The organism is Halomonas dongshanensis (genome assembly GCF_024790395.1).
GTDB lineage: Bacteria > Pseudomonadota > Gammaproteobacteria > Pseudomonadales > Halomonadaceae > Vreelandella > Vreelandella dongshanensis.
Map to the genome: position 1 here is coordinate 458,944 of NZ_JAJISC010000003.1, position 40,706 is coordinate 499,649.

38 protein-coding genes and 1 pseudogene (1 of these 39 running past the window's edge) are annotated in these 40,706 nt (G+C 59.1%); 26 read left to right on the forward strand and 13 right to left on the reverse strand.

What is annotated here, in order from left to right; all coding sequences use genetic code 11:
* The 8 genes from LLY24_RS08875 to sthA all read left to right on the forward strand — a co-directional run.
* A protein-coding gene (locus tag LLY24_RS08875; RefSeq protein ID WP_259035920.1) for a Na(+)-translocating NADH-quinone reductase subunit A crosses the window boundary here: on the forward strand, positions 1–493 show its final stretch. It extends 857 nt beyond the left edge of the window; 493 of the gene's 1,350 nt are visible here — the last part of the coding sequence; its start codon lies off the left edge, out of view; the stop codon is at positions 491–493.
* The gene (locus LLY24_RS08880; RefSeq protein WP_259035921.1) at positions 493–1,719 is read left to right on the forward strand and encodes an NADH:ubiquinone reductase (Na(+)-transporting) subunit B; all 1,227 of its coding nucleotides are present in this window, start codon (positions 493–495) and stop codon (positions 1,717–1,719) included. Before LLY24_RS08875 ends, LLY24_RS08880 begins: the two co-directional genes overlap by 1 nt.
* A complete protein-coding gene (locus tag LLY24_RS08885; protein WP_259035922.1) occupies positions 1,719–2,534 on the forward strand; it encodes a Na(+)-translocating NADH-quinone reductase subunit C in 816 nt (271 codons plus the stop codon). Before LLY24_RS08880 ends, LLY24_RS08885 begins: the two co-directional genes overlap by 1 nt.
* 2 nt (positions 2,535–2,536) lie before the next feature.
* The gene (locus LLY24_RS08890) at positions 2,537–3,205 is read left to right on the forward strand and encodes an NADH:ubiquinone reductase (Na(+)-transporting) subunit D (RefSeq protein ID WP_259035923.1); all 669 of its coding nucleotides are present in this window, start codon (positions 2,537–2,539) and stop codon (positions 3,203–3,205) included.
* Position 3,206: 1 nt separating this feature from the next.
* Entirely contained in the window at positions 3,207–3,824 is a 618-nt protein-coding gene (gene nqrE, locus LLY24_RS08895) for an NADH:ubiquinone reductase (Na(+)-transporting) subunit E (protein ID WP_259035924.1), read from the forward strand.
* Between the two features lie 77 nt (positions 3,825–3,901).
* Positions 3,902–5,134, forward strand: coding sequence for an NADH:ubiquinone reductase (Na(+)-transporting) subunit F (nqrF, locus tag LLY24_RS08900; RefSeq protein WP_259035925.1), 1,233 nt, complete (start codon positions 3,902–3,904; stop codon positions 5,132–5,134).
* 232 nt (positions 5,135–5,366) lie between these two features.
* The gene (gene nqrM, locus LLY24_RS08905; RefSeq protein ID WP_259035926.1) at positions 5,367–5,621 is read left to right on the forward strand and encodes a (Na+)-NQR maturation NqrM; all 255 of its coding nucleotides are present in this window, start codon (positions 5,367–5,369) and stop codon (positions 5,619–5,621) included.
* A 74-nt stretch (positions 5,622–5,695) separates the two neighbouring features.
* Positions 5,696–7,087: a Si-specific NAD(P)(+) transhydrogenase gene (sthA, locus tag LLY24_RS08910; protein WP_259035927.1), complete on the forward strand. Its 1,392-nt coding sequence runs from the start codon at positions 5,696–5,698 to the stop codon at positions 7,085–7,087.
* 89 nt (positions 7,088–7,176) lie between these two features.
* On the opposite strand, the gene LLY24_RS08915 is transcribed toward sthA, so the two are convergent.
* The 5 genes from LLY24_RS08915 to leuS all read right to left on the reverse strand — a co-directional run bounded on the left by LLY24_RS08915 (position 7,177) and on the right by leuS (position 12,873).
* Complete coding sequence (locus tag LLY24_RS08915; RefSeq protein WP_259035928.1) at positions 7,177–8,139, reverse strand: PA2778 family cysteine peptidase; 963 nt, start codon at positions 8,137–8,139, stop codon at positions 7,177–7,179.
* Complete coding sequence (locus LLY24_RS08920; RefSeq protein ID WP_259035929.1) at positions 8,117–8,509, reverse strand: PA2779 family protein; 393 nt, start codon at positions 8,507–8,509, stop codon at positions 8,117–8,119. The genes LLY24_RS08915 and LLY24_RS08920 overlap by 23 nt, the downstream gene beginning before the upstream one ends.
* Before the next feature lie 129 nt (positions 8,510–8,638).
* Positions 8,639–9,706: a DNA polymerase III subunit delta gene (holA, locus tag LLY24_RS08925; RefSeq protein WP_259035930.1), complete on the reverse strand. Its 1,068-nt coding sequence runs from the start codon at positions 9,704–9,706 to the stop codon at positions 8,639–8,641.
* Positions 9,703–10,197, reverse strand: coding sequence for an LPS-assembly lipoprotein LptE (locus LLY24_RS08930; RefSeq protein WP_259035931.1), 495 nt, complete (start codon positions 10,195–10,197; stop codon positions 9,703–9,705). The genes holA and LLY24_RS08930 overlap by 4 nt, the downstream gene beginning before the upstream one ends.
* A 93-nt stretch (positions 10,198–10,290) precedes the next feature.
* Positions 10,291–12,873, reverse strand: a complete 2,583-nt coding sequence (leuS, locus tag LLY24_RS08935; RefSeq protein ID WP_259035932.1) for a leucine--tRNA ligase — start codon at positions 12,871–12,873, stop codon at positions 10,291–10,293.
* A gap of 210 nt (positions 12,874–13,083) precedes the next feature.
* Here leuS and LLY24_RS08940 point away from each other — a divergent pair, with 210 nt between their 5' ends.
* The gene (locus LLY24_RS08940) at positions 13,084–13,605 is read left to right on the forward strand and encodes a zinc ribbon-containing protein (protein ID WP_259035933.1); all 522 of its coding nucleotides are present in this window, start codon (positions 13,084–13,086) and stop codon (positions 13,603–13,605) included.
* A gap of 38 nt (positions 13,606–13,643) precedes the next feature.
* Here the strand turns inward: LLY24_RS08940 and LLY24_RS08945 are convergent, their stop codons facing one another.
* Complete coding sequence (locus LLY24_RS08945) at positions 13,644–14,960, reverse strand: hypothetical protein (protein WP_259035934.1); 1,317 nt, start codon at positions 14,958–14,960, stop codon at positions 13,644–13,646.
* A 168-nt stretch (positions 14,961–15,128) separates the two neighbouring features.
* On the opposite strand from LLY24_RS08945, the gene LLY24_RS08950 reads away from it, so the two are divergent.
* Complete coding sequence (locus LLY24_RS08950; RefSeq protein WP_259035935.1) at positions 15,129–15,722, forward strand: hypothetical protein; 594 nt, start codon at positions 15,129–15,131, stop codon at positions 15,720–15,722.
* A 65-nt stretch (positions 15,723–15,787) separates the two neighbouring features.
* Positions 15,788–16,210: a hypothetical protein gene (locus LLY24_RS08955; protein ID WP_259035936.1), complete on the forward strand. Its 423-nt coding sequence runs from the start codon at positions 15,788–15,790 to the stop codon at positions 16,208–16,210.
* A gap of 17 nt (positions 16,211–16,227) precedes the next feature.
* Here LLY24_RS08955 and LLY24_RS08960 read toward each other — a convergent pair whose 3' ends face one another.
* Positions 16,228–17,106, reverse strand: a complete 879-nt coding sequence (locus LLY24_RS08960) for a LysR family transcriptional regulator (protein ID WP_259035937.1) — start codon at positions 17,104–17,106, stop codon at positions 16,228–16,230.
* A 142-nt stretch (positions 17,107–17,248) separates the two neighbouring features.
* Between LLY24_RS08960 and leuC the strand changes: the two genes are divergently transcribed.
* From leuC to LLY24_RS09030, 14 genes are all read left to right on the forward strand, one after another.
* Positions 17,249–18,700, forward strand: coding sequence for a 3-isopropylmalate dehydratase large subunit (leuC, locus tag LLY24_RS08965; RefSeq protein ID WP_259035938.1), 1,452 nt, complete (start codon positions 17,249–17,251; stop codon positions 18,698–18,700).
* A gap of 3 nt (positions 18,701–18,703) precedes the next feature.
* Complete coding sequence (gene leuD / locus LLY24_RS08970) at positions 18,704–19,351, forward strand: 3-isopropylmalate dehydratase small subunit (protein ID WP_259035939.1); 648 nt, start codon at positions 18,704–18,706, stop codon at positions 19,349–19,351.
* A gap of 46 nt (positions 19,352–19,397) precedes the next feature.
* The gene (gene leuB, locus LLY24_RS08975) at positions 19,398–20,477 is read left to right on the forward strand and encodes a 3-isopropylmalate dehydrogenase (RefSeq protein ID WP_259035940.1); all 1,080 of its coding nucleotides are present in this window, start codon (positions 19,398–19,400) and stop codon (positions 20,475–20,477) included.
* Between the two features lie 131 nt (positions 20,478–20,608).
* Positions 20,609–21,721, forward strand: coding sequence for an aspartate-semialdehyde dehydrogenase (gene asd / locus LLY24_RS08980; RefSeq protein ID WP_259035941.1), 1,113 nt, complete (start codon positions 20,609–20,611; stop codon positions 21,719–21,721).
* Positions 21,722–21,892: 171 nt separating this feature from the next.
* Positions 21,893–22,819 (forward strand): tRNA pseudouridine(38-40) synthase TruA, encoded by a 927-nt coding sequence (truA, locus tag LLY24_RS08985; RefSeq protein ID WP_259035942.1) that lies wholly within the window; start codon positions 21,893–21,895, stop codon positions 22,817–22,819.
* Complete coding sequence (locus tag LLY24_RS08990) at positions 22,816–23,454, forward strand: phosphoribosylanthranilate isomerase (protein WP_259035943.1); 639 nt, start codon at positions 22,816–22,818, stop codon at positions 23,452–23,454. The genes truA and LLY24_RS08990 overlap by 4 nt, the downstream gene beginning before the upstream one ends.
* 57 nt (positions 23,455–23,511) lie before the next feature.
* On the forward strand, positions 23,512–24,732 hold the full coding sequence (gene trpB / locus LLY24_RS08995; RefSeq protein WP_259035944.1) for a tryptophan synthase subunit beta: 1,221 nt from the start codon (positions 23,512–23,514) through the stop codon (positions 24,730–24,732).
* A 33-nt stretch (positions 24,733–24,765) separates the two neighbouring features.
* Positions 24,766–25,569, forward strand: coding sequence for a tryptophan synthase subunit alpha (gene trpA / locus LLY24_RS09000; protein WP_259035945.1), 804 nt, complete (start codon positions 24,766–24,768; stop codon positions 25,567–25,569).
* A 91-nt stretch (positions 25,570–25,660) separates the two neighbouring features.
* Entirely contained in the window at positions 25,661–26,659 is a 999-nt protein-coding gene (gene accD / locus LLY24_RS09005; protein ID WP_259035946.1) for an acetyl-CoA carboxylase, carboxyltransferase subunit beta, read from the forward strand.
* On the forward strand, positions 26,637–27,962 hold the full coding sequence (gene folC / locus LLY24_RS09010) for a bifunctional tetrahydrofolate synthase/dihydrofolate synthase (protein ID WP_259035947.1): 1,326 nt from the start codon (positions 26,637–26,639) through the stop codon (positions 27,960–27,962). Before accD ends, folC begins: the two co-directional genes overlap by 23 nt.
* 48 nt (positions 27,963–28,010) lie before the next feature.
* Positions 28,011–28,730 (forward strand): SPOR domain-containing protein, encoded by a 720-nt coding sequence (locus LLY24_RS09015; protein ID WP_259035948.1) that lies wholly within the window; start codon positions 28,011–28,013, stop codon positions 28,728–28,730.
* Positions 28,731–28,732: 2 nt separating this feature from the next.
* Entirely contained in the window at positions 28,733–29,287 is a 555-nt protein-coding gene (locus LLY24_RS09020; RefSeq protein ID WP_259035949.1) for a CvpA family protein, read from the forward strand.
* Positions 29,288–29,423: 136 nt separating this feature from the next.
* Positions 29,424–30,944, forward strand: a complete 1,521-nt coding sequence (gene purF / locus LLY24_RS09025; RefSeq protein WP_259035950.1) for an amidophosphoribosyltransferase — start codon at positions 29,424–29,426, stop codon at positions 30,942–30,944.
* Positions 30,945–30,952: 8 nt separating this feature from the next.
* A complete protein-coding gene (locus LLY24_RS09030) occupies positions 30,953–32,146 on the forward strand; it encodes an O-succinylhomoserine sulfhydrylase (RefSeq protein WP_259035951.1) in 1,194 nt (397 codons plus the stop codon).
* A gap of 121 nt (positions 32,147–32,267) precedes the next feature.
* Here the strand turns inward: LLY24_RS09030 and LLY24_RS09035 are convergent, their stop codons facing one another.
* Positions 32,268–33,998 (reverse strand): proline--tRNA ligase, encoded by a 1,731-nt coding sequence (locus LLY24_RS09035; protein ID WP_259035952.1) that lies wholly within the window; start codon positions 33,996–33,998, stop codon positions 32,268–32,270.
* Between the two features lie 291 nt (positions 33,999–34,289).
* Here LLY24_RS09035 and LLY24_RS09040 point away from each other — a divergent pair, with 291 nt between their 5' ends.
* Positions 34,290–34,721, forward strand: a complete 432-nt coding sequence (locus tag LLY24_RS09040) for a hypothetical protein (protein ID WP_259035953.1) — start codon at positions 34,290–34,292, stop codon at positions 34,719–34,721.
* Positions 34,722–35,180: 459 nt separating this feature from the next.
* On the opposite strand, the gene LLY24_RS09045 is transcribed toward LLY24_RS09040, so the two are convergent.
* The 5 genes and pseudogenes from LLY24_RS09045 to LLY24_RS09065 all read right to left on the reverse strand — a co-directional run.
* Positions 35,181–36,413: a WD40 repeat domain-containing protein gene (locus LLY24_RS09045; protein ID WP_259035954.1), complete on the reverse strand. Its 1,233-nt coding sequence runs from the start codon at positions 36,411–36,413 to the stop codon at positions 35,181–35,183.
* Positions 36,413–37,645 (reverse strand): WD40 repeat domain-containing protein, encoded by a 1,233-nt coding sequence (locus LLY24_RS09050; RefSeq protein WP_259035955.1) that lies wholly within the window; start codon positions 37,643–37,645, stop codon positions 36,413–36,415. The genes LLY24_RS09045 and LLY24_RS09050 overlap by 1 nt, the downstream gene beginning before the upstream one ends.
* On the reverse strand, positions 37,632–39,539 hold the full coding sequence (locus tag LLY24_RS09055) for an alpha/beta hydrolase (RefSeq protein WP_259035956.1): 1,908 nt from the start codon (positions 39,537–39,539) through the stop codon (positions 37,632–37,634). Before LLY24_RS09055 ends, LLY24_RS09050 begins: the two co-directional genes overlap by 14 nt.
* On the reverse strand, positions 39,536–40,336 hold the full coding sequence (locus tag LLY24_RS09060; protein WP_259035957.1) for a DUF4123 domain-containing protein: 801 nt from the start codon (positions 40,334–40,336) through the stop codon (positions 39,536–39,538). Before LLY24_RS09060 ends, LLY24_RS09055 begins: the two co-directional genes overlap by 4 nt.
* Positions 40,327–40,706, reverse strand: a pseudogene (locus LLY24_RS09065) (bacteriophage T4 gp5 trimerisation domain-containing protein); the annotation flags it as partial. The pseudogene LLY24_RS09065 and the gene LLY24_RS09060, both read right to left, overlap by 10 nt.

A 40,706-nucleotide genomic window follows, 5' to 3' on the forward strand; every position in this document is an offset into this window, starting at 1 on the left:
CGAGCTTTTGGCTGGTGAAATCAAAAGTCCCGAAGATACCCGGGTAATTTCGGGTTCGGTGTTTTCGGGCTTTGCCGCCGAAGGGCATCTGACCTACGTTGGCCGCTTCAGTAACCAGATCAGCCTGCTCGAAGAAGGCAACAAGCGCTCGTTCATGGGCTGGATGTCGATGGGCGCCAAGCGTCACTCGGTTCTCGGCATTTATATGTCGCGCTTTACAGGTCTCAAGGATTACGCCCCGACCACCTCCACCAACGGCTCCGAGCGTGCCATGGTGCCGGTAGGCTCGTATGAAGCGGTCATGCCGCTGGATATCCTACCGACACAGCTACTGCGTTCGCTGATCGTGGGTGACATCGAAGTGGCCATGCAGCTGGGATGTCTCGAGCTCGACGAAGAGGATCTGGCGCTGTGTACCTACGTTTGCCCCGGCAAATACGAGTACGGCCCCATCCTGCGTGACAATCTCACCATGATCGAGAAAGAGGTCTGATGATGGGCATTCGCCAAACACTCGACAATCTCGAACCGCATTTCCATAAAGGCGGCAAATACGAAAAGTTCTATCCCCTTTACGAGGCGGTAGACACCATCTTCTATTCGCCCCCTTCGGTGGCCAAGACCACGGCTCACGTGCGTGACGGTATCGACCTCAAGCGCATCATGATCACCGTCTGGCTGTGCACCTTCCCAGCGATGTTCTTCGGTATGTGGAACGCCGGTTGGCAGACCAACGTCGCGATCGACTCTGGCTATGCCGCGCTTGAAGGCTGGCGCGAAACGCTGTTCCTGCTTATTGCGGCAGGGCATGATCCCGGTAGCTTGTGGTCGAACTTCGCCCTGGGCGCGGTCTACTTCCTGCCGATTTATCTGGTGACTTTCGCCGTCGGTGGCTTCTGGGAAGTGCTCTTCGCCATCAAGCGCGGCCATGAGGTCAACGAAGGCTTCTTCGTTACGTCGGTGCTCTACGCCTTGATCCTCCCGGCGACCATTCCGCTCTGGCAAGTGGCGCTGGGTATCACCTTCGGCGTAGTCATTGGTAAAGAGATATTCGGCGGTACCGGCAAGAACTTCCTCAACCCGGCGCTTACTGGCCGTGCTTTCCTCTACTTTGCTTACCCGGCGCAAATCTCGGGCGATGCGGTATGGGTCGCGGCAGATGGCTACACCGGTGCCACGGCACTCTCCATGACCTTCCAAGAAGGGATGGATACCATGACCAACAGCTTTAGCTGGTGGGATGCCTTCATCGGTTACGTACCGGGCTCGGTAGGTGAGGTATCGACCCTGGCCATCCTGATCGGTGCGGCGGTACTGCTTTGGACGCGTATTGCCTCCTGGCGTATCATGCTGGGTGTGTTCCTTGGCATGGTCGCGGCCAGCTCGCTGTTTAACCTGATTGGCTCCGACACCAACGCCATGTTCGCCATGCCGTGGTACTGGCACCTGGTAGTGGGCGGCTTCGCTTTTGGTATGGTCTTCATGGCGACCGACCCGGTGTCCGCTTCGATGACTACCCAAGGTCGCCTGGTCTTCGGCGTCTTGATCGGCGTCATGACCGTCTTGATCCGCGTTGTCAACCCGGCCTTCCCTGAGGGCATCATGCTGGCGATCCTGTTCGCTAACCTGTTCGCACCGCTGATCGACCATTTCTTTGTCCAGGCCAACATCAAACGTCGCGTCAAGCGTACCGGCGTACCGGCCGAGGAGACTGCCTAATGGCACAAGGCAACAACTCGATCAAAAAGATTCTGACCGTCGCACTCGCGCTGTGTATCGTCTGCTCGGTCATCGTCTCGACCGCAGCGGTAGCGCTGCGTCCGGCCCAGCAGCTCAATCAGGAGTTGGATCGTAAGACCAATATCTTGAGCGTCGCCGGACTCTATGAGCCCGGTATGGACGTCGAATCCGCTTTCGGCGACATCACCGCGCGCGTGGTCGACCTGCGCACCGGTGAATACTCTGAGGAGTTCGATCCGGATACCTACGACCAGTTCCAGGCCTCACGTGATCCGGCCTCTTCGCGCACTCTGTCGGGTGAGCGCGATATCGCCGGTCTTTCACGCCAGGAGAACTATGCAACGGTCTATCTGGTAGGCGATGCCGACTCCCCTGAGCAGATCATTCTGCCGATTCGCGGTCAGGGTCTGTGGGGTCTGATGCGTGGTTATCTGTCGGTGGAAGGCGACGGCGACACGCTCGTTGGTATCACCTACTATGAGCACAGTGAAACGCCAGGGCTGGGTGCGGAAGTCAACAATCCGCGCTGGCAGGCTCAGTGGGAAGGCAAGAAGATCTATCCTGACGAGCAGAGCCTGACGCCCGCCATTCGCGTTGCGCGTGGCAGCGGCAGCGGTGACCATCAGGTCGATGGCCTGTCCGGTGCGACGCTGACCAGCAACGGTGTCACCAACATGGTTCAATTCTGGTTGAGCCCAGAAGGTTTCGGTAATTACCTGGCCAATTTCCGTGAGGGTGTAAGCCCGGAAGAGGCGCAGGATGCCGACGTCGAACTTGAAGCTGAAGGAGCCTGATCATGGCAGACGTCACACCTAAAGGTGTCCTGACGACGCCGTTGACGAAGAACAACCCCATTGCGCTGCAAATCCTGGGGATCTGTTCGGCGCTGGCGGTAACCACCAGCATGAGCGTTGCGCTGGTCATGTCGCTAGCCGTTATCTTCGTTACAGCGTTCTCCAATTTCTTCGTTTCGTTGATTCGTAACCACATCCCGTCGTCGATCCGGATCATCGTGCAGATGACCATCATCGCGTCGTTGGTCATCGTGGTCGACCAGTTGCTCAAGGCCTACGCCTACGAGATGTCCAAGCAGCTCTCGGTGTTCGTCGGTCTGATCATTACTAACTGTATAGTTATGGGTCGTGCCGAAGGCTTCGCCATGACCAACACCCCGGGTATGTCCTTCCTGGACGGTGTAGGTAACGGCTTGGGATATGGTCTGGTACTGATGATCGTCGGCTTCTTCCGCGAACTGTTCGGCGCGGGTAGCGTTTTCGGCTTCACTATTCTGGAGACCGTACAAAATGGTGGCTGGTATGTGCCTAACGGCCTGCTGCTGCTGCCGCCGTCAGCCTTCTTTATCATCGGTCTTATGATCTGGGTGCTGCGTTCGCTCCACCCCGAGCAGGTCGAAGATAACGAGTTCAAGATGAAGGAAAACACCAAGCCGAAGGAGGCCGTGTAAGATGGAGCACTATATTAGCCTTTTCGTTGCTTCGGTCTTCGTCGAGAACATGGCGCTGGCCTTCTTCTTGGGCATGTGTACCTTCCTAGCGGTTTCCAAAAAGGTCTCCTCGGCCTTTGGCTTGGGTATCGCCGTCGTCGTGGTACTGACGATTACCGTGCCGGTCAACAACCTGATTCTGAACGGGCTGCTCGCCGAAGGCGCGCTAACCTGGACAGGCATCGAAGGTGCCGAGAATATCGATCTGACCTTCCTGGGTCTGCTCTCCTATATCGGCGTCATCGCGGCCCTGGTTCAGATCCTCGAGATGTTCCTCGACAAGTACGTGCCTGCGCTTTACAACGCGCTGGGCGTGTTCCTGCCGCTGATCACCGTTAACTGCGCCATCCTCGGTGGTACGCTCTTCATGGTCGAGCGTAACTACAATATAGGTGAAGCGACGGTATACGGTTTGGGCGCAGGCGTCGGCTGGGCGCTGGCGATCACCGCGCTGGCGGGGATTCGCGAGAAGCTCAAGTACAGCGACGTGCCCGGTGGTTTGCAGGGGCTCGGCATCACGTTCATCACCGTTGGCCTGATGTCGCTGGGCTTCATGTCCTTCTCCGGCATCCAGCTCTAAGACGACGGAACGGGTTTTCCCGGCGGTGCTGGAAAGGCCGCCGGGCAACAGGAAACCTACAGCTATAGGAAACCGACATGGTTGATACATCTGTCATCTTGCTCGGTGTGGTCATGTTCACCGTGGTCGTTATCGGCCTCGTCATGGTGATCCTGGCGGCACGCAGCAAGCTCGTGAGCAGCGGGGACGTGACTATCGAAGTCAACGGTGATCCCGAGCATACGCTCACTACCCAAGCTGGCGGCAAGCTGCTCAACACGCTCGCGGCCAACGGCATCTTCCTCTCATCTGCCTGTGGTGGCGGTGGTTCCTGCGCCCAGTGTAAGTGTAAGGTCGAAGAAGGCGGTGGCTCCATCCTGCCGACCGAAGAGTCGCACTTCACCATGCGTGAGAAGAAAGAGGGCTGGCGCCTCTCTTGCCAGGTGCCGGTCAAGCAAGATATGAAGATCGAGGTGCCCGAGGAGGTCTTCGGGGTCAAGAAGTGGGAGTGCGAGGTCATCGCCAACCCCAACGTCGCGACCTTCATCAAGGAGCTCAACCTCAAACTGCCGGAAGGCGAAGAGGTGGCGTTCCGTGCCGGTGGCTACGTGCAGTTGGTGGCACCGCCCTACGATATCAAGTTCTCCGATTTCGACATCGAGGACGAGTATCGTGGCGACTGGGATAACTTCGACCTGTTCAAGATTTCCCACAAGAACAACGAGGAAGTCATTCGCGCATACTCCATGGCGAACTACCCTGAAGAGAAGGGTATCCTCAAGTTCAACATCCGTATCGCCACGCCGCCGCCGCGCACCAATCATCCGCCCGGCCTGATGTCGACCTACGTCTTCAGCCTGAAGCCGGGTGATAAAGTCACGGTGATGGGGCCCTTTGGTGAATTCTTTGCCAAGGACACCGATGCCGAGATGGTCTTCATCGGCGGTGGTGCCGGTATGGCACCGATGCGTAGCCACATCTTCGACCAGCTCAAGCGCCTGCAGACCAAGCGTAAGATGTCCTTCTGGTACGGTGCGCGTTCCTGGCGCGAGACCTTCTACAACGAAGAGTACGACCAGTTGGCCGAAGAGTTCGACAACTTCGAGTGGCACTTGGCGCTCTCCGATCCGCAGCCGGAAGACAACTGGGAAGGCCCGACAGGCTTCATCCATAACGTGCTGTACGAAAACTATCTGAAGGACCACCCGGCGCCGGAAGATTGTGAGTACTACATGTGTGGGCCGCCTATGATGAACGCCTCCGTGATCAAGATGCTGCTCGATCTTGGGGTTGAACCCGAAAACATCCTGTTGGATGACTTCGGCGGTTAATCACGCTGAATAGGGTAACGGGGCTGGCCAGTAGGCTGGCCCCTTTCCTTACCAGGGTGTGGACCATAAAGCTGGCGTATATAAGCCGGGGGGCGTGCAAGTATCGATGACCTAACGATCTGCGCCGTTCAGGGCACTCAACGTGCTCTACGCTGTCTGTAGAATAAGCAAGTGCGATGCCAGCATGTGGGCATGTCGACACTTCGACTGATGACCTTCATCGGGAGGCAATATGGCAATTTGGTTACTGGTATTCGGAATTATGGCGCTGATTATGGGCGCAATGGCGGTGGGCGTGATCATGGGACGTAAGCCCATTGCAGGCTCTTGCGGCGGTCTCAACCAGATCGGCATGAAAGATGGCTGCGACATTTGCGGTGGCAAGGATGAGGTCTGCGAAGAAGAGAACCGTAAACGTGGCGGGCTACGCCGCCGCAGCGATGAAAGCCGTGGCGCGGACCTAGGTTACGACATCACTCGCCGCTAGAAAGGCGTACATGCGCAGACGTTCGGCCGGGAGTCGACGACTCCCGACAGCAAAATAGGGAGAAGAGCAAGATTATGGCGGTGCATAACTATGATGTCGTAGTCATCGGGACCGGACCGGCGGGCGAAAGCGCTGCCATCAACGCAGCCAAGCATGGCCTCAAGGTGGCGATTGTCGAAAAGCAGGCTCAAGTAGGCGGCAACTGCACCCACTGGGGCACTATCCCTTCCAAGGCGTTGCGTCATCAGGTCAAACAGATCATGGCGTTCAACACCAATCGCATGTTTCGCGACATTGGCGAGCCACGCTGGTTCTCGTTTCCCAAGGTAATGGAGCGCACGCGTAGCACCATCGACAAGCAGGTCGAGATGCGCACCACCTTCTATGCGCGCAATCGAATCGATTTATTCCAAGGGGTTGCACGATTCAAGGATGAGCATACCATCATCGTCCGCGATACTCTTGAGGGTAACGAGGAATTAGTTGCCAAGAAAATCGTCATTGCGACCGGTTCACGCCCTTATCGTCCAGGCGACATCGATTTCCGCCACCCGCGAATCTACTGCTCTGATACCATTTTAAGCCTTGCCCATACACCGCGCACTCTGGTGATTTTCGGCGCTGGGGTCATCGGCTGCGAATATGCCTCGATTTTCTCGGGGCTTGGGCTTAAGGTCGACCTGATCAACAACCGCGATAGTTTGCTGTCGTTTCTCGATGACGAAATCAGCGATGCGCTCTCCTACCACTTGCGCAAGCACGGCGTGCTGATTCGGCATAATGAAGAGTATGCCAGCGTCGAAGGGGACGACTCGGGCGTGGTGGTACACCTCAAATCGGGTAAGAAGATTCGCGCCGATGCATTTTTGTGGGCCAACGGTCGTACTGGTAATACAGATAGTCTCGGGCTTGAAAATATCGGTTTAGAAGCCAATGGTCGTGGTCAGCTTAGCGTTGATGAGCATTACCGCACGGCGATTCCGCATATCTACGCCGCCGGTGACGTCATCGGCTGGCCGAGCCTCGCCAGTGCTGCCTACGACCAGGGGCTCAACTCCAGCAACGAACTGCTGGCGCAAGAGTACCGCTTCGTCAGCGAAGTGCCGACGGGTATTTACACAATTCCCGAGATCAGCTCCTTTGGCCCCAACGAGCGCGAGCTGACCGAAGCCAAGGTGCCTTACGAAGTAGGCAAGGCGTTCTTCAAGGACACCGCCCGCGCGCAGATTACCGGTGATGTCGTCGGCATGCTAAAAATTCTCTTCCACCAGGATACGCTGGAGATACTCGGTATTCACTGCTTTGGCGACCAAGCGTCCGAGATTCTGCATATCGGTCAAGCGATCATGCAGCAGAAGGGCGAGGCGAATACGCTAAAGTATTTCGTCAACACGACCTTCAACTACCCGACCATGGCAGAAGCCTACCGTGTCGCAGCGCAAAATGGTCTCAACCGCGTGTTTTGACACCGGCAGTCAACACGGTTAGCGCTAAACGCAACGGGCCGCCTCAATGGCGGCCCGTTGCGTTGCTGTAAAATGATAGCAAAGCATGCTCATTGTCTGGCGTCTAAAAGCTCGATAGCGCGTTCCTGCCAGGGGCCGTCGAGATCACGAGCCTGGGCAAGTGCCTCGCCCGCCGCTTCGGTTTCTCCCAGCTGGATCAAAACGATGCCTAGATTGAGCCATGCCGCACCCAAGCGCGGGTCGAGAGTGGTCGCTGTCTCGAAGGCCTCTCTGGCGCGCTGCGTTTGGCCCAGACTGCCAAGTGTGTTCCCCAGAGCGAAATGGGCCACGGCGTCATTAGGGAAGCGTTCGGTCAATGCCTCCCAGCTGGAAAGCGTTGCACTCGCGCCATGTTGGCGCTCGAAGGCGCTGATCGCTTCGGTGGCGGTGCGCGGCGAGAGCCCCGCTGGCACCACGCCGGGTTCGGCGACGATGAAGCCCCAGCGCCGCGAGCGCGCCCAGGTGGCGTCGAAACGACGAAACGACAGGCTGTGGCGCTCGATCTCCCCGCTACGCAGGACAAGCGTACTTGCCGGAAGGTCATAGCCAATGGCGACGGCATAGTGCCACATGGGGTAGAGCGGCAGCGATAGATTCTGCAGTACGACGACGGGATAGCCATCGGCGACATGCCCAAGCAAGTGATCCAGCGTACTGCGAATGGGGAACGCCAACTGCCCTTGCCGGCGCACCGTGGCGAGCATTTCGGGCTGCACGCTACCTTCTCGGCCCGGAAGAAAGACCTGAGGAATCAGCGCCTCTTCGCTCACCTCGACGCCTTGGTAGTTGAGTACCATGGCCAAGGTGGCCGGGCCACACTGGTAATCATCCTGGGCAACGAAAGGGACGGCCTCAAGCTCCATGCGCGCGGGTAGCGTTTGCTCGGTGGCATCCAGCAGTACCGGCGTGCGCGCGCAGCCCGTTAACGCAAGGGCAAAGACGAGAACGCCCGCGAGGCGGGCGTTCTGACGATGACCGATCAAAAGGCGCTTAGCGCGTGAACGGATAGACATCCGTCAGCCCCAGAATATCGGTAATCAAGAGGATGATGAAGACGGCAAACAGCGCGCCTACCACCCCCGCACCGGCCGGCATCTGGTCGAGTTGATCGGCCATCTGACGCGCTTCGGCATCGCTCAGGGCGAAGACACGCGCTTCGACGTCGGCGGGGTCTACACCCTGAAGGAGCATCTGTTGCTGCACGTCGGCGCGGGCGAGGACGTCACGAATGCGCTCGCGATCGGCGCTGCCCTGGTCGCTATCGAGTAGCGATTGTGTCGAGAAGAGTTCGGTCGACGACACAGGCGCGGCCACGACTGGCAGGCTTGCAACGGTCAGCGTGGCAATGAGGAGCACGGAAAGGTAACGGCGAAGTGTTTTCATGGTCTTCTTCCTTGGACGCTTTTTTTAAGTACGCACGAGGGGATCGTGCGTCAGGGGTAGGATAATCAGTTTGGGCGTGAATTTCTCGCCTTTTGTCCGCCTTGCACGCTGATGAATTTACAAGCTGCTTTATGCCTGGGCGCCCACGCGGTAGGTCCAGGCGGCATCGGCCAACGGGCCGCGGCCACCGGCCATGGTCAAGGCAAGATCGTGCAGGCCGGGCCACAGTGGCACCATGACCGCGCCTTTGATGGCAAGATCCAATCGCTGGGCCATCAGTAAAAGCTTGTGCAAGCGCTTCATCGGCAAACGTTGCAGCGCCTTTTGATAGGCAGGGCGGCGCTTGTCGAAGATCATGGGCTTTTGCACCTTGCAGGCATGCTCGAAGCTTTGCCCCTGATCGAGGTGCTGATGCAGCGACAGCAGGGTGCGCAGCTCGCGGCTCAGCGCCCAAAGCACGATAGGCGCTTCGACGCCTTCGCTTTTGAGGCCTGCCACGATGCGCGACGCGCGGTTCGGGTCGCCGTTTAAGCAGGCGTCGGCCAGGTTGAAGACATCGAAGCGGCTGCTGTCGGCAACGCCCTGGGCAATGCTTTCGACGTTCAGCCGTGCCCCAGGTGGGTTGAGTAGCGCAAGCTTTTGTAGCTCCTGATCGGCGGCGAGCAAATTGCCTTCGGTCCGCTCGCCCAAAAGCCGTGCCGCCTCCAGATCTAGCTGCAAACCGTGAACGCTGGCGCGGTCGCGCACCCAGTAGCCTAAGCGCGAGGCATCTACCGGCCATACGGGTACGAACAGCCCGTGCTTGTCCAATGCCTTGAACCAAGCGGTTTTTTGCTGCTTGGCTTCGAGCTTGCCCATGCTGATCAGCAGAACGTCTTGGCTCTCGCTTAGATGCTCGGCGTACTCCGCCAGCACTTTGGTGCCTTCTTGGCCAAGTTTTTGGCTTCCCAGACGCAGTTCGAGTAGCTTGCGCGAGGCGAAGAGCGACAGGCTATGGGCAGCTTCGAGTAGCCGTCCCCAGGCAAAGTTGGGCTCGACGTCGAGCACTTCGCGCTCCTCGATGCCTGCCTGACGCGCCGCTTGGCGTACGGCGTCGCAGGCATCGCGGTGCTGGAGCGGCTCGTCACCGGCAACGATCACCACGCTTGGCAGCTGCTTGGCGAGCGCAGCGGGCAACTGGTCGGCAAAGACCTTCACGCCTGCCCCGCAAGGTAGCCCAAGCGCTCGATGATGCGCTCAGCCAAGCGCTGCTCAAGGGTACGCTCGGCTTCGCGGAAGAGGCTGTCGCGGTTGAGCAGGTTGTCATCGTTGACGCGAATGCGGGTGCGCACGCTAAGCGTTTCGTTGTTGAGACGATAAGCGCCATTTTCGCGCTGCTGCACCGAAAGCGAAATGGCTAGAGTCAGTTCGTGCTCGCGGCTGCCGCGCCCGTCGCTGCCGAGCTGGCGGCTGCGCCGCTCGGCGCTGCCCAACGTTACCCGCCACTCACCGTCGCTGCGTACCTCGGCGCCGCGCTGCTCCAAGCGCGTGCGCAGGAGGCGATAGAGCTCGCTGGTGTCGTCGCCTTCGAGCGCCAGCGACGGCAGGCTTGGGAGCGCGTCGGTGCCACGCAGGCGAAAGCCGCAGCCGCTAAGAACGAGCGCCGCGGCAGCGGCGCCTCCCAGGGTCAAAAAGGTGCGTCGGTTCATCTCACTCCCTCTGAAATCAGTCCCTTTGGGTTTATAACCCCTGGTTTATAACCCCCAGGTTTAAAACCCGATGGGCTTAAAATCCTCTGGATCTTAAGCGACGACGATATTGACCAACTTGCCGGGAACGACGATCACCTTGCGCACCGCCTTGCCCTCCAGATGGCGCTGAACGTTTTCGCTGTTCATCGCCAGCGCCTCAATGGCGGCCTTGTCGGCATCCGCCGGGGCTTCCAGGCGAGCGCGAAGCTTGCCGTTGACCTGCACCACGAGCTCGATGCTTTCGCGCGCGAGCGCCGATTCGTCGAGTGCGGGCCACGTGGCGTCGATGGCCGGGGTGGCGTGGCCAAGCTGCTGCCATAGCGTGTGGCACATGTGCGGGGTGATGGGGGCCAAGAGCAACACGCAAGCCTCGATGGCTTCGCGGCTCACGGCCAAACCCTGATCGCTTACGTCATCGAACTTGGCGATGGCGTTGGAGAGCTCCATCACGGCGGCGATGGCCGTATTGAAGGTGGTACGGCGGCCGATGTCGTCGCTGGCCTTCTTGATCGTTTCGTGGGTCTTGCGGCGCAGCGCTTTCTGCGCGTCGTTGAGCTGGTCGACGATGAGGCTGCCTGGAGTGCCCGTCGCGAGGTGCTCGTGCACCTGGCGCCAAAGACGCTTGAGGAAGCGCTGAGCCCCTTCGACGCCCGAGTCGGACCACTCCAGCGACTGCTCGGGCGGCGCGGCAAACATCATGAACAGGCGCACGGTGTCGGCACCGAAGCGGTCGATCATCGACTGCGGGTCGACGCCGTTGTTCTTCGACTTGGACATCTTTTCGATGCCGCCCATCTCCACCGGCTGGCCGTCGCTGATCAGCGTAGCGCTCACCGGGCGGCCCTTGTCGTCGCGCTGAACATCGACGTCGGCCGGGTTGAACCACTGCTTGCCGCCGTTATCCAGCGTACGGAAGTAGGTTTCGGCGATGACCATGCCTTGGGTCAAGAGCTGCTGGAAGGGCTCGTCGCACTCGACCAAGCCGAAGTCGCGCATCAACTTGTGGAAGAAGCGGGCGTAGAGCAGGTGCAGAATCGCGTGCTCGATACCGCCGATGTAAAGATCCACCGGTAGCCAGTAGTTGGCGCGCTCGTCCAGCATCGCCTCATGGTTGTCGGCGCAGCAGAAACGGGCGAAGTACCAGGAGGACTCCATGAAGGTGTCGAAGGTGTCGGTTTCGCGCACCCAGCCGTCACCCAGATCGGAGAAGGCGGGCATTTTCTTCAGCGGCGAGCCCGAGGCGTCGACGGTGACTTCCATGGGCAGCTCGACTGGCAGCTCGTCGTCGCTGAGCGGGACGGTCTGGCCTTCGGGGCCGTACTTGACCGGAATCGGCGCGCCCCAGTAGCGCTGACGTGCCACACCCCAATCGCGCAGGCGGAAGTTGGTTTTGACTTCCCCACGCCCCAGCGTGGCGAGCTTGGCGGCGATGGCGTCGAAGGCCGCTTCGAAATCCAAGCCGTCGAACTCGCCGGAGTTGATCAGGGTGCCATGTTCGACGAAAGCTGCCTCGGAAAGATCCGGTGCCTGGCCGTTTTCAGCCGCGATGACCGCCTTGATCGGCAGGGCATACTTGGTAGCAAAATCCCAGTCGCGCTGATCGTGTCCGGGAACCGCCATCACTGCCCCCGTGCCGAACTCCATGAGCACGAAGTTGGCAACGTACACCGGCACGTCTTCGCCCGTTAGCGGGTGAATGGCGCGGTGCCCGGTGGGCATGCCTTTCTTCTCTTTGGTCGCCATCTCGGCTTCGGAGGTGCCGCCTTTGGCGCACTCTTCGCAGAAATCGGCAAGCGCGGGGTCGCTCTCGGCGGCCTGCTTGGCCAGCGGATGCCCAGCCGCAACGGCCACGTAGGTTACGCCTAGCAGCGTATCGGGGCGGGTGGTGTAGACCGCCAGCGGTTCGGCAGCCTGGCCATCGGCGGTCGTTACGTCAAAGGTCAGCTCGACCCCGCGCGACTTGCCGATCCAATTGCGTTGCATGGTCTTGACCTGCTCGGGCCATTCGACCTTATCCAGGTCACTAAGAAGCTCTTCGGCGTAGTCGGTGATTTTCAAGAACCACAGCGGAATCTCCTTACGCTCGACCAGCGCGCCTGAGCGCCAGCCTCGCCCGTCGATGACCTGCTCATTGGCAAGCACGGTTTGATCCACCGGGTCCCAGTTGACCGTCGACATCTTCTTGTAGACCAAGCCCTTGTCGACCAGTTTGGCGAAGAACCACTGCTCCCAGCGGTAGTAGCTTGCATCGCAGGTGGCGAATTCGCGGCTCCAATCATAGGCAAAGCCTAGCGCCTTCAACTGGTTGCGCATGTAGTCGATGTTCTCGTAGGTCCACTTCGCGGGCGGCACCTGGTTTTGGATCGCCGCGTTCTCAGCCGGCATGCCAAAGGCGTCCCAACCCATTGGCTGCATGACGTTTTTTCCCTGCATGCGCTGGAAACGCGAGACCACATCGCCAATAGTGTAGTTACGGACGTGGCCCATGTGCAGCTTGCCGCTGGGGTAGGGGAACATCGATAGGCAGTAGAACTTTTCCCGGTTCGCATCCTCGATTGCCTTGAAACACTGGTTCTTCTCCCAGTACTGCTGCGCGTCACGTTCGATATCACGAGGGCTGTAATGTGCGTCCATCGGTTCTTTTCTATGCCTTGGCGAGTTCGCCCCCTACGGGCGCGAAGTGAATGGAGATGACAACGGTACTGATACCACAAAGGGAGTGGCTATCGTACGAATGAGGTCGATTGTATCCTATGAAGGAGTATCCTTGAACGCCAATGCGTAATGGGATGCCGGGCGCGGGTAGTGCGCCATTTGAAAGCGTCGAGAAAAAGGAGAGTCGTGATGAGCGAGCAACACAATGACCATCGTCTGCGTGAGGGCTACGAGCGCTTGTTGGAGCGTCTTCGCGAAGGTGCCAACGAGCTGACGTGGGACAACCTGCAAAAGGATCTGGACGATGCGGTAGCCTTCGAAGCGGAACTCGAAGAGTACACCAAAGACGAACTTGCCCTGCTACGCGCCTGGGTCGAACGCGATCTGCGCGACATGCGCCACTACCTATCGGACTCGAGCCGCCAAGTAGCGGGCTGGTTGGGGATCGATCTCGATGCGCTTTCCCGCCGCGTGGCGGAGTCGCTGTTATCGATTGCCGATCGCAGCGTAGTGGAGCGCGAGCGCTTCGAAGACGATTTGGAAGCCGCGCGAGCCGACTACTGCGAAGGCGAAGTGGTCGCCCCAGGGCTAATGGCCTGCGTGCACTGCGATGCCCAGGTGATGCTTGAAACGGTGGCGAGGCTGGAACCCTGTCACCAGTGTGCCCACCGCTACTTCTACCGTTTCCCCAATAAGATTGTCGAAACCTAACGATTTGAAAAAATAAAGTTTTAAAGACCACACGACGATCACGTTAGCCACTCGCCCGAGAGGGTGAGGATGGCCAGCACCAAGAGGCTCATGAACCCGGCATAGGGCAGGTTGTGCTTCATCATGCGGTACCCGCTGACCCCGTAGCGTCCCTGGAGGGAAAGGTTGATTCCCGACAGGGGCCCAACGCTCGTTCCCACCCCCCACGCTGCCAGCGCAACGAAGGCAAAGCGCGTCTGTTCGCCGCTTTCGAGCGAGAGTAGCGATGCCAAAATCGATACCCCAATAATGGGGTGTAAGCCGAGTAGGGCGCTGGCGACGATGGCCGCGAAGCTGGCGATCGCCTCCCAGGTGCCGAAGTGGGCGAACAGCGTCCAGTCGTTGCTGGTGACGGCGTCCACGAGCGTGGAAAGCCCCAAGGTAAATAGCCCCGCCGCCAAAAATAGCGACACCTCACCGCGCATGCCGGGCAGGCGCACCAGGGTATGCTGCTTGAGCCGCTGAAATGTCCATTTGCCGCCGTAGGGCAGGTTGCTCAGTAGCGCAACGACAGGAATCAAAAAGGTAATGATGCTGACGATGGAGAGCCTAGGCGTGATGACGAAGTGAAAGAGCATCACTAAAAGCGCCATCCCCACCGGCATCATTAGGCTCTTAGGGGCTAGAGAAAAGCCGATAACGTTGTCTAAGTCGAAGCGGCGCTTGAGATCAAGGGTAGTAAAGAGTCCCGCCATCATCGCTAGCGGCAGCCCCATGGCCATGACCTTGGCGTAGTGCATCTCGGGTGCCAGCGCTAGCGCCACCCCCATGGAGGCGAAGAAGGGCGACCAAAGCGCGGCACTGGAAAGGCCACGGTTGAGCGCCAAGAGCTGAGGAAGGCTGAGCGGCGCCGAGCGCGCCAGGCGGTCGCCCACTAGAATCACCGTGGACATGTTCAAGATGCTGCCCAGCAGATGCACGCCAAGCCAGGTGCGCAAGATCCCACCGCTTCCCGTTAGCCGCCTGCCGGGGGCTTTTTGGCGCCCCTGCTCCTTGCCTACCAAGGTGATGAAGCTCACACCCACCAGCATCGCCGCGACGAAGGCGTTACCCTGCAGCACGCTCGGCCAGTGAATGTGGGCGCCATAGCCCCAGCGCGCCACTAACAGCATGACGATTCCCAGAACGATCAGCACCATCGCCTGCATTCGTGAACGCTTGGGAATATCGCGCCAGAGCAGAATGACTGCCGCCCAAAGCAGATAGCTGACGCTATTGGCCGTATTCAAACCGCCCGTAAAGCCGATGATTTGGGCAAGCAGCCCGGCCAGTGTCAGCACGCCTGCCACGCGCTGGCGAAGAGTGGTCTCGTGCATGTCCGATCCTTAGTGGGGATTAGCAGGCTAATCGGATACGCGGGGAAAGGCCAGTGCTACAGGGTCGCAACGTAAGGCCATTTTGTTGTTTGATATAGCTATTGGCACTTGCATTGAATGCGCAAGCGCGCGTCATCAATGGACGTTTACTTAAGGTAGGGACACGCTATGAACATGAACGATATCGACTTCGACTCATCGTGGCTCGTGTGCGACGCGAAGCACTTGGAGCAGATGAAGCGTGACTTAGTCGCCGAGGAGACGAGTAACCCCGATGATCCCGATCTTCTCGCTATCGTCACCCCGGAAAATCGGCTTTTTGTATTCGAAGATGGCGAGAATCGGGCAACGCTATTCAACTATGAAAAAGAGCGCCGTTTTCTTTCGTCAGCCCGCGAAGTGCTGTTCTGTACAGCCGAAAAGCGGGGGCACTATTCGGATATCGCGCTTTACAAGGATGGCAGCTGCCAGTGGGCGCTATGGCACGATGGCTTGGATGACCCGCGTCATCTGGATGAAACGGGCGAGCCAGCGGGCAATTACGCCATGATCAAAAAAACGCTGCTGCGTATGCAGGACGAGCTTGGCGACAATCCCGAGGGTATCGACCATCTCTATGCGCTTCCGCTGCTGTTAGCGCGGGATCTATACGGCTACGGCGCCGACACGGCGCTGCCGCAAGGCGCGATATATAAATGGGATACCAAGCCGCGCCCCTCTGGCATCGCTCGATTCTTCAAGCGCCTTATGGGGCGTGATTGAGAGCCGTTAGCTTTGAGCATGATCGCCAATTTTATACCGTTATCCTATTGGTGGAGATGCTTACATTGGAGGAATTAGCCATTGATACACGACAGTTGCCCAGTGACGGCTCTTCACTTTGGGCGGGCATGGGGGATTATCTGCTGCGCTCGCCGGACGATCGTCACTCCCTGCGCCTTACTTATGTAGCCGAGCCTCCTTTTGGCGATTGTTATCAAACGCTCTCCATCGACGGAATTGCTTTTCCTGGCTGGGCCTGGGGCTGCTGCTTCGCTTTTTCGCCGGAGAGCCGCTACGTCGCTTTTAGCTGGATGGCAAGGCGCTACGAGCGTCAAACGGCCGTCGTCGATGTTCAGGCACGGCGCTTTAGTGTGCTGCCTGAGTACATGTTCGATTTCACCTTCTGCTGGCCAGCGCTCGTTGGCTGCGGCAAGTGGGAAGGGCTCACTTATTGCTTCAATGGCCAGGAGACGCGGCAAGCGTATTGAACTGGGTGAGTGCTTCGTCAGCCAGGCCGCGCGGCGTCGAGCTCTTCGATCATTTTCCGCGCTGCATTGGAGAGCGTGCGATCGGTATGCACGAGATAGCCAAGAGGGCGGTGAATCAGCGGGGTATCCACCGCGAGGTCGACGAGCTCGTCATCGATCATCCCTTCGGGCAACAAGCTCCAGCCTAGCCCCACGCTACACATCATCTTCAGCGTCTCCAGGTAGTTCGTCGCCATGCTGACGTTGAGGCTAAGCCCCGCGTCGTGAAAGCGCTGCTCGATCAAGGCGCGCGTAAACGTGCGAGCGCCCGTCATGATGCAGGTGTGCTGGCAAAGCGTTGCCAGGCTGAGTGTGTTGGCGGCGGCGGCAAGGGGATGATCGGGTGCGCACACGAAACAGAGCCGATCGGTCCAGACCGGCTGCGCTTTCAACTGGGCGTGCGGCGTGGGGGAGAGTGTGACCACTGCCATCTCCAAAGAGCCATCAAGCACGCCTTGATAGGCCAGCTCCGAGTCGAGAAAGTGAAGGTCGAGTTCTACGTCGGGATGGCGCTGGGTGTAGCGCTTGAGCAGCGGCGGCAGCCGATGCAGGCCTATGTGGTGGCTCGTGGCGAGGGTCAAACGCCCGCCGATCTGCCCCGACAGATTGGTCAGCGCCCGGCGGCTATCCTCCATTGCTTGAAGGATCCGTCGCGCCTGGGGAAGCAACAGAAGTCCGGCTTCCGTCAGCGTGGTTTGGCGCCCGATGCGATCGAACAGACGGGCGCCGACCTGCCCCTCCAGGGTGGCAATGCGTTTGCTCACGGCGGGCTGGGTGAGATAAAGCACCTCGGCGGCGCGGGAAAAACTGCGCGTTTCGGCCACGGCGAGAAAGGCCTGCAAGCTTTGGGTATCCATTGCTATTCCTGTTTGGAATCCAAAGCATGAATAACATGAATTGCTTTTATACGCGAGAGGGGAGACACTCGGCTCACTACTGGCGCAAAGACGTCAGCGCAAAACACTAGCATTCGGTGGGCACCGCCCGGGAGAAGGCCTCATGTCAGGACAAACGCTTTACGACAAGCTGTGGGACCAGCACTTGGTCAAGCAGCGCGACGATGGTACCGCGCTGATCTATATCGATCGTCAGCTGCTTCACGAAGTCACCTCGCCGCAGGCCTTCGAGGGGCTGCGCTTGGCAAAGCGTAAGCCCTGGCGCTTGGATGCCAATCTAGCAACGCCGGATCACAACGTGCCCACCACGCTCAAAGAGCGCGCCGAAGGCAATAGCGGTATCAAGGACCCGGTGTCGTTGATCCAGGTGCAGACCCTGGACGATAACTGCAAGGCCTTCGGTATCGAAGAGTTCCAGATCAACGACCCGCGTCAGGGTATCGTCCACGTGGTGGGCCCCGAGCAGGGCGCGACGCTGCCCGGCATGACCGTGGTGTGCGGCGACTCCCATACCGCGACCCACGGCGCTTTCGCCGCACTTGCCCACGGTATCGGCACCTCCGAGGTGGAGCACGTGCTGGCCACCCAGTGCCTGCTGGCGCAGAAAATGAAGAACATGCAGGTGCGCGTCGAAGGCGAACTCGGCCTCGGCGTCACCGCCAAGGACGTCGTACTGGCGATCATCGGTGAGATCGGCACCGCAGGTGGCACCGGTTACGCCATCGAATTCGCCGGTAGCGCCATCGCCTCGCTCTCCATGGAAGGGCGGATGACGGTGTGCAATATGGCCATCGAAGCAGGCGCACGCGTCGGCCTGATCGCCGTCGATGACGTTACCATCGACTATCTCGCCGAGCGTCCCTTCGCCCCGACTGCCGAGCAGTGGCAAGCGGCGGTGGCCGATTGGCGGGCGCTGGTGTCCGATGAGGACGCTACGTTCGACAAGGTCGTCACCCTCAAGGCCGAGGAGATCGAACCGCAGGTGAGCTGGGGCACCAGCCCCGAGATGGTCACGGGGATTTCCGGCCAGGTGCCGGACCCGCTGGCCGCGGATGATGAAACGCTCAAGCGCAGCCATACCCGGGCACTGGAGTACATGGGCCTGCAGGCCAACCAGAAGATTACCGACATCCGCCTCGACAAGGTGTTTATCGGCTCCTGCACCAACTCGCGCATCGAAGACCTGCGCGAAGCGGCCAAGGTGGCGCGTGGCAAGAAGGTCGCCGACTCCATCAAGCTCGCCATGGTGGTGCCGGGCTCAGGGCTGGTTAAACGCCAGGCCGAAGCCGAGGGGCTCGATAAAATATTCATCGACGCTGGGTTTGAATGGCGTGAGCCGGGTTGTTCGATGTGTTTGGCCATGAATGCCGACAAGCTCGGCGCGGGCGAGCACTGCGCCTCGACCTCCAACCGTAACTTCGAGGGCCGTCAGGGCTACGGCGGGCGCACCCACTTGGTTAGCCCTGCCATGGCGGCGGCGGCAGCCATTGCCGGTCACTTCGTCGATGTTCGTACGCTTGCCGCGAACGACGCAAGCCATGCGCAGGAGGCGTGAGAAATGAAAAAATTTACCCGTTTCAACGGTATCGTAGCGCCGCTCGACCGCGCCAACGTGGATACCGATCTGATCATTCCCAAGCAGTTTCTCAAGTCGATCAAGCGTACCGGTTTCGGCGTCAACCTGTTTGATGAGCTGCGCTACCTCGACGAAGGCTACCCGGGCCAGGACTGCTCGCAGCGTCCAATCAATCCCGATTTCGTGTTGAACCTGCCCCGCTACCAAGGCGCCGAGGTGCTGCTCGCCCGGCGTAACTTCGGCTGCGGCAGCTCCCGCGAGCACGCGCCCTGGGCGCTTGAGGACTTTGGTTTCAAGGTGGTCATCGCCCCGAGCTTCGCCGATATCTTCTACAACAACGCATTCAAGAACGGCATCCTGCTGATCACCCTGAGCGAAGAGGAGGTCGATACGCTGTTCGAAGAGGTCGAGGCAAGCGAAGGCTACCGTCTCGATGTCGATCTCGAACATCAGCGCATCACCACGCCGGGTGGCCAGGCCTTTGCTTTCGAGGTGGACGCTTTCCGTAAGCACTGTCTGCTCAACGGTCTCGACGACATCGGCATTACGCTGCAGGACGAAGACGCCATTCGCGCCTTCGAGGAGAAGCATCGGCAGGCGCGCCCTTGGCTCTTCCGCCAGCCCGCGTGAGCGTTATCGTTTTCAACGAAGGACTTGTTTCAATTAAGGACTTGGCATGACCCATAACGTATTACTGCTGCCCGGTGACGGTATCGGCCCTGAAATCGCAGCCCAAGCGGCGCGCCTGCTCGACGCATGTCAAAAGGCCGGGCTCGATATCAGCGTGGAAGAGGCGCTAGTGGGCGGCTCGGCCTACGACGCCCACGGCGTACCGCTGCCCGATGCCACCTTGGAAAAGGCGCGTAAGGCGAGCGCCATTCTGCTCGGCGCCGTTGGGGGCCCCAAGTGGGACAAGATCGACGACCTTTCCAAGCGTCCGGAGAAGGGGCTTTTGGGCCTACGCAAGAACCTTGGGCTCTTCGGTAACCTGCGCCCAGCGATGCTCTACCCTCAGCTTGCCAGCGCTTCGAGCCTCAAGCCCGAGCTGGTGGCGGGGCTCGATATCATGATCGTGCGCGAGCTCACCGGCGGAATTTATTTCGGCCAGCCGCGCGGCATCGAAGAGCGTAACGGCGAGCGCGTGGGCTTCAATACCTACGTCTATTCCGAAAGCGAGATTGAGCGTATCGGTCGCGTCGCCTTCGAGATGGCGCAAAAGCGTGGCAAGAAGCTCTGCTCGGTGGACAAGGCCAACGTGCTGGAAGTCACCATCCTGTGGCGTGAGGTGATGGAGCGCTTGGCGCCGGAGTATCCGGACGTCGAACTCTCGCACATGTACGTCGACAACGCCGCAATGCAGCTGGTGCGCGCGCCCAAGCAGTTCGACGTGGTAGTTACAGGCAACATGTTCGGTGACATCCTCTCGGACGCCGCCGCCATGCTGACCGGCTCCATCGGCATGCTGCCGTCGGCCTCGCTCAACGAGACCGGCCAGGGCATGTACGAGCCCTGCCACGGCAGCGCTCCGGATATCGCCGGGCAGAATATCGCCAACCCCTTGGCGATGATGCTCTCGGTGGCCATGATGCTGCGCTACTCGCTGAACGAAACGGCAATGGCCGAGCGCATCGAAGCCGCCGTAGGGCGCGTGCTCGACGACGGTCTGCGCACCGCCGATATTGCGTCGCCCGGTATGCAAACGGTGTCGACCGTCGAGATGGGCGATGCGGTACTGGCCGCGTTTGCTCAAGGCTGATCGCTCGCAAGCTACTAATACAAGCTACTCATTATCAAACCCTTTGCCAGTCGGTCGCCTCTTGGGGGCGGCCGACGGCTTGCGTTAATTTGTGTATAATTAGCGTCTCATTCTTTGCTGGAGGACTTTTCATGTTGAAAGTCGGTTTCGTAGGGTGGCGTGGCATGGTGGGCTCCGTGCTCATGCAGCGTATGCAGGAAGAGGGTGATTTCAACGGCGTCGAGCCGATTTTCTTCACCACCTCCCAGGTCGGCCAGCCAGGACCCGACCTCGGCGTCGACGTACCTCCGCTCAAGGATGCCTACGCCATCGATGAGCTCAAGGCGTTAGACGTCATCGTGACCTGTCAGGGTGGCGACTACACCAAGAAAGTCTACGGCGACCTGCGCGGTGGAGGCTGGAAGGGCTACTGGATCGATGCGGCCAGTACTCTGCGCATGGACGACGAAGCGACCATCATTCTCGATCCGGTCAACCGTGGCGTCATCGATGCCCAGCTAGCCAAAGGCGCTAAGACCTTCGTTGGCGGCAACTGCACCGTGAGCCTGATGCTAATGGGCCTGGGCGGTCTTTTCGAAGCCGACCTGGTCGAGTGGATGACCTCGATGACGTATCAGGCGGCTTCCGGCTCTGGCGCCAAGCATATGCGCGAACTGCTGACCCAAATGGGCCAGCTGCGCGATAGCGTTGCTCCCGAGCTTGCCGATCCGGCCAGCGCCATCTTGGATATCGACCGCAAAGTGACCGCAGCCATGCGCGGCGGCGATTTCGCGGTAGATAACTTCGGCGCCCCGCTGGCGGGCAGCCTACTGCCTTGGATCGACAGCAAACTCGAAAGCGGCCAGAGCCGTGAAGAGTGGAAAGGCGGTGTCGAGACCAACAAGATTCTGGGTCGTATGGACAATCCGGTGCCCATCGACGGTCTTTGCGTGCGTATCGGTGCGATGCGCTCGCACAGCCAAGCCTTCACCATCAAGCTGAAAAAAGACGTGCCGCTGGACGAAATCGAAGAGCGCATTGCGCAGCACAACCAGTGGGTCAGCGTCATTCCCAACGATAAAGAGGCGACCATTGCAGGGCTTACGCCTGCCGCTGCCACCGGCACGCTCAACGTTCCAGTGGGCCGCCTGCGCAAATTGGCCATGGGCGGTGAATACCTGTCGGCCTTTAGCGTTGGCGACCAGCTTCTGTGGGGTGCGGCCGAACCGCTCAAGCGTATGCTCAAGATCCTGCGCGAGCAGTAAACATAAGCGCCACGCGAAAGCGGGTAAAAAGCGGAGGCTTCGGCTTCCGCTTTTTTCGTTATGTCACGCCCGATTAGGTCACGCAATACCGTCGCCAAAGGTGGCAATCATTGCGCAGGGCCGGGATAATGAGGGTCTTCTTTTCCCTCATCCTCTGTTAGTTGCGAGGCGATGACGCAATCTTACCGCTTTGACGAAACCACACCGCTGACCGGCCGCTTGGCCATGAGCGTCGAATACGACGGCACCCACTACTGCGGCTTTCAGCGCCTCAAGCACGCCGCCTCGGTGCAGGGCTCGCTCGAAGCGGCGCTGGCCAAGGTGGCGGGTGCGCCGGTGCGTATCCACGCCAGTGGGCGTACCGACTCCGGCGTGCACGCCACCCGCCAGATCCTTCACTTCGACCCTCCCGAAGCGCGCTCCGAGAAGGCCTGGATCTTTGGTGCCAACGCCAATTTGCCGCGTGATATCGCCGTGCGCTGGGTCAAGCCCGTGGCCGACGACTTTCACTCGCGTTTTAGCGCGCTAGGGCGGCGCTATCGCTATCTACTGCTCAATCAGCTGAGCCGCCCGGTCATGGAGCGCAACAACGTGACTTGGTGCCGCGACCCGCTGGATGCAGGCGCCATGCATCGCGCTGCCCAAGCGTTGGTGGGGGAGAATGACTTTTCGAGCTTTCGGGCGGCAGGCTGCCAGTCAAAAACGCCATGGCGCCATCTGCACTTCATCGAGGTCAAGCGTCACGGCCCGCTAGTGGTGGTGGACGTACAGGGCAATGCGTTCTTGCATCATATGATCCGCAATATCGTTGGCGCGCTGGTCAGCGTCGGTCGCGGCGAGCAGGACGAAACCTACATCGCGCGCCTTCTGGCGCTGAAAAATCGCCAAAAAGGTGACGTTACCGCGCCCGCCTGCGGCTTGCACTTCGTCGATTCGCTCTACGATGAGCGCTTCGACTTGCCGCGTGAGTCGCTGGGGCCGAACTTGCTCGCTTTTCTGGGCGAGTGGACCGGCGAGCGTGATATTCCCGATACGCCCATGGTGGCGTTTCGCCGGGGGGCGCCCGTCGCGGCGCTTAATGCCGAGGAGGCCAAGTGAGCCGCCGAACCCGAATCAAATTTTGCGGTCTGACCCGTGAGCAGGATATCGAAGACGCCGTAACTCTGGGCGTCGATGCGCTGGGGTTCGTGATGTGGGCGCCAAGCGGGCGAAGTCTGAGCGCTGCGGCGCTGGCGTCTCTTACGCCGCGTGTGCCAGCCTTCGTGACCCGCGTGGGGCTTTTTGTCGACCCTAGTGAAGAGGAGGTAGGCGCCTGTTTGCCGCATTTGGATCTGCTGCAGTTTCACGGCAATGAGTCGCCTGAGTTTTGCGCGCGCTTCGGTCGCCCTTGGATCAAAGCGCTGCGCATGCGCGACGATCTCGATCTACACGCATCAGCGCGGGCATTCGACGGCGCCCAGGCGCTTCTGCTTGATGCGTATCGGCCGGGCGTACCGGGAGGAACGGGGGAGACCTTCGACTGGGAGCGAATCCCCGCAGGGTTGAGCAAACCTGTTATCCTCGCCGGTGGTCTGACGCCTCAGAATGCCGCGCGCGCCATTACGCAGGTGGCGCCCTATGCGCTCGACGTCTCGGGTGGCATCGAAGCGTCGCGCGGCATCAAGTCGGCAGATAAAATGGCCGCCTTCGTGGCCCAAGTAGCGCAGGGGGATCGGCTGCGAAGCGCGCCTTGACGTTCACGACCGCGCGCCGGTCTCAACCCATTCCCACACCTGGCGATCAAGTGAGGTATGTCCGTGAGTAAGTTCAGCGACCTGACCCGACTCCCCGATGCCCGTGGCCACTACGGCCCCTATGGCGGTCGGTTCGTCTCGGAAACCCTGAGCTACGCGCTGGAGGAGCTTGAAACGATCTATTCGAGCCTTCGCGACGATCCCGACTTCCAGGCCGAGTTCGACCGCGATTTGGCCCACTACGTGGGTCGCCCCTCGCCGCTTTACCACGCCGAACGCTGGTCGCAGCACTTGGGCGGCGCGCAGATTTGGCTCAAGCGCGAAGACCTCAATCACACTGGTGCGCACAAGGTCAACAACACCATCGGGCAGGCGCTGTTGGCCAAAAAAACCGGCAAACCGCGCGTCATCGCCGAGACTGGGGCAGGGCAGCACGGTGTGGCCACCGCGACGGTCGCTGCGCGGCTCGGGCTTGAGTGCGACGTCTACATGGGCGCCGAAGACGTCGAGCGCCAGAAGCTCAATGTCTATCGCATGCGCTTGCTCGGTGCGCGGGTAATTCCGGTCGAGTCGGGCACGCGCACGCTCAAAGATGCCATGAACGAAGCGCTGCGTGATTGGGTCACCAACGTCGACAACACCTTCTACATCATTGGCACCGTTGCCGGACCGCACCCTTACCCGCAGCTGGTGCGCGATTTCAATGCCGTGGTGGGTCGCGAAGCGCGGGCGCAATCGCTTAGCCACATCGGCCGCCTGCCCGATGCGTTGATCGCCTGCGTGGGCGGCGGCTCCAACGCCATGGGCCTATTTTATCCCTTCGTCGAGGACGACGAGGTCGCTATGTACGGCGTCGAGGCCGGTGGCGATGGCGTCGAGACCGGGCGCCACGCTGCTCCCCTTACCGCCAACGCCCCGCGGGGAGTTCTCCACGGTAATCGCACCTATCTAATGTCGGATGAGGCAGGGCAGGTGTCGGATACCCATTCGATCTCGGCCGGGCTCGATTACCCTGGCGTTGGCCCCGAGCATGCGCTGTGGAAGGATGTCGGCCGGGTCCGCTACGTTGCCGCCAACGACAAGGACGTGCTCGACGCTTTTCGTGAACTCACGCGGATGGAGGGCATCATGCCCGCACTCGAGTCGGCGCACGCCATGGCCTACGCCAAGGTGCTGGCGCCGCAAATGCGCCCCGATCAGCACATCGTCGTCAACCTCTCCGGGCGCGGCGACAAGGACATCATGACCGTTGCCAAGCTCGACGGTATCGATATTTGAAGGCGTCAGCGACGTCGACAGTAAGGGTCCCGCATGAACCGTATTGATCAACGCTTCGAAGCGCTCAAACGCCAGGGTCGCAAGGCCCTGATTCCCTACATCACCGCCGGTGACCCGGCGCCCGAGTGCACCGTGGGCTTCATGCATGCCCTGGTCGAGGCGGGAGCTGACGTCATCGAGCTCGGCGTACCGTTTTCCGACCCTATGGCCGATGGCCCGGTGATCCAAAAAGCCTGCGAGCGGGCACTCAAGCATGGCACCTCGCTTGCCGATCTGCTCGATATGGTGGAGACGTTTCGCCAAGCCGACACCACCACGCCGGTCGTGCTGATGGGCTATCTCAATCCGGTCGAGCGGCTGGGCTACGAGCACTTTGCCCGCCGCGCCGCCGAAGCTGGCGTCGATGGCGTACTTACCGTCGACATGCCGCCGGAAGAGGCCGATGAGTTCGGTCCGCTGCTAAAGTCGCATGGTCTGGCAGCGATTTTCCTGGTCGCACCTACCACTTCCCCTGATCGTGCCGCTACAATATGCGCCCACGGTGAAGGGTATCTCTACTACGTTTCATTGAAGGGCGTGACCGGAGCGGCAACGCTGGATGCCCTAGAGGTAGCCAAACGTTTGGCGCCGCTGCGTGAAATGACCGATATCCCGCTTTGTGTGGGTTTCGGCATTCGCGACGGGGTCTCGGCCGCCGAGGTGGCCAAGGTAGCTGACGGCGTGATCGTCGGCAGTGCTCTGGTGAACCGCATCGCCGCCAATGTCGAGACGCCCGAAGTGATCGCGGGTGAATTGGCCAGCGTACTGGCGGAGATGCGCACCGCGATGGATGCATGATGGGCGCCTTATCGGCGCGACGCGTGTAACGATAGAACACTTTCAACGCCTGGTGCGGCCAGGCATTGACGTATAACGGAAGCCTTTTGATATGAGCTGGTTAGATAAGATTGTGCCCTCGATGGGGCGAATCCAGCGTAAAGACCGCCGTGCTAGCGTGCCGGACGGCTTGTGGCGTAAATGTCCCAAGTGCGAGGCGGTGCTCTACCTCCCGGAACTGGAAAAGCATCACAGCGTCTGCCCCAAGTGCGACCACCACCTGCGCCTGACCGCGCGCAAACGCCTCGATTGGTTCCTCGACAAAGAGGGCCGCGAAGAGCTGGCCGCCGATATTGAACCGGTCGACCGCCTCAAGTTCCGCGATTCCAAGAAGTACAAGGATCGCCTGGCGGCCGCGCAGAAAGAGACCGGTGAGAAGGACGCCCTGATCGCCATGCGCGGTAATCTCGACGGCCTGCCGGTCGTTGCCGTGGCCTTCGAATTCACTTTCATGGGCGGCTCCATGGGGGCGGTGGTGGGCGAGAAATTCGTTCGCGCTGCGACCCTGGCCCTTGAAGAGAACCTGCCGCTGGTTTGCTTTGCCGCTTCGGGCGGTGCGCGGATGCAAGAAGCGCTCTTCTCGCTGATGCAGATGGCCAAGACCTCCGCAGCGCTCGAGAAACTCAAGCAGGCCGGAGTGCCCTACATCTCCGTGCTCACCGATCCGGTCTTCGGCGGCGTATCGGCATCGCTTGCCATGCTGGGTGATCTCAACGTGGCCGAGCCCAATGCCTTGATCGGCTTTGCGGGCCCGCGCGTCATCGAGCAAACGGTGCGCGAAACCCTGCCGGAAGGCTTTCAACGCAGCGAGTTCTTGCTCGACCACGGTACCGTCGACATGATCGTGCACCGTCACGAGATGCGCAGCCGACTCGGCGGTGTACTGCGCAAACTGACCCACCAGGACGCGCTGGATAGTCTCGTCTCAGAGTCCGACGTGATCGAGCCGGTGGTGGATGAGGAGGCGCTCGCCGCCAAGGCCGAGGCGGCCGACGCAGCTGCCGATACCCCCGCAGCCGACAGCTTAGATGCACCCTCACGCAATGCCTGAGACGCTCGATCAGTGGCTTGAACATCTCGAGGCCCTGCATCCGGTCGGTATCGATCTGGGTCTCGAGCGCGTTGCCCAGGTGGCTGAACGCATGGGGTTGATATCAAGCTCTGTTTCAACCACTGCTACAAGCCCTGTTCCAAGCTCGATCGCCCCCCGCGTGATTACCGTGGCAGGCACCAACGGCAAGGGCTCTACCCTGGCGATGATCGAGGCCGTTGCCGCCGAGCACGGCCTGCGCGTGGGCAGCTACACCTCTCCGCATCTACTGCGCTACAACGAGCGCGTTCGTCTCGATGGTCAAGAAGCCGATGATGCGCTGCTGTGTCGTGGCTTCGAAGCGGTCGAGCGAGCGCGCTTGCAGGCGCCTGCCATTAGCCTGACCTATTTCGAAGCGGGTACGCTCTGCGCCTTTTGGTGTTTGGCTACGGCCGAGCTCGACTTAGCGGTACTCGAAGTAGGGCTGGGCGGGCGTCTGGACGCAGTCAATATCGTCGATGCCGACGTTGCCATCGTCACTACCATCGCGCTCGATCATGCCAATTTTCTTGGCACCGATCTCGCTCAGATCGGGCGTGAAAAGGCCGGTATCTTCCGCGCGGGCAAGCCCGCAGTGCTGGGCAGCCAAGCATTGCCCGGCAGCGTGACGGAAGAGGCCTTACGACTCAACGCCCCCTGTTACGCGCTGGGCGAGGCATTCAGCCGCAGCGACGTGAGCGAAGATGGCTGGGCCTGGCAGGGTCAAGACGGCCACCAAGCGCCGCTTAGCCTAAGCGCGTTGCCCGATCCCGGCCTACCCTTGGATAATGCCGCGACCGCCCTGCAGGCGCTATCGCTAGCAGGCGTTGCACTCGATGCAGCGAAAACGCGTCAGGCGCTGTCCAAGGTAATGCTAGCGGGGCGGATGCAGTGGTTGGGGCAGTGGTGTGTGGATGTGGGGCACAACCCCCACGCGGCCACCTACCTAGCCACGCGTCTGCCTGACGCGCCCGAGGGCGGTCAGTGGTGGGGGCTATTGGGCATGCTCAATGACAAAGATGCCGACGGCGTCATTGCTCCGCTGGTGGCGCGCATTCCTCACTGGGTCTGCGTGAGCCTCGACGGGGAGCGAGGGCGCAGCGCCGAGGAGCTGGCGGCACGTATTACTCGATTAGGGGGCACGGTGCATCACTGCGCGGCGTCCCCTGAAGCGGGCGCGACGTGGCTGGCACCACGTCTTGCCACGCATGATCGCGTACTGGCCACGGGGTCGTTCTTCACGGTAGCGGCGCTGCTAGCAATGCCGCTACCGGCAAGTGCTTAGTACTGGGAACAAGAGTGCTGGGAACAAGAGTGCTGGAGGGAATAAGAGATGAAATACGGTAAAACAGAGCGTATCAGTGGTCTCGTCATTCTGTTGGCACTACTGGCTATTTTCGTGCCGTGGCTGATGAGCGATCCCGCCCCGCGCGAGGAGCGCCCGCAGCCAAGCTTCGTCATTGAAGAGCCGATTAGGGTCGAGCGTACCGACGTCGCCACGCCCGAAAGGCCGAGCACTATCGACTTAGGCCAGGGCGATGATCGCCAGATCGATACCAGCGGGCTGACGTCGCCGATTGAGGCGATGCCTCGTGAGCCGCAAACCGATAACGTGCCGAACACCTCCAGCGGTAGTGGAACGCAAGCGCCTGCGCGCGATCCTATCGCTGCCATTGCCACGTCGAGCGAGACGGCCACGGCGGGGAACGCGGGTTCTAATAACGCTTCAAGCAGCTCATCCTCGACTAGCTCATCGTCCAACAGCAACTCATCATCTAGCAGCTCGTCATCGAGCGGCTCGTCTGGCCCTGCGGCTAGCGCACAGGGCGAGTGGGCGGTCCAGGTGGGTAGCTTCGGCGAGCCCGCCAACGCACAGCGCCTGGGAGAACAACTGCGTCAATCCGGCTTCACCGTATTCACCCGTCAGCGCGATAACAACATGACCACCGTTCTGGTGGGCCCCTACGCAAGCTCGGATGCAGGCGAGCAGGCCATGGCGTCGATCAAGCAGCAGGCCAACGTTCAGGGCCTCTTGGTGCGGGTGAGAGATTGACGATGGCGTTGACCTGGATCGATGCGGTTTTTCTCGCCGTACTGGCGCTCTCCATGCTGGCCGGTTTCGTGCGTGGCTTCGTTCGCGAGGCGCTGGGGCTTGCTGCCTGGGTCGTCGCGCTCATGGTCGCGCGGGTGCTGGCGGAGCCGGTGGCGGAGATGATGAGCGGTCTCATCGAAAGCTACGATGCTCGTTTAGTGCTGGCCTTTGCGCTGGTCATCTTCGCCGTGATTCTGCTTTGCGGCATCGTCATTCGGTTGGTTCACGCGGCCATCGAGTGGGTGGGTATGGGCCTGCTCAACCGCTTTGCCGGTGCGGCCTTTGGCGTGGCACGGGGAGCGGTCATCTTGCTGATCGCGACAGTCGTCATCACCCTGACGCCGCTCTCGGGGCTTCAGGCGTGGCAGGAGGCGTCGCTGCGCCCGACCTTTATCGAGCTGCGCGACTGGGCGGTGAGCCAGTTGGATCAGTGGGAGCGCGAGTTGCCCGAAGCCCCGGCATCGCTGCGCGATATTTCGCTGCCCGATCTGCGCACTCCTACGCAAATCGAGTGGTAAGACTATTTCTGATCGCCGAGCACGGGACTTGTCGTGCGTGTTCGGTAGCTAGGCGGTTTTGAACGTCCGTGTAGGCGCTATTTCCGACGAAAAGCGACGCTGTACGCGGTCCTAGGCACCAAGCGAGGTAACGGTAATGTGCGGTATTGTGGGCCTTCTGGCCAAGCAGGCGGTAAATCAGGCGATCTACGATGGCTTGACCGTTCTACAGCATCGGGGTCAGGACGCTGCCGGCATGATGACATGGAACGAGGGGCGCTTTTTGCTGCGCAAGAGCAACGGTCTCGTGCGCGACGTCTTCCATACCCGTCACATGGCGCGCTTGAAGGGCAATCTTGGTATCGGCCACGTGCGCTATCCGACTGCCGGATCGTCGAGCGAAGCCGAGTCGCAGCCGTTCTACGTCAACTCGCCCTACGGCATCGCCCTGGCGCACAACGGTAACCTGACTAACTCTGAGCAGCTTAAAAAAGAGCTGTTCTCATCAGATCTGCGTCACATCAATACCAGTTCCGACTCCGAAGTGCTGCTCAACGTCTTTGCCCACGAGCTTGGCAAGCAGGGTTTGCACCTTGAAGCCGAGGACGTTTTCGATGCGGTACGTCGCGTACATCGCCGCTGCCGTGGCGGCTATGCGGCGGTCGCCATGATCAACGGCTTCGGCATGGTGGCTTTTCGTGATCCCCACGGCATTCGCCCCATCGTCTACGGCACCCGCGAGAGTGACATCGGCCAGGACGTGATGATCGCCTCCGAGTCGGTCGCCCTCGACGTGGGTGGCTTCGAGCTTGCCCGCGATCTGGCCCCGGGCGAAGCGATTTTCGTCGATATGCAGGGCAACGTGCAGACTAAAGTCTGTGCCGATCAGCCGCTACTGCGTCCGTGTATCTTCGAGCACGTCTACCTCGCTCGCCCTGACTCGCTGCTCGATGGCGCTTACGTATACGGCACGCGTATGCAGATGGGGCGTAAGCTGGGGGATCGCATTCTCAGCGAGTGGCCCGATCACGATATCGACGTGGTCATCCCGATTCCCGATACCTCGCGTACCTCGGCGCTGGAGATGGCGCAGCATTTGGGCGTGACCTATCGCGAAGGTTTCATGAAGAATCGCTACATCGGGCGTACCTTCATCATGCCGGGGCAGACGCAGCGTAAGAAATCGGTGCGCCAGAAGCTCAACGCCATTGATGTCGAATTCAAGGGCAAGAACGTGCTCTTGGTAGACGACTCCATCGTGCGCGGCACCACCTGCAAGCAGATCATCCAGATGGCGCGCGACGCCGGCGCCAACAAAGTCTACTTTGCCTCGGCGGCGCCGCCCGTTCGCTATCCCAACGTTTACGGCATTGACATGCCAGCCGCTTCCGAGCTGATCGCCCATGGGCGTAGCGAAGAAGAGGTGGGCCAACTGATCGGCGCCGACCGTATCTTCTATCAGGATCTAGAGGATCTGAAAGCGGCCTGCCGTGAAGTGAACCCGGAAATGCAGGAGTTCGACTGCTCGGTGTTCGACGGCAATTACGTCACTGGCGACATCGACGAGGCCTACCTCGCCGTGCTCGAAGCCAGCCGCAACGATGCCGCCAAAGGCGCAGGCATAAGCGGCCACGCGCTGGTGGACATGCATAACCAGGACGACGACATCGACGATTAGGAGGTCGCATGCAAGGTAGCAACGACGATCAGTGGGGCTTGGACACGCTCGCCATTCGCGCCGGGCACAAACGCACCTTCGAGCAGGAGCACGCCGAGCCGATCTTTCCCACCTCGAGCTTCGTCTACGAAAGCGCGGCGGAAGCGGCACGCAAGTTTGGTGGCAAGGAGGCGGGTAACATCTACTCGCGTTTTACTAACCCGACCGTGCATGTCTTCGAGCGCCGTTTAGCCGCTCTTGAGGGCGGTGAGCGCTGTGTGGCAACGAGCTCTGGTATGGCGGCGATTCTGTCCACGGCGCTGGCGCTGCTCTCCCAGGGCGACGAAATCGTCGCTTCGCGCTCGCTGTTCGGCTCGACGGTTAGCCTGTTCGATAAGTACTTGGGCAAGTTCGGTATCACCACGCGCTATGTCGAGCTTTCGAACCTAGCGGCTTGGGAAGCAGCAATGACGCCGCAAACCAAGCTAATGTTCGCCGAGACGCCGTCCAATCCGCTGTCAGAAATCGCCGACATTGCCGCGCTGTCCAAGCTCGCCAAAGCCCACGGCGCTTATCTTGCAATCGATAACTGCTTCTTGACCCCGGCGCTGCAAAAGCCCCTCGAACTGGGAGCTGATTTGGTCATCCACTCGGCGACCAAATATATCGATGGCCAGGGGCGGGCGATCGGTGGGGCTATCGTGGGTAAGCACGACGTACTCGAAGAGCTCTTTGGCGTGGTGCGCACTTGTGGTCCCTGTTTGAGTCCGTTCAACGCCTGGATCTTTACCAAGGGTTTGGAGACGCTGTCGCTTAGGATGAAGGCGCACTGTGCCAACGCCCTTGAGCTTGCCCGCTGGCTGGAAGCGCATCCGGGGGTGGCCAAAGTGCACTACAGCGGCCTTGAAAGCCACCCGCAGCATGCGCTGGCTAAGGTGCAGCAAAAAGGCTTTGGTGCGGTGCTTGGGTTCGAGGTCGTCGGTGGGCAGGAGAACGCCTGGCGGGTCATCGACGCCACGCGTCTGATGTCGATCACCGGTAATCTGGGGGATGTCAAAACCACCATTACCCATCCGGCAACGACTACCCATGGGCGGCTTTCCGATGCCCAGCGCGAGGCAGCGGGCATTGCCCCTGGGCTAATTCGCGTGGCCGTAGGGCTCGAGGAGACCGACGATTTGAAGCGCGATCTTGCCCGCGGGCTCGATCCGCTGGTGAATTAGTCGCTGCTAGCTCGATAAACGAGTTCGATAAAGAAGTGCTGAAGATATAGAAGTGCTAAAAAGGGCCGAAACATAACGTTTCGGCCCTTTTATTTTCAATGCATCAGGCTAAGCCGAGCGATCAACTCGCGCCAAGGCCCGCTTTTTCGCGCAAGAAAGCAACGATCTGCTCTTCAGGCACCATGGTGGCCTCGGCATCGGTACGCCCTTTGTACTCGAGCTCGCCGTTATCGAGGCTGCGGTCGCCGATGACCACACGATGGGGAATGCCCATTAGCTCCTGATCGGCGAACTTCACGCCGGGGCGGGTATCGCGGTCGTCCAACAGCACGTCCAGCCCCGCCGCCGTGAGCGACTGATAAAGACGCTCGGAGGCTTCGCGTACACGCTGCGACTTGTGCGCGTTCATCGGCACCAGAGTGACGTGGAAGGGCGCCAGAGCGTTGGGCCAAATAATGCCGGAATCATCGTGGTTCTGCTCGATGGCGGCAGCTACCACACGGGTAACGCCGATGCCGTAGCAGCCCATCCAGGTGTGGCTGGTCTTGCCGTTGTCGCCCAGCACGTTGGCGTTCATCGCCTCGGAGTATTTCTTGCCTAACTGGAAAACATGGCCAACTTCGATGCCGCGCTTGATCGAGAGCGTACCCTGGCCGTCCGGCGAAGGGTCGCCTTCGACGACGTTACGCAGATCGGCGACCTCGGGCAGAGCAACGTCGCGTTCCCAGTTGATGCCAAAGTAGTGCTTGTCGTCGATGTTGGCCCCAGCGCCAAAGTCGCTCATCAGCGCCACGCTGCGATCGATAATGATAGGAAGTTCAAGACCGACAGGACCAAGCGACCCCGGACCTGCGCCCACGGCCGCGCGGATGTCTTCTTCGCTCGCCATGGTCAGCGGCGCTGCGACCTGAGGCAGGTTCTCTGCTTTCACCTCATTGAGTTCGTGATCGCCACGAACCAGCAGGGCGATCAGCCCGCCTTCGGCGGCCTTGACGAAGAGTGTCTTGACGGTCTTTTCGATGGGCAGGTCGAACTGTTCGACCAGTGCTGCGATGGTCTTGGCGTTAGGCGTATCGACCAGACGCAGCTCTTCGCTGGGCGCATCGCGCTTGGCATCGCTGCCCAGCGGCGCCGGAAGGGCTTCGGCCTTCTCTATGTTGGCAGCGTAGTCGGAGGCGTTGGAGAAGACGATGTCGTCCTCGCCCGAAGAAGCCAGCACATGGAACTCGTGAGACCCCGTGCCGCCGATCGAGCCGTTATCGGCGATGACCGGACGGAAGTCGAGCCCCAAGCGGGTGAAGATGCGCGTATAAGCGTCATACATCACCTGGTAGGTCTCTTTCAGCGACGCCTCGTCGAGGTGGAAGGAGTAGGCGTCCTTCATGATGAATTCGCGCGAGCGCATGACGCCAAAGCGCGGGCGAATCTCGTCGCGAAACTTGGTCTGGATCTGGTAGAAGTTGACCGGCAGCTGCTTGTAGCTGGCAATCTCTTTGCGTACCAGGTCCGTAATCACCTCTTCATGGGTCGGGCCGATACAGTAGTCGCGCTCGTGGCGGTCCTTGACGCGCAAAAGCTCGGGGCCGTACTGCTCCCAGCGCCCGGACTCCTGCCACAGCTCGGCGGGCTGCACGGCAGGCATCAAGACTTCCTGCGCGCCCGCGCGGTTCATCTCTTCGCGTACGATGGCCTCGACCTTGCGTAGAGTGCGTAGGCCCAGAGGCAGCCAGGTATATAGCCCCGAGGTGAGGCGGCGGATCATGCCCGCACGCAGCATCAGCTGGTGGCTGATCACTTCGGCGTCGGCCGGGGTCTCTTTGAGCGTGGCAATCAATAGTTGGCTGGCGCGCATGAGCGAAAAGATTCCTTGGGCGAATAGTGAGCGAGTTGAGTGATATAGAACGTGGCCGCCATTGTACGGCCAAGCAGCGACAGCGGCAAAACCTGGGGCCAATGCCTCAAAGTCCAAGCGTTAGGCGGGAGGGCGGTCAGAAGGGCGAATTCAACGATGACATCCAGCATGATCGGGTTATGATAGACTTCTGCGGTTCTTATTACGTGTATTCATATACTGTTTATTCATATACCGTCGTGTCGAGACGCTGCAGCGCTCATCGGCCGATGTCACCAAGGAAGAGCAAGCATGACCCCCACCGTTAATCGCTGGTTGGCGCGCGCCGTTGTTGGAGCCTCAATTGTGGCATTGAGTGGGTGCGGTACGCTATTTCACCCCGAACGCAAGGGGCAGCTTAGCGGCGACATCGACCCGGTGGTGGCCATCGCTAACGGCGTTGGCCTGCTCTTCTTCATCGTGCCCGGCGTGATCGCCTACGCTGTCGACTTCTCCAACGGCACCATCTACCTCCCAAGCCGCACCACTGCCAACGTCGATGCCCATCATCTCGACGATGCCATGGATGTCGGCGCGCTGGAAAAACTCCTCTCCGATACCGCAGGCCAGCCGGTCAGCCTCGAAGACGAACTGATCGTCGAAGAGATGGGCAGCCTCGACGAAGCGCTCGCCATGGTGCGCATGTCTGGTGTGCTGGATCACGCGAAGTTGGCGACGCTTTGAGGTGATGAGCGAGGGGGAGGGGGCCATATTGGTAGTGTTCATAATTCTGTGTCATTTCTTTAGATTGAACCGAAAAGAGATGACTCATGATCAAACCTACGTTCGATGTGGATGCTGCCCTTTAAGCCCTACGTGAGGGCAAAGGCATTACCGTGACCCATCTGGATGCTGGCGCGTTCTTCAATGCTGAGTTCGAGGTAAGACATGGGGCAACACCTTAGCGAAATACTCAGGTGTTGCACTCAGTTTCTGCGGCCAAGGTCTCTCTTTCTTGGCGCTCAACATCCCAGAGCACCAACGCGCCGTCTTCATGGGCGGAAAGCACATACGACCATCGCTGGAAACACTGAGCGAGGTCACTGGTTCTAGGCGGTGAAGTAGACCAGAGCCCTACTCCGACACCGATCACTAAAGCAATCATCGCCAGTTCATGGTGTCGGTGTTTAAGGCTTGCCAGCATTATCGTCCCACCCATTCCCTGGTCAGCGTGCGCTCCTCCGGATCATAGCGGTACACGGTGATACCACCATCAAAGGCGTGGCCGGTGGCCAGCAGGTTGGCCTCGGGTGCGGAATCGATACTCAGGTTGCGGGAGTAGTCATTGATGGAGGGAAAAGGATCCGTGCCCAGATCCAGATACGCCTGGGGCCAGGGGTTGCCTGCTTCGAACAGGGCAGCATAGGTTTGGCTGGAGCCATCCTTGCGATAATGGCTATGGCCGATAAGAAGGAACTCTTTGCTACTATTAATAAAAACTAATGCAAGGGTCTTTGGGGTAGCTAAAGGGCGATAAATACCATACTCATCGGGATTGTTTTTTCTTGGGCCATTAATTAATTCACTATCGTCCCAATATTCATCATCCTCTAGTCCTTCTGGTAGATTATCCAAATACACTCCACTCAAATAGTCTGCAAGATGGTGCCGATCTTGCGGCGAGGAAGTACTCCAGTAGAGTCCGATAGTATTCTCATCGCCGCTAACCACCCACTGCCCGTCGGGGCTGATGGTGGCATAGGTTTTGGATGAGTTGCCGGGTAGTTTAGCCACAGGCGCCAATGTATCAATATCCCACAAAGTCACCCCGCCATAGCTGGAAGAAAAACGGAAGTCGTCCTCTTCTCTCACTGGCGGCGAGTCTTCCTGCTCTCCTCCAGGGCTTCCCGAACCACCGGAAACAAAATAACGTCCCCCAATAGACAGGTTCAAGACTTGTCCAGTCCCGGTAAAGCTTGGACTTTGGCTATCAAGCAGGACAGGACGTAGCGCATCGCCATATCCATGATAAATATTCCAGGTGCGGTTGCTGGAAAGGTAGTGCTGCCAATCGGCTGACATCACATGGCCGTAGGTAGGAAAGTGCTCGAACTCCTCGACCACATCACCGTCGACGCGTTGTACGTACACCACGTCATTTTGATCCTGCCAGAGGAAAGTATCACTCTCGGGGATAAAATAAGCACTATAGAGGTTAGCATCATTTGACAACTGCTCGCGTTGTTGGCCCTCAACATCCCATAGCACCAACGCGCCGTCTTTATGGGCGGAAAGCACATAGCGGCCATCGCTGGAAATACTGAGCGAGGTCACCGGTTCCAGGCGGTGAAGCGTAGACCAGAGCCATACTCCGACACCAATCACCAAGGCAATTATCGCCAGTTCACGGCGCCGGTTTTTAAGGCTCGCCAGCATTATCGGCCTACCCATTCCCTGGTCAGTGTGCGCTCTTCGGGATCATAGCGGTACACGGTGATCCCCCCATCAAAGGCGTGGCCGGTGACCAGGAGGTTGGCGTTGGGCGCGGAGTCGATACTTAGATTGCGGGAGTAGTTATTGATGGAAGGGAAAGGGTCTGTGCCTAGATCGAGATATTCTTGGGGCCAGGGGTTGCCTGCTTCGAAGAGTGCGGCATAAGTTTGGCTGGAACCATCCTTGCGATACTGGCTGTAGCCAATACGTAAGAATTCATCGCTACCATTGATAAAGGCCAAGGAAATCGTTGTCGGCGTAGCTAGAGGGCGATAAATACCATACTCATCGGGCTCACTCTTTCTTGGTACATCAATTAGCTTACTGTCATCCCTGTAATCTTCTTCGGGGAGCCCTTCTGGCAAGCCCTCAATAAAAAGACCATAATTATAACTAGCCATATCATGTCGCTCTTCCGGTAATTCAGTGTTCCAGAAAAAACCTAATGTATTTTCATCACCACTAACTACCCATTCACCATCTGGACTGATAGTGGCGTCTACCTTGAAAGAATTTCCTGGTAGCATGGCAATTGGCTGAAAAGTATCAAGATCCCATAAAGTTACCCCCGTATAATTACTAAATCGGCGTTCAGGCGCTACCGCTTGCACCTCATCGACGCTTGGGCTCTCTCTGTCGCCTGAGCCTGCCGATACAAATTTCCGCCCCTGTTCCGAGAGAGTAATCTTCAATATTTTTCCTGAACCTACAAAGCTTGGGATAATACCGTCCTGCATGACTGGCCGCATGGCGTCCCCGTGCCCATGAAAGATATTCCAACGCTCATCGGAAGCCAGGTAGTCGGAAAAGGTGGAGTCCATTACATGCCCATACGTCGGAAAATGTTCGAATTCTTCAATTACCTCGCCGCCAACACGCTGTACATACACCACATCATCCTGATCCTGCCACAGGAAGGCATCGCTCTTTTCGATAAAGTATGCACTGTAGATATTGGCATTATCAGAAAGCACTTCTCTTTCTTGGTGATCGATATCCCATAGTACCAACGCGCCGTCTTCGTGAGCAGAAATGACATAATGACCATCGCTGGAAATACTTAGCGAAATCACTGGCTCAAGTTCATGCAAAGATTTCCAGGCCAGCAATCCCCAAACCATAAGGATGAGCGCAAACACTCCAATCCCCATAATTTTCTTGTTAGATCGGTTCATAGTTACCAAATCCACTCTCCCTTAATAACGGCCTGAGAATTCCTTCTTCATAACTCTTCTCAAATACTTCATCACTGGGAATTTTCATCCCCGAGTGATCGAATAGCCAGGGTGTTTGATCAACAAAATCAAAAAATTTGTTACGTAGCAAGTTCTCAATAAATAAACTTTCGACACTAACCGCATTAAATCCGATACTCCCTAGCGCAGCCCTGGGTGACTTGTCTGCCCGCCAATTCCTGCGCACGAGCCTTTGCAAACTATCGATATAATGGGCTGCCCGGTCTTCACTCACTACTGCATGATGTGCAAGTGGCGCCAGCAGGTGGTAAGTGGGCAAAGGGTCAGTGCTGGCGATGGCCTCTCGTGCTTCCTGAATGGCTTGCTCACGAAATTCGGCCCACGCTTGAGCGGCACGTTCACGGCCATAGGGGTCCGGACCTACTGGCGGCTGACGGGGCGTGGGCGGTCTTACCGTATTGGCTGGCGCCTTATCGATATAATAATTAGTTACTGGTCCGGCAAGCCCAATAGGAATAACCCACCACTTTTTGGTATAAGCGCCACCGATTCTTCCCAATCCAGCATCCATTTTATCGTCTGCCGAGTTGATGGCATTTATCGTTGAGCTTAACCAAATACTAGGTATGTATTGGACCATTCTTGCCCAGAAGCTCTCCGCTTCACTGGGCGGCGGCCCCAGAATGCCATCCTGCTGCGATTGAAGCACCACGATCTTACGGGCAGCCTTATGAGCATCCGGGAACACCCCCATACCTAACGGATGGCTGTCCTGAGACGCATCGTTGACCAAGGCGTTGTCGGCTACCGCTGGCTGCCACAAATAAAGGTTATCTACCCACTGGTGGCGCTCCTGCTCGCCCAGGATATTGAGTGCGGTCAACACCACGCGCGCACCCAGCGAGTGGCTGATGATATTGATCGCGATGCCTGCTTCGTTAAGTTGTTCAAGCAAGGCCACCAAGCGTCGGCCTGCTGCCATCGCGTTGAGTTCGGCTTGGAAAAAATCAACGCTTCCGGTATCACCAAACCAGGCGATGCTCACCATGCGGGTATAGGGCTGCCAATCCTCCTCGGTCATGCCTGCGGCGCGGTTCAACTGATACTCCATGTGAACGAACCAGTTCCTTGCACCGCTGCCGTTACAGTGCGCTTCGCGAACATTATCCGGCCTATTTTCCGTGGGGGTATGATACGCGTTGCTGGCAGTGTATCTCCCTGTGATCGAAACGGGCATCTCGACCTTTTCTATATCCTGCAATATCGTGGCACGGCTAGCGGTATGAGCGTTAGTTACTAACGACGGCGTATCGATATCGCTATGCTGCTCCCAGGAGGCAAACGTACCGTACTCGCCCAAGGGCACATTGTATCCATGCAGAAATAACGTGGCATTGTTACCCGCCAACTGTAGTTGTTCCAACTGATCTTCACTAAGCAGATCGTCCTCTGGCGTCGTCTTTTCGTCGCGCAGATTAATGCTGATAGGTGGTGGGAGGTAGGCGGCCTGAATGGTCGTCTCCTCTATAGCGACCTCCACCTCCGGAGGAGCGGCCGCCGCTTGGCGCGGGTCTAGCAACTTATCATCCACTGCCACCAAGTGCAGGCCATGGGTATTCTCCAACTGCCAGGCGACCTTACCGGGCGTTACGCCTTCGTGACGGCTAATGCCTTCGGCATCAATGCGCGCGCTGAAGATATTCCCTTCGGAATCACATAGTTTGACCGACGTACCTTCGGGAAGAAAACGGCCCAAGGTATCGCTATGTACGATCAATACGGTAACCGCAACGCTGCAGTGCGAAGGGGCAGTAATGCCGCTTTCGCCTGCTCGACTAGGCTGCAGAGGGGGTGGTGATAGGGTCTCTGTCATGTGTAATCACCGTCGTTTAGAGGAGCTTGTACACCGACCAGTGCTTTCAATTCAGCAAGCAGCGCCTGCCAGGAACCGTTATGGGATGCTAGCTGTGCCATATGCTGGTAAGAAAGCGGCACGTGATAAGCTGACGCCGCCAGTATTTGGCACCCTTGCCAACGCGCATACTCAGTGGCCAAGGGCAGTTGCTTCATCTGTTGTAGCCACTGCTTCGCTTGTAGATATGAAACATCATGGTCACTGGCCAACTGCTGGCAGAATGCTTGATCGCGTGCGCTCTGCAATGCCTGTTCGTGAACCGCCGTGAGTCGAAATCGTTCTAATGGCTCAGCATCAGGAGCCGGTGATTCAAGCTGCCATATCTCACCATAGCCATTGCCCTTCATGGTGTTTATGGGCCCCAGCAGCGCATGGATTTCACCCTCGCTCAATACACCGGCCAACCCGGCATACAGACGAGGATCGGCGTAACGAAACAGGGCTGGAGGCGCGGCGTATCGTTCAACATGCAGCAATCCACGGTAATGCTCTACAACCGTTGAAAACGGTGCATGCGTATGAAGCGCGATAGCAGCGCCCTGCTGTACCCATGTTGACGCCGTCGCACAGGCATTGGCATTTGAAGGATTGATCAGAACCGGCCCTTGCTGCGCGTGTCGAGCATAAGACGTTTGCAGATATAACAGTTCGTAGCCAGGTCGCTCATCTGCTTCGAACATCCTGCGCAAGAGCGACGGATAAAGCGCCAGATCCACGAGATAAAAGACTGAAACGGAAGATGCTCTTACCGGCATGGGCACTGATCTCCCAACGCGCAGCGATGAACATTATCACCGTTACCGTCCTTCAATCGCTGGCATATCTCAACCACGGCAGCGCCTTGCAGGGAGGCGGTCTTCAGCTGGTTCTGCTGCAAAGGCGCAATACGCTCATGCTGCTCCGGCTCTACATGCCCAGGCAGTAAAGCCTCCAACGCCGCCTGCCCACTGCCTGCACCAGGACTCCCCCCCGAGTTAATACGCACCTGCGCCCCCACAATGGTCACGCCGCTGGGGTCGAGTTTGACGAAGCTGCCGCCGGCCTTGAGGGTGATCTCGGCGCCAGCGTCCAGGACGACTTGGCTGCCTGCCTTGTGGTGGATCTCTTGCCCGGCTTCGGTTAGCT

Bases quoted from the DNA above. Each gene is read 5' to 3' on its own strand.
- LLY24_RS08880 (WP_259035921.1), top strand. From the start codon at position 493: ATGATGGGCATTCGCCAAACACTCGACAATCTCGAACCGCATTTCCAT.
- LLY24_RS08885 (WP_259035922.1), top strand. From the start codon at position 1,719: ATGGCACAAGGCAACAACTCGATCAAAAAGATTCTGACCGTCGCACTC.
- LLY24_RS08890 (WP_259035923.1), top strand. From the start codon at position 2,537: ATGGCAGACGTCACACCTAAAGGTGTCCTGACGACGCCGTTGACGAAG.
- nqrE (WP_259035924.1), top strand. From the start codon at position 3,207: ATGGAGCACTATATTAGCCTTTTCGTTGCTTCGGTCTTCGTCGAGAAC.
- nqrF (WP_259035925.1), top strand. From the start codon at position 3,902: ATGGTTGATACATCTGTCATCTTGCTCGGTGTGGTCATGTTCACCGTG.
- nqrM (WP_259035926.1), top strand. From the start codon at position 5,367: ATGGCAATTTGGTTACTGGTATTCGGAATTATGGCGCTGATTATGGGC.
- sthA (WP_259035927.1), top strand. From the start codon at position 5,696: ATGGCGGTGCATAACTATGATGTCGTAGTCATCGGGACCGGACCGGCG.
- LLY24_RS08915 (WP_259035928.1), bottom strand. From the start codon at position 8,139: ATGTCTATCCGTTCACGCGCTAAGCGCCTTTTGATCGGTCATCGTCAG.
- LLY24_RS08920 (WP_259035929.1), bottom strand. From the start codon at position 8,509: ATGAAAACACTTCGCCGTTACCTTTCCGTGCTCCTCATTGCCACGCTG.
- LLY24_RS08930 (WP_259035931.1), bottom strand. From the start codon at position 10,197: ATGAACCGACGCACCTTTTTGACCCTGGGAGGCGCCGCTGCCGCGGCG.
- leuS (WP_259035932.1), bottom strand. From the start codon at position 12,873: ATGGACGCACATTACAGCCCTCGTGATATCGAACGTGACGCGCAGCAG.
- LLY24_RS08940 (WP_259035933.1), top strand. From the start codon at position 13,084: ATGAGCGAGCAACACAATGACCATCGTCTGCGTGAGGGCTACGAGCGC.
- LLY24_RS08945 (WP_259035934.1), bottom strand. From the start codon at position 14,960: ATGCACGAGACCACTCTTCGCCAGCGCGTGGCAGGCGTGCTGACACTG.
- LLY24_RS08950 (WP_259035935.1), top strand. From the start codon at position 15,129: ATGAACATGAACGATATCGACTTCGACTCATCGTGGCTCGTGTGCGAC.
- LLY24_RS08960 (WP_259035937.1), bottom strand. From the start codon at position 17,106: ATGGATACCCAAAGCTTGCAGGCCTTTCTCGCCGTGGCCGAAACGCGC.
- leuC (WP_259035938.1), top strand. From the start codon at position 17,249: ATGTCAGGACAAACGCTTTACGACAAGCTGTGGGACCAGCACTTGGTC.
- leuD (WP_259035939.1), top strand. From the start codon at position 18,704: ATGAAAAAATTTACCCGTTTCAACGGTATCGTAGCGCCGCTCGACCGC.
- leuB (WP_259035940.1), top strand. From the start codon at position 19,398: ATGACCCATAACGTATTACTGCTGCCCGGTGACGGTATCGGCCCTGAA.
- asd (WP_259035941.1), top strand. From the start codon at position 20,609: ATGTTGAAAGTCGGTTTCGTAGGGTGGCGTGGCATGGTGGGCTCCGTG.
- truA (WP_259035942.1), top strand. From the start codon at position 21,893: ATGACGCAATCTTACCGCTTTGACGAAACCACACCGCTGACCGGCCGC.
- trpB (WP_259035944.1), top strand. From the start codon at position 23,512: ATGTCCGTGAGTAAGTTCAGCGACCTGACCCGACTCCCCGATGCCCGT.
- trpA (WP_259035945.1), top strand. From the start codon at position 24,766: ATGAACCGTATTGATCAACGCTTCGAAGCGCTCAAACGCCAGGGTCGC.
- accD (WP_259035946.1), top strand. From the start codon at position 25,661: ATGAGCTGGTTAGATAAGATTGTGCCCTCGATGGGGCGAATCCAGCGT.
- folC (WP_259035947.1), top strand. From the start codon at position 26,637: ATGCACCCTCACGCAATGCCTGAGACGCTCGATCAGTGGCTTGAACAT.
- LLY24_RS09015 (WP_259035948.1), top strand. From the start codon at position 28,011: ATGAAATACGGTAAAACAGAGCGTATCAGTGGTCTCGTCATTCTGTTG.
- LLY24_RS09020 (WP_259035949.1), top strand. From the start codon at position 28,733: ATGGCGTTGACCTGGATCGATGCGGTTTTTCTCGCCGTACTGGCGCTC.
- purF (WP_259035950.1), top strand. From the start codon at position 29,424: ATGTGCGGTATTGTGGGCCTTCTGGCCAAGCAGGCGGTAAATCAGGCG.
- LLY24_RS09030 (WP_259035951.1), top strand. From the start codon at position 30,953: ATGCAAGGTAGCAACGACGATCAGTGGGGCTTGGACACGCTCGCCATT.
- LLY24_RS09035 (WP_259035952.1), bottom strand. From the start codon at position 33,998: ATGCGCGCCAGCCAACTATTGATTGCCACGCTCAAAGAGACCCCGGCC.
- LLY24_RS09040 (WP_259035953.1), top strand. From the start codon at position 34,290: ATGACCCCCACCGTTAATCGCTGGTTGGCGCGCGCCGTTGTTGGAGCC.
- LLY24_RS09045 (WP_259035954.1), bottom strand. From the start codon at position 36,413: ATGCTGGCGAGCCTTAAAAACCGGCGCCGTGAACTGGCGATAATTGCC.
- LLY24_RS09050 (WP_259035955.1), bottom strand. From the start codon at position 37,645: ATGAACCGATCTAACAAGAAAATTATGGGGATTGGAGTGTTTGCGCTC.
- LLY24_RS09055 (WP_259035956.1), bottom strand. From the start codon at position 39,539: ATGACAGAGACCCTATCACCACCCCCTCTGCAGCCTAGTCGAGCAGGC.
- LLY24_RS09060 (WP_259035957.1), bottom strand. From the start codon at position 40,336: ATGCCGGTAAGAGCATCTTCCGTTTCAGTCTTTTATCTCGTGGATCTG.